Consider the following 54365-nt stretch of genomic DNA (forward strand, 5'->3'; position numbering starts at 1 on the left):
GTGCCGGCGCGCGGCGTGCTGCTCTCGGCCTATGTGCTCTCGGCCATGGTGGGCGGGCTGGGCGGGGCGCTGATCGCGCTGACCTCGCGCCACGTCACGCCGCTGCTCGCCTACTGGACCTCCTCCGGCGAGCTGGTGTTCATCGCCATCCTGGGGGGCGCGGGCGGCGTGCTCGGGCCCTTCATGGGCGCCATCGCCTATGAGCTGATCCGCGTCTACGCCGCGGCGTCCTTCGCCGATGCCTGGCAGATGATCCTGGGCGCGGCGCTGCTGCTGGTCATCCTGTTCGCCCCGGGCGGGCTCTGGGGGATGGCCGCGCGGGCGGTCGGGGGGCGCGGGCGATGAGCGAGGTGCTGCTCCGCGCCACCGGCCTGCGGCTCGCCTTCGGCGGCGTGCGCGCGGCCGACGGCATCGACCTCGATGTGATGAAGGGCGAATTCCTCGCCATCATCGGCCCGAACGGCGCCGGCAAGACCACCTTCATCAACATGACGACCGGCTACCTCAAGCCCAATGCCGGGGAGATCGCCTACGAGGGCCGCCGCATCACCGGCATGTCGCCCCGCGCCATCGTCAAGCTCGGCATCGCGCGGTCCTTCCAGCTGCCGCAGCTGTTCCTCGAACACACGGTCGAGCAGAACGTGGCACTCGCCGTCGCGGCGCGGATGGGCATCTGGTCGCCGCTCGCCCCCCTGCTGCGCCCCGGCCACCGGGACGAGGCGCGCGACATCCTCGAACGCTTCGGCCTGTCCGCCATCGCCGACAGCCGGGCGGACGCACTGAACGAGGGCGCGCGCAAGCTCGCCGACATCGCCATGGCCGTGGCACTCAAGCCCCGCCTGCTGCTGATGGACGAACCCACCTCCGGCGTCGCGGCGTCGGAGAAGATGACGATCGTCGAGACGCTGGTGAACGTGCTGCGCGACGCGAAGGTGACGGCGGTCTTCGTCGAGCACGACATGGACGTGGTCGAACGCTTCGCCGACCGCGTCGCGGTCTGGTCCCAGGGGCGCATCGCCGCGCTGGGCCCGCCGGCGGAGGTGCTGGCCGACCCCGCCGTGCAGCGGGAGGTGATCGGCATCGAGCGCCACCCGGCCAAGGAGGCGCCCCATGCTTGAACTCGCGGGCGTGTCCGTCGCCATTGCCGGCGTGCCGGTGCTGCGCGGCGTCTCGCTGAAGGTGCCGGCCGGGGGCCGCGTCGCGCTGATCGGGCGCAACGGCGCGGGCAAGACCACCACGCTGCGCGCGCTGATGGGCCTGGTGCCCGCCAGCACGGGCAAGGTCGTGATCGACGGGGAGGACGAGACGCGCCTGCCCCCGCACCATCGCCCCCGCCACGGCATCGGCTACGCGCCGGAGGACCGCCGCCTGTTCGGCTCCTTCACGGTGGAGGACAACATGCTCCTCCCCGCCCAGGTGCTGCGCCTGTCGGAACGGGAGATCGCCGAGCGGCTGTCGCGCGTCTACGGCCTGCTGCCGGAACTGAAGGACCTCGCGCCGCGCAAGGCGGCGGGGCTGTCGGGCGGCCAGGGCAAGATGGTGGCGCTCGGCCGCGCGCTGATGGTCGGCACCAAGGCGGTGCTGCTGGACGAACCCTTCCAGGGCCTCGCCCCGGCGCTGGCGCTGCGCTACGCGGAAGCCCTGAAGCGCCTGCGCGCCGCCCTGCCCGACGTCGCCATCCTGATCACCGAGAGCAACCCGGAACTGCTCCGCCCGCTGGTCGAGCAGACCTATGTGATCGAGCGTGGCGAGATCGCGCCGGATTGATGCCGGCGGGCTTGCCCGATCCGCGGCGCCGGGGCTTCTGGCGCCGGATGCGCCGCGGGCGGCGGGATGCCGGGCGAGGATGAGGAAGTGCTGCGCGCCGTGACCTACCAGGAATACTTCGCGCGCGGCCTCGCCGCCGTGCAGGGCTTCATCACCCCGGGCGCGGCCGCGGCCGTCACCGCGATCCTCGACCTGCAGGCGCGGGCGGGCATCGGCGGGACGCTCGCGGAAATCGGCACCTTCCACGGCAAGACCTTCGTCGGCCTCGCCCTGGCCGCGCGGCGGGACGAAGCGGTGGTCGGCGTCGACCTGTTTGTCCACCAGGGCCAGGATTTCGAGGCGACGCTGCGCGGCCATTGCAGCGCCTTCGGCATCGACGAGACGCGCTACCGCCTGCACCGGGGGCCCTCCACCGGGCTCGCCGTCTCGGCCTGGCGGCGCCTGCTCGGCACCCCGGCGCGCTTCGTCCATGTGGATGGGGAACACGGCCGCGGCGCCGTGCGCCACGACCTCGCCCTGGCGGCGGCGCATCTGGCGCCCGGCGGCGTGATCCTGGTCGACGACGTCTTCCACCCCTGGTTCCCGAACGTCACCGCGGGGGTGATGGACGTGCTGGAAGGCCGGGTGGACCTGCGCGCGGTCGCCCTGCTCGACCGCCAGGGGCCGCTGATCGCGGGCGGGCCGAAGCTGCTGGTGACGAGCGCGGAGGACGAGGCGCTCTACAAGGAGGCGCTGGTCGCGGCCCTGCGCGGCAACCTGGTGGGGGAAGCGGGCTTCCTGACGAGCCGGCCCGCCGTCTTCAACTTCGACGAGGGCGTGCGCCCGGCCCCGCCGGCCGCCCCGGCGCCCGGCGCCTGACCCGCGCCCGGGGGGCGGCCGGCCGGCATTGCGCTCGCCGGTCCGCTCCCCTATACGCCCCGCTTCCCTGCCCGCCGGTCGGTATCGGCGGGCGCCTGAGCATGAGCACCGCCCGATGAAGCCCGACACGCATCCGGACTATCACGTGATCAATGTCATCATGACCGACGGGACCGAGTTCAAGACGCGGTCCTGCTACGGCAAGCCGGGCGACACGCTGCGCTTGGACATCGACACGAAGTCGCACCCGGCCTGGACCGGCCAGCAGCGCGTGCTCGACACCGGCGGCCAGATCGCGAAGTTCAACAAGAAGTTCGCCGGCATCGGCGCCCGCAAGAAGGGCTGACGCCCGGCCCGCGACGGGACGGGGGCGTCGCGCCCCCTCCCCTTCCTCGCCAGGACCGCCGGAGCCCGGCCGCGCGCGGGCCCGAAGCCCGTCGGCCGCTTCGAATTCGCGCGACCTGACTATTCGTAGACCGGCTGGGTGAAGCCGCGCGCGCCGGTCGTCGTCATGGCCGCGCCCTCGCACAGGCGGATGTGGCGCTCGAAGCCCGGCACGATCCGCAGCCGCCCCGCGGCCGGATCCGGCCCCCCATGCAGCGTCCAGACCTCCGAGGCATAGCGCGCCCGGTCCGGCCCCTGGCGCTCGATGCCGGACTCCACCACCCGCACTTCCCTCACCTGCCCCGCCGCGTCGGTCGTGCGCGGCACGGCCAGCACCTGCTCGCGCGCCCGATGCGCCTCGAGGGCCGCGAGGCAGGCCGCGTGGTCGGCAAACGCCTCGGCCTGCGGCATGAGGGGGATGAAGCCGCTCCCGCCCGCCGGCCCCGCGAGGCCGGCAAACAGGACCCCCGCCAGCCCGAATCCTGTCATCCGCGGCATTCCGCGCCTCCGTCCCGCCATCCGTCCCGGGCTTCTAGCGGGGCCTGCCCGCGCCGCCGCTGAACCGGTTCAGCGCCGGGCGCGCGGGCCCGAAGCGGAGGGTCTTGAACCGGCCCGGCGCGGCCGCCATCTCCCCGACTGCCAGGAGGCGCCCCGACGGGGCCTCCGGCGCGGGTCGGCCAGGGATCGCCCATGCGGGGTCCCAGCGTGCAGCCCCGGCCCGCCGTGCAACGAGCCTTGCTGATGCAGGAGGTTCAACTGATGAACGCGATCGATTTCTCCCCGCTTTTCCGCACCGCGATCGGCTTCGACCGGCTCGCGCGCCTGATGGACACCGCGCGCAACGCGCCGGAGGGCAACGGCTACCCGCCCTACAACATCGAGCGGACGGGCGAGGACAGCTACGTCCTGACCATGGCGGTCGCCGGCTTCGCCGAATCCGACCTCGAGATCACCGCGCAGGAGAACACGCTGACCATCGCCGGGCGGCCGCAGCCGCAGCCGGAGGATGGGCGCCGCTTCCTCCATCGCGGCATCGCCGGCCGCGCCTTCGAACGCCGCTTCGTCCTGGCCGACCACATCGTCGTGCAGGGGGCGGATTTGGCCAACGGCCTGCTGCATGTCGCGCTGAAGCGCGTCGTGCCGGAAGCGCTGAAGCCGCGCCGCATCCCGGTCCAGGCCGGCCGGCCGGTCATCCAGGCCGAGGCGAATCCCGCCCAGGCGGCCTGACGCGCCTCACCCGCGCCGAGACACCCCGGGGGCCCGCATGCCGCGCATGCGGGCCCTTCGCGTTGCTGGCCCCGGCCGCCGGTCGCCCGCTGCGGCACGACAAGACCGGCTGATCAGATACGGCGCGAAGGCCGTCGCGGATCAGGTGCCGCAGAAGGTCCGCGTCACGCGTTCCTCGGGCCGCGCCGGGGCCGCGAAGCGCTCGCGCCCGGGCTGCTCCTCGAAGGGGCGCGCCAGGACATCGACCAGCGTCTCGAAGGGCGCGAAATCGTCACGCTCGACCGCCGCCGCGATGGCTTCCTCCACCAGGTGGTTGCGCGGGATATACAGCGGGTTCTCCGCGCGCATCGCCGCCGCGCGGGCCGCCGGCGCCATGCCGTCCTGCGCGAGCCGCGCGCGCCAGCCCTCCGCCCAGCCGTCGAAGGCCGCGGGGTCTGCGAAGAGCGCGCGCACCGGCGCCGCGTCGCCGTCGATCGCATCGGCCAGGCGACGAAAGGTCAGGGTGAAGTCGGCCTCCGCCTCCATCATCCGGCGCAGCAGGTCCTCGATCAGCGCCTCGTCCTCGGGCCGTGCCTGGGGCAGGCCGATCTTGCGCGCCATCGCCGCGCGATAGGCGACGCCGAAGCGCGGCGCGAAGCCGGCGAGCGCGGCCTTCGCGGCCTCCATCGCCGCCTCTTCCTCGGCATCGATCAGCGGCAGCAGGCATTCGGCCAGCCGGGCGAGGTTCCAATGCGCGATGCCCGGCTGGTTGCCATAGGCGTAGCGCCCCTGGTGGTCGATCGAGGAGAAGACCGTCTCGGGGTGATAGGCCTCCATGAAGGCGCAGGGGCCGTAGTCGATCGTCTCTCCGCTGATGGCGCAGTTGTCGGTGTTCATCACCCCGTGCACGAAGCCGAGCGCGAGCCAGCGCGCGACCAGCGCCGCCTGCCGCGCCACCACGCCTTCCAGCAGCGCGAGCGCGGGGTTGGGCGCCTCGCCCGCCGCCGGGTCGTGGCGGGCGATGGCGTGGTCCACCAGCGCGCGCACCGCGTCCATGTCCCGCCGCGCGGCGAAATACTGGAAGGTGCCGACGCGCAGATGGCTCGACGCGACGCGCGTCAGCACGCCGCCGGGCACCGCATCCTCCCGGAACACCCATTCGCCGGTCGCCACGGCGGCGAGGCTGCGCGTCGTCGGCACGCCGAAGGCCGCCATGGCCTCGCTCACAACGTATTCGCGCAGCACCGGCCCGATCGCCGCCCGCCCGTCCCCGCGGCGCGACCATGGCGTGGGCCCGGACCCCTTCAGCTGGATGTCGCGCCGCAGGCCGGCGGGCGTGACCACCTCCCCCAGCAGGATCGCGCGGCCGTCGCCGAGGCTGGGGGAGAAATGGCCGAACTGATGCCCGGCATAGGCCTGGGCGATCGGCTCGGCGCCTTCGGGCATGCGGTTGCCCGCGAGCATCGCCACCCCGTCCTCCGAGGCGAGCCAGCCCGCATCGAGGCCGAGGTCGCGCGCGAGGCCGAGATTCAGCCGCACCAGCCGCGGCGCCTTGACCGGGGTCGGCGGCAGGCGCGCGAACAGCCTTTCCGGCAGGCGGGCGTAGGAATTGTCGAAGGCGGGGCCCAGGCCGGCCGCGCGGGGGGAGAGATCGTCCGGCATCCAGCGGAGATCGCGCGCGGCGGGGCGCGGCGCAAGGGGCGGGCGCGGCGCGGCGGGGGGCGGATGGCGATCATCGCCCGGCCGGCGGGTCATGGGCGGCGCGCCCGGCGGATGCCGGCGACCCGGCCCGCCCGCCCCGCGGTATCGATCGGCCGGTGCGCCGGCCAGCGGGCCAGCCCCGCCCGCCGGGGCCGATGCGCCCCTACCCCTTGCGGAAGAAGGCCTCCGCCGCCGCGCGGTGGCTCTGCCCGGCGGCGATCGCCGCCTCGGCGCGGGCGATCTCGGCCTTCAGGTCGGCGATGTAGTCCTGCAGCTGCGCGACGTCCCACCCGTCGAAGCGCGGCTTCTCCAGGACCTGGCGCTTGCGCGGCAGGTCCCCTTCCTCAAGCAACGTCATGGCTCTCCTGCTCCATCCGGGCTTTGACCCTGCCCGGCCGTCTCATTATAGGGGGCCCATCATATTGCGGGGGTTCGCTTCCGCCCCTCCCGCCTCCCGAGGTTCGCCCATGCCCCAGCCTCTCATGCCGAAGGCCACCGCCGTGTGGCTGATCGACAAGACGTCGCTTTCCTTCGAGCAGATCGCCGACTTCGTCGGCATGCATCCGCTCGAGATCCAGGCCATCGCCGATGGGGAAGTCGCGCAGGGGATCGTCGGCTTCGACCCGGTCGCCTCCGGCCAGCTGACGCGGGAGGAGATCGCGCGCTGCGAAGCGGATTCCGGTGCGCGCCTGACGCTGCAGGAAAGCACCATCGTGCTCCCCAAGGCGCGGGCCAAGGGTGGGCGCTACACGCCCGTGTCCAAGCGCAACGACCGGCCGGACGGCATCGCCTGGCTGCTGCGCAACTACCCGATGCTGAGCGACGCGACCGTCGCCAAGCTGCTGGGTACGACCAAGGACACCATCGCCAAGGTGCGCGACAAGACCCACTGGAACAGCGCGAACATCAAGCCGCGCGACCCCGTGATCCTCGGCCTGTGCACCCAGTCCGACCTGAACGCGGCGGTCTCCGCGGCCGGCGGCAGCATGGCCATCCCCCCGCCCTCCGAGGACGCGGCCTGACCCTGGCCGCGCCCATCCGGGGCCGTGATGCGGGGCGATGCGCGCTGCCGTGGCCGGGCGGGCCGGCCAGGCCCTTCGCTAATGCGGCCGCGACGTCCGCAGCCGCTCCAACTCCTCCTTGAGGCGCAGCTTCTCGCGCTTCATCCGGGCCAGCTCCGCCTCATCGGGCTTCGGCCGGCGATCCTCGTCCAGGATACGACGCTCGAGGGCCGCGTGGCGTTCCTCGAGGGAGGCGATCCGGGGGTTCAAGGGCATGCGTGACGCATCCTCATCCGTGCTGTGCCCCGCGGCGGGCAGCCGCGGCGGCGTTCTTCCGGCCAGTCGGCCGGTCGGGCACCAGGGGGCGCGCATCGTCCGGGATTGGCCTGTCGCGCCCCGGCCCTTGCATGATAAGTGCGTTTTGCGCGCGAATGCATCCACAACTTCGCCCCGGGGCCGCCGGCCATGATCGCCGACCGTGACGCCATGCTTCGCCGCCTGCACGAATTGCGCAGCGAACACCGCGACCTCGACACCGTCATCGCGCGGCTCGACGGATCGCCGGTGGACCAGCTGCAGCTGCAGCGGCTGAAGAAGCGCAAGCTGAAGCTGAAGGACGAGATCGCCTGGCTCGAGGGCCGGCTCGTCCCCGATATCATTGCGTGATGTGATGCCCTCAAACGCCGGGCGGGCCGCGTCCGCGGCCCTTGGCTTCGCGCCCTGTGCTGGTGTGCCGCCGGCGGCGGGCAGGCTGGGCGCGGTCGGGCTTCGCCCTCGCGGATCGAGGCAGGGCCTCGATCCGAAGATGTTGGGTGGCCCCGATCGCCGGCGCGGCCTCCGGCCGCCTGGCTTCGCGCCGTGTACTCGATCGCCGGCGGCGGCGGGCAGGCTTCGCCCTCGCGGATCGAGGCAGGGCCTCGATCCGAAGATGTTGGGTGGCCCCGATCGCCGGCGCGGCCTCCGGCCGCCTGGCTTCGCGCCGTGTACTCGATCGCCGGCGGCGGCGGGCAGGCTTCGCCCTCCCGGATCGAGGCAGGGCCTCGATCCGCATGTCTTCCGGGCCGCGTGGCGGTCCTCCCCCGTATCTCCGTGCATCGTAGGGTCTGAATGAGCGACGTCGCTTCCGCCGCCCCCCTGGTCGGCATCATCATGGGCAGCCGGTCGGACTGGGAGACCATGCGCCACGCCGCCGAGACGCTGGCCAACCTCGGCGTGCCGCACGAAACGCGCGTCATCTCGGCCCATCGCACGCCGGAACGGCTCTTCGACTACGCCAAGGGCGCAGCCGGGCGCGGGCTCAAGGTCATCATCGCCGGCGCCGGCGGCGCCGCCCACCTGCCGGGCATGGCGGCGTCGATGACGGCGCTGCCCGTGCTCGGCGTGCCGGTCGAATCCCACGCGCTCAAGGGCATGGACAGCCTGCTGTCCATCGTCCAGATGCCGGCCGGCATCCCGGTCGGCACGCTGGCCATCGGCCGCGCCGGGGCGGTCAATGCGGGGCTGCTCGCCGCCGCCATCCTCGCCACGGGGGACGAGGCGCTGGCCCGGCGCCTGGCCGCCTGGCGCGCGGCGCAGACCGAAAGCGTGCCGGACAGCCCGGCATGACCGGATTCCCCCTGCCGCCCGGCAGCATCATCGGCATCCTCGGCGGCGGACAGCTCGGCCGCATGTCGGCGCTGGCCGCCGCGCGGCTCGGCTATGCCTGCCACGTCTACGCGCCGGAACCCGACAGCCCGGGGATGCAGGTCGCCGCCCACCGCACCGTCGCGGCCTATGAGGACCGCGACGCGCTGGCCCGCTTCGCCGGGTCGGTCGCCGTCGTCACCTTCGAGTTCGAGAACGTCCCCGCCGCGGCGCTCGAGGCGCTGGCCGGCCTGGTGCCCTGCCGGCCCGGCCTCGCCGCGCTCGCCACCTGCCAGGACCGGGTGGCGGAAAAGGCCTTCCTCGGCCGCATCGGCGTGCCCGTGGCGCCCTGGCGGCCGGTCGAGACGGAAGCCGACCTCGCCGCCGCCGTGGCCGAGCTCGGCCTGCCCGCCGTGCTGAAGACGACGCGACTCGGCTATGACGGGCGCGGCCAGGCGGTGCTGCGCAGGCCGGAGGACCTCGCCCCCGCCTTCGCGCGGCTGGCCCCCCGGCCGCTGGTGCTGGAAGCCTTCGTGCCCTTCGCGGCGGAGATCTCGGCCATCGCCGCGCGCGGGGCGGATGGCGCGGTCGCCACCTTCGACCCGGCGGAGAACCGCCACGCGCACCACATCCTCGACCTCTCCTTCGCCCCCGCCCGGCTGCCGGAGGCCGTCGCGGCCGCCGCCCGCGCCCATGTGGCGGCGGTGGCCGAGGGACTCGACCTGATCGGCCTCGTGGCGCTGGAGATGTTCCTGCTGCCGGACGGGCGGCTGCTGGGCAACGAGATCGCGCCCAGGCCGCACAATTCCGGGCATTGGACGATGGATGCCTGCGCCGCATCCCAGTTCGAGCAGCATGTGCGCGCGGTGGCGGGGCTGCCGCTCGCGGTGCCGGAACGCCACCACGATGCCGTGATGAAGAATCTGATCGGCCCCGAAGGCATGGCCGCCTGGCCGCGGCTGGTCGCCACGCCGGGCGTGGTCGGGCATCTGTACGGCAAGGAATCCGCCCGTCCCGGCCGGAAGATGGGCCATGCGACCCGGCTCTTGCCGCGCGGGGCGCTGGCGGGCATGACGGATGAGGCGGCGCTCGGACCCCTGTGACCGATTTGCCACCGTATCATGTGACCCGAATACAACAGTCAGGGCGATACGGTAGCGCGGGTCTGGCGCTGGGCACCGTAAATGTTGGAGAATGCAGTTACTGAAGCGAGTGACCGGCGTACGGGAACCGCTTCGGGCAGTTTTTAGGCCCCACGGGCCATCGATCGGCCCCCAGGGCCACGAACAGGAGAAGTCACATGAGCCTGAGGAAGGCGCTTCTTGCCGCGACGCTGCTGACGCTGCCGGTGGCCGCGAATGCGCAGAGCTGGGACCCGCGGGTGCAGGGCGTGTATGTCGGCGCCGGCCTTGGCGGCAACTACCTGATGGGGACGTCCGACGGCGTCGCCAACCGCAGCGTCGAAACCGGCTTCGAGTGGGGCTGGGCCGGCGTGCTCAGCGTCGGCTACGGCTTCGGCAACGGCCTGCGCGTCGAGCTCGAGGGCAGCTACCGCACCAACGACATCGACAACCTGAAGGGCGCCCCCGGCCGCTACAACCGCGCCGGTGGTTCCGCCCAGTCCTACGGCGCGATGGTCAACGCGCTGTATGACTTCAACCTCGGTGGCATCGCCCCGTATGTCGGCGTCGGCATCGGCTACCAGGTCCACAACTATGACGGCGTCCGCGGCACGGTGCCGTCGGGCGACGGCGCGGGCACGAACCTGCTGCTCGACGGCGACGAGGGCAACTTCGCCTACCAGGCGATCGTCGGCGTCGCGCTGCCGATCGACCCGGTGCCAGGCCTCGCGCTGACCGCCGAGTACCGCTTCATGGGCACGCTCGGCCACGACATCGACGCCCGGGCGACGACCCCGGCCGGCCTCGTGACGCGCAACACCTTCGAGGCGGAAAACTTCAACCACTCGATCATGTTCGGCGTGCGCTACAACTTCGGCCGCTCGGCCGCCCCGGTGGCCGCGGCCGCCGCGGCCCCGGCGCCGGCGCGCACCTTCCTCGTGTTCTTCGACTGGAACCGCGCCGACCTGACCGCCCGCGCGCGTCAGATCATCGGTGAGGCCGCCCAGGCGCGTCGCACGCAGCAGGTGACCCGCATCGAGGTGAACGGCCACACCGACACCTCGGGCTCCGCCCGCTACAACCAGGGCCTGTCCGAGCGTCGCGCCGCCGCGGTTGCCGGCGAGTTGGTCCGCCTCGGCGTGCCGCGGAACGAGATCGTGACGCGCGGCTTCGGCCAGAGCCAGCTGCTCGTCCCGACCCCGGACAACGTCCGCGAGCCGCAGAACCGCCGCGTGGAGATCGTCCTCCGCTAAGCGGGGGCGCTCGACGCGACACCTACGGGAAGGGCCGCCGAAAGGCGGCCCTTTCTGCGTTCGGGGGGCACCCACGACACACCCGGCGCCGGGTCGCCGCGCGCCGGTCCTTTCTGCATTGCGGCAAAGCCGTGGCGTGCTGCAAACTTCGCTAACTCGAACGTGCGATTCTCAACCTGATGACTGCCCCGCGCCCCCCCCGCCACGCCGCCCTCCTGCCAGGCCTTGCCCTTGCCTGCATGGCGTCGCTCCCTGCCCTGCCCGCCGCCGCGCAATACATCGACGGGCCCTATGTCGCGGGCGGCGTCGGGCTGAACCTTGTCCCCGACACCGACCTCAACCTCGACCAGGCGGCCGTGCGCGGGCTCGGCGCGGCCGGCTTCGGCGCGGGCGGGTCGGTCGGCCTGTCGCCCGGCTTCGCGGGCGTGCTCAGCCTCGGCTGGGGCTTCGGCAACGGCCTGCGGGCCGAGATAGAGGGATCCTTCCGCAGCAACGACGTCGACAGCGTCTCCGGCGCCGCCGGCTGGGCGAGCCTGGGCGGCGGCACGGGCCGGCAGGAAAGCTGGGGCGTGATGGGCAATGTCCTGCTCGACCTCGGCGTCATCGGCCCGGTCATGCCCTATGTCGGCATCGGCGCCGGCTATGTCGCGACGGAATGGAACGGCGTGCGCGGCATCAGCCAGAACGGCGCGCTGCGCATGACGATCGACGACCGCGACGGGCGCTTCGCCTACCAGGGCATCGCGGGCCTCGCCTTCCCGCTCTCCTTCGCGCCGGGCCTCGCGGTCACGGCGGAATACCGCTTCCTCGGCACGCTGCAGCCGCGCTTCGACGCGCGCTGGGACAACCCGGCCACGGGCGCGACCGTGGCGCGCGGCACGGCGGAACCCGACAACTACAACCACTCGCTGCTGCTCGGCCTGCGCTACGCCATCACCGCCGCGCCCTCGGCCCCCGCGCCGTCTCCGGCCGCGGCGCCGCAGGCCTCCCGCACCTTCCTCGTCTTCTTCGACTGGAACCGCGCCGACCTGACCGAGCGCGCCCGCCAGATCATCGGGGAAGCGGCGCAGCAGGCCCGCACCCAGCGCAGCACGCGCATCGAGGTGGCCGGCCATGCCGACCGCTCCGGCACCGTGCCCTTCAACCAGGCGCTGTCGCGCCGGCGGGCGGACACGGTGGCGGCGGAACTCGTCCGACTCGGCATCGCGCGGGAGGAGATCGCCGTGACCGCCTTCGGCGAGACGCAGCCCCTGGTCGCGACGGCGGACAATGTCCGCGAGCCGCAGAACCGGCGCGTGGAGATCATCGTCCGCTAGAGCAATATCCGATCGGCCGGAAACGACCGGTCGGATTTCTTGCTCTGGAAACCATTGCTTCTACAGCACGAAATCCGATCACGCTGATTCAGGGTGATCGGATGGTGCTGTAGGGCGATATCCGACCCGCCGGTCGGATGTCCTGATCGGGAAGCCGTCGGTTCCACGGCACGAAATCCGACCGCGCCGACCCGGTGCGATCGGGTCGTGCCGCACGGCGCCATCCGATCGCACCCGATCGGTTTCCGTGGCCTGGAACCGCCAAGGTCCGGGAGAGGACATCCAACCAGCCATGTCCGGCCAATCGGATGTCGCCCCGGACGCATCCCGGCCGGACCGCATCGGCCAGCCGGATGCATGGCCCCGCTTCACGCCGCGGCCGCCGCCATCGCCGCCATGAAAAAAGGCCGGACCCTGGGGGCCCGGCCTTTGTCCTTTCGCGCGCCGCGCGATGGCGCGGCGGCGTGTCGTCAGCGGCGGCGCGCGGCGGCCTGGCGGGCGGCCGGGGCGCCGGCGGCCGGGCATTCCGGCGCGGTCACCGACTGCGGGATGTTCCGCTGCGCGGCGAACTGGGCGAGCTGCGGGCCGGGCGTGGCCAGCGCGCCCTGGAACAGCGGCTCGGCGTCGCGGCAGAAGAAGGACCCCGCGCGGATCGCGTCCTCGGAATGCTCGTTCGCCATGTTCGTGTTGTTCGAGTCGAAGCGCGTGCGCGCCTGCCCGCCATAGGCGCGGGTGAAATAGGCGTTGGTCACGCGGTTCGCGCTGCTGAGCTCATTGCCGAAGCGGCGGATGAACTGGTTGTAGCTCTCGCCCTTCTGGCAGTTCAGCGCGCTGACCATCAGGTAGGTCTGCAGGGCGCGGACGTCGAGCGCGCCGCGTTCCTCCGGCCGCAGGCAGGCATTGGCCAGCGCGGGGCCGGCGATGGCGACGCCGGCGATCGCGGCGACCACGGTGCGGAACTTGCTGATCTTGCTCATGGGCGCCGGGCGCTCCCTTCTGGATCGTTTCGGGCCAAGGGCCACGCCGCCGGACTCGGGCGCGCGCGGGCTTGGCTCGGGAACCTGCCTCATGGCGCAACCTGCGCCAGCACGCAAATGTATTTTCTGCATTATTCCCGCGCAACGGCAATGGTTTGCAGGACGGAGCGAAGATCGCGCCGCAGGCCGGGGCCGCCCGTAACGAAACCCGCGCGCGTGGCGAAACCTTCCCGCCCGGCCCGCCAAGGGGCCGCCGGATCAGGCCGCCCTGGCCGCGCCGACCCGCTTGCGCAAGCGCCCGAGCCGCGCGAGCCCCGCGAGTCGCCGGTCGAGGAAATCCAGCGTCGGGCCGATATCCTCCTGGTCGTCGCGCAGCCAGAAGGCGAGCGTGGCGCCATAGACCGCCGCGAGGCTGGCGCGGCGCGTGTACCAGGAGAAATCGGCCGACCTGTCCCCCGCCGCGTACCACATGGCGCTCGCCGTGCGCGCGGCGGTGCGCAGGCCTGACGCCGCGTTCCAGGGCAGGCTTTGCAGGGCCAGCGCCTGGCGCACCGCGTCCTTGTGCGGGGTCGCCTGGCGCAGTCGCGTGGCGACCAGCGTGCGGATGCGGTCGGGGGTGCGCAGGCCGGACAGGTCGCCGGCCTCCTCGGCCATCTCCCGGTCGGCGAGGTCGAGCCACGCCTCGATGGCCGAGAGCGGGCCGCGGGGGAACAGGAAGGCGGCCTCGTCCTCCGGCATCCCGGCCGCGGCGAGGCCCGCGGCGATGGCGCGGCGCGTCCAGCCGTACTCGGGCACCAGCGGCAGGATGGCGCGGATGGCGGCGTCCCGCGCCGGGCGGTCGATGTCGTCGGAATCGGTCATGCCTGCTCCTTCGCCGCGGCGCGGGCGAGTTCCTCGTTGAATCCGAAGCGCGAGAGATCCTCCATCCGCATCGGATAGAGGATGCCGTCCAGGTGGTCGGTCTCGTGCTGCATGATGCGCGCGGCGAGGCCCGCCGCCTCGCCCTCGATCGTGTTGCCGGCGATGTCGAGGCCGCGGAAGCGCAGCCGCGCGGCGCGGCGCACCGCCCCGCGCAGGCCGGGGATGGACAGGCAGCCTTCCCAGGCTTCCTCCGTCTCCTCCCCCACCGGTTCCAGCACGGGGTTGATCAGGGCGGACACGCCGCCCGCCCCGGTGCGCCAGACGAAGATGCGCAGCGGCACATGGACCTGCGGCGCGGCCAGGCCGACGCCGCCGGCATCCTCCATGGTCTCGGCCATGTCCTCGACCAGGCGGAGGATCTCGGGCGCGGTGGGGTCCGGGACCTCATCGGCCCGCATGAGGAGGACGGGGTGGCCCATGCGGGCGATCTTCAGGATGGCCATGGGGCTCCGGCGCGGGATGCGGGTGGCGCGACCATGCATATAGTGCGGCGCCGGCGTGCGGGAGGGCTTCCGGCGCGGCGCGCATCCGTGGTAAGGCTTCGCTTCCGACGCGGCGGGGCTTGCCCCGCTGCGCCGCATGCCGTCCATTGTTCCACATCCAACGCGCAGGAGGTTGCGCCGCGTGCAAGTCGTCGTTCGTGACAACAATATCGACCAGGCCCTCAAGGCGCTGAAGAAGAAGCTGCAGCGAGAAGGCGTTTTCCGCGAGATGAAGCTTCGCCGGCACTACGAAAAGCCGTCCGAGCGCCGTGCGCGCGAGGCCGCCGAGGCCGTCCGCCGCGCCCGCAAGGTCGAGCGCAAGCGCCTCGAGCGCGAGGGCTTCTGAGCCCTCCCCGCCGCCCTGCGCGCAGGGCGGCACCGCAGGCACAAAGCCGCGACGCAGGGGATGCCCTGCGGATCGCGGTTTTTTGTGTTTCGTGCCAAGGCGGGCCGGCGATTTGCCTCCGCTTAACCGGCCTCTCCGTAGAAGACCGGCGGAGGCCATCGCATGACCTACGCCGCGAAGCTGTCGCCCGCCGCGACGGATGCCGGGGAGCCCCTCGGCCCCATCGACGAGACCACCGGCCTGCTGCGCCGGGAAGCCTTCCTCGGCGCGCTCGACCGGCGCGCGCGGCAGGAGGAAAAGCGCCCCTTCGCGCTGCTCGCCATCGACCTCGACCGCTTCAAGGCGGTGAACGACTCGCTCGGCCATCCGATCGGCGACGCGCTGCTGCGCGCGGTCGGGCGACGGCTGCGCAGCTGCATCCGCGCGGGCGACCTGGCCGGCCGCCTCGGCGGCGATGAATTCGCCATCCTGCTGCCCGACCAGGGGCGGGAGGAGGATGCCGAGGCCCTCGCGGCCCGGCTGGTCGACCTGCTCAGCCGGCCCTTCCTGCTGGAAGGCCACAGCGCCGTCATCGGCGCGAGCGTCGGCATCGCCATTTTCCCCGAGGATGCGGACGACGCCGACCGCCTGATGCGCGCGGCCGACCTCGCGCTCTATGCGGCCAAGGAGCAGGGGCGCGGCCTCGTCCGGCGCTACGCGCCCGAGATGCGCGCGCGGATGGAGGAACGGCGCAGGCTCGAGGCCGACCTGCGGGCGGCGATCGGCCTCGGCCAGTTCGAACTCCATTTCCAGCCGCAGGTCTCGATCGCCGGCGGGGCGCTCACCGGGTTCGAGGCGCTGCTGCGCTGGCGCCACCCCGAACGCGGCCTCGTCCCGCCGGCCGCCTTCGTGCCGCTGGCCGAGGAGATCGGCCTGATCGTCCCGATCGGCGAATGGGTGCTGCGCACCGCCTGCCGGGAGGCGACGACCTGGCCCGAGGCGCTGCATGTCGCGGTCAACGTCGCCGCGCCGCAATTCGCCCAGCGCGACCTGTTCGACGTGGTCGCCGCGGCGCTCGCCGACAGCGGCCTGCCCGCGCACCGGCTCGAACTCGAGGTGACGGAGACGTCGCTGCTGCACGACACGACCCGCGCGATCGAGACCTGCCAGCGGCTGCGCACGCTCGGCGTGCGGATATCGCTCGACGATTTCGGCACAGGCTATTCGTCGCTGACCCAGCTGCGCGACTTCCCGCTCGACCGCGTGAAGATCGACCGCAGCTTCATCGCCGAGATCGGCACGCGTGGCGACAGCGCGGCGATCGTGCGCGCGGTGACCGCCCTCGGCGCCGCGCTCGGCCTGCGGACCACGGCCGAAGGTGTGGAGACGCCCGAGCAGCTGGCGGAACTGCTCGCCTATGGCTGCTCCGAGGCGCAGGGCTACCTCGTCAGCCGGCCCGTCCCGCGCGACCAGGTGCAGGAGATGATCGCAAGGCTGGCGCAGGGCCAGGAGACAGCGGCATGAGCGGACCGTCCGAAAGCCTCCAGCGCGTGATCTACGCCAGCCGCGCGACGGCGGGCGGCGAGCTCAAGGTCTCCGAGATCCTCGAGACCGCGCGGCGCAACAACGCGGCACTGGGCGTGACCGGCGCGCTGCTGGTCAGCGGCCCCTATTTCGCCCAGGTGCTGGAAGGCCCGCCGGCGGCCGTCGAGGAAATCTTCGAGCGCATCCAGTGCGACCCGCGGCATGAACGGATCACCGTGCTGGAAGTGGCGCACCCGCCCGCGCGCGCCTTCGGCGCCTGGACCATGGCCTTCGCCGAGGAGCGGGAAGACGTGAGCGGGCCCACGCTGCTCGACCCCGCGGCGGCGTGGGGGCTGCTCGACAGGCTGCAGGCGGCGCTGACCAACACCGCGGCGTCGCAGCGCCTTCCGGGCTGACGCCCGCGGCCTGCCGGCCCGCAAGCCGCGCGGCGAAAAGACGAAGGGCGGTCCCTTGCGGAACCGCCCCCCATCCCGGCCGAGGATGCCCGGCAGGCGCTACCGCTGCAGCGCCTGCACGATCTCCTGCGTCACCTTCTTCGCGTCGCCGAACAGCATCATCGTGTTCGGGCGGAAGAACAGCTCGTTCTCCACGCCGGCATAGCCCGACGCCATGCCGCGCTTGATGAAGAACACGGTCTTGGCGCGTTCCACATCCAGGATCGGCATGCCGTAGATGGCCGACGACTTGTCGGTCTTGGCCGCCGGGTTGGTCACGTCGTTCGCGCCGATCACGAAGGCCACGTCCGCGTCGGCGAATTCGGGGTTGATTTCCTCGAGCTCGAAGACCTCGTCGTAGGGCACGTTGGCTTCCGCCAGCAGCACGTTCATGTGGCCGGGCATGCGGCCCGCCACGGGGTGGATCGCGTACTTGATCTCCGCCCCTTCCTTCTTCAGCAGGTCCGCCATCTCGCGGAGCACCTGCTGGGCCTGCGCCACCGCCATGCCGTAGCCCGGCACGACGATGATCTTCTGCGCGTTCTTCATCATGTAGGCCGCGTCTTCCGGGCTGCCGGCCTTGACCGGCGGGCGGTCCACGTCGCCGCCGCCGGCGACCACGCCGCCCTCGGACCCGAAGCCGCCCAGCAGCACGTTGATGATGCTGCGGTTCATGCCCTTGCACATGATGTAGGACAGGATGGCGCCGGATGCGCCGACCAACGCGCCGGTCACGATCAGCAGCAGGTTGCCGATGGTGAAGCCGATGCCCGCCGCCGCCCAGCCCGAGTAGCTGTTCAGCATCGAGACGACGACCGGCATGTCAGCCCCGCCGATCGGGATGATCAGCAGGAAGCCGAGCGCGAAGGACAGCAGCGCGATCATCCAGAACAGGAAGCCCGACCCCGTCGCGACGAACAGGATCACCAGCACCACCAGCAGGATGCCCAGGCCCAGGTTCAGCCAATGCTGCCCGTTGAAGGTGATGGGCGCGCCCGACATCTTCCCCGCCAGCTTGGCGAAGGCGATGACCGAGCCCGAGAAGGTGATCGCGCCGATCGCCAGGCCCAGCGACATCTCGATCAGCGAGGCGGCCTTGATGTTGCCGCGCGTGCCGATGCCGAAGGATTCGGGGGCGTAGAAGGCCGCCGCCGCGACGAACACCGCCGCCATGCCGACCAGCGAGTGGAAGGCCGCGACCAGCTGCGGCAGCGCCGTCATCTGGATGCGCTGGGCGAGGATGGTGCCGATCGTGCCGCCGACCGCGAGCCCGACCACCACCAGCGTGATGCCGCCGAAGCCGATGCCGGGCTTGAACAGCGTGGCCAGGATGGCGATCGCCATCCCGATCATGCCGTACATGTTGCCCTGGCGGCTGGTCTCGGGGTGCGAGAGCCCGCGCAGCGCCAGGATGAAGAGAACCGAGGCGACGAGGTAGGCCAGGGTCGAGAGAGTCGTGCCCATCGGCTCAGCTCCCCTTCTTCTTGAACATGGCGAGCATGCGCCTGGTCACCATGAAGCCGCCGAAGATGTTCACCGCGGCGAGCGTCACGGCCAGGAAGCCGAAGATGCGCGCCAGCGTGCTGTCCGCCATGCCGGCGGCCAGGATCGCGCCCACCACGATCACCGAGGAGATGGCGTTGGTGACGCCCATCAGCGGCGAATGCAGCGCCGGCGTGACGTTCCACACCACGTGGTAGCCGACGAAGCAGGCCAGCAGGAAGATCGTCAGCAGGTACAGGAAGGGTTCGGCCGCCGCGGCGACCGGGGCCGCCGCTTCCGCCGCGCGCCGCGCGGCCTCGGCGAGTTCGAGCGCACGCTGCGCCGCCGCCGTGGCCTGGTTGGCGAGTTCCGTCGCGTTCATCGCAAATCCCCCCCTTACGCCGCCGGCTTCATCAGCGGGTGGACCACGGCGCCGCCGCGCGTCAGCGTCACACCCTTCACGATATCGTCCTCCTCCGGCAGCTTCGGCGCCTTGGCTTCCTTGTCCCAGAAGGTGGTCAGGAAGGTGAGGAGGTTCCGCGCATAGAGCGCGGAGGAGGCCGCCGGCAGGCGCCCCGGCCAGTTGGTGAAGCCGAGGATCTTCACCCCGTTGGCCGTCACCACCAGCTCGCCCGGCTTGGTCGCGGCGCAGTTGCCGCCGGCATCCGCCGCGATGTCCACGATGACCGAGCCCGGCTTCATCGAGGCGACCATCGCCTCGGTCACCAGCGTCGGTGCCTTGCGGCCCTGCACCAGCGCCGTGCAGACCACGACGTCCTGCTTGGCGATGTGCGCGGCCACGACTTCCGCCTGCTTGGCGTAGAACTCGGCGCTCAGCTGCTTGGCGTAGCCGCCCGCCGTCTGCGCCGCCTTGCTCTCCTCGTCCTCGTAGCCGACGAAGGTCGCGCCCAGCGACTTGATCTCCTCCTTCGCCGCGGGCCGGACGTCGGTGGCCGACACGCGCCCGCCGAGGCGGCGCGCCGTCGCGATGGCCTGCAGGCCGGCGACACCCGCGCCCATGATGAAGACATTGGCGGCGGGCACGGTGCCGGCCGCCGTCATCATCATCGGGAAGCCCTTGTCGTAGGCGGTCGCACCCTCGATCACCGCGCGGTAGCCCGCGAGGTTGGCCTGGGAGGACAGCACGTCCATGGACTGCGCGCGGGTGATGCGCGGCAGGAGTTCCATCGAACACGCATCCACGCCGGCCTCGGCATAGGCCGCCGCGGCCGCCGCATCGGCGCCGAGCGTGCCGATCAGCAGCGCGCCGCGCGGCAGCGGCGCCTCGGGCGCGCGCACCACCAGCACGATGCCCGCGCCGGCGAGGGCGCCGGCCGCATCGTCCGCCAGCTTCGCGCCGGCCTCGGCGAAGGCGGCGTCGGTGATGCCGGAGGGCAGACCCGCCCCCGATTCCACCGCGACCTCCAGGCCCAGTCCGACGTATTTCTTGACCGTCTCGGGCGTCGCCGCGACGCGGGTTTCCCCGCTCCGCCGCTCCTTCAACACCGCCACACGCATCCGGGATACTCCCCCACGCGCCACAGGAACGGGCGCACCTAGCCCCTGGGCGCCAGGGTGTCCAGCGCCCGCAGGATGACATGCCGGTACCCTTCCCGGCCGCGTGCAACAGGGGGACGCCCCGGCGGTTTTCAACCCCGGCAGGGCGGATCGGCGGCCCGGCGTGACAATCCTGCACCGGCGCCGAGCCCTCGGCCGGAAACAGGCATGCCCGGCCTCAGCCCGTCGCCTGGTCCAGCAGGCCGAGTTCCAGCCGCACCGCCTCGGCCGCAACGGCGCTGGCTGGGTCGCGCGCCAGCAGCACAGGCAGGATGGCGCGGACAAGGCCAGCCGCGAGGCGCGCGGCATCGACCGCCGCCGAGCCGTCGATCTCCCCCGCCACGGCGTAGTCGGCCAGAAGCCGGTCGCTCAGCAGGCGCGAGAGGTCGCGCGCGGTGTGCGGCGGCAAGGGCCCGTCCTTTACGAAATGCAGCGCGAGCAGGCGGCGCGGGCCCTCATGCGTGCTCGCCTCGAGGCCCGCGCTCGCCAGCAGTGCGGTCGCGGCATGGAAGGCGGCGTACTACGCGTCCGACGTCGCCTGCTCGGCGAGGCCGGCGGCGAGCAGCGTGCGCGCCGCCCGCAGGAAGCGTTCCGCCTTTGCGAGGTGATGGCCCGGCGGCTCCGGGCTCATGCCGCGCGCTGCCAGAGCCGCTCCCCGTCCCGCGCCAGCGCCGCATCCAGCGCGCCGCCCTGGCCCGCCGGCACCACGACCGGGGAGAGGCCGAGCGCGAAGCCGTCGCTGTCCGCCATCGCGTCATGCGCGGCGTCGCTTACGATGCGCCGCGCCGCAAGGGTCGCGGCGCCCGGCGCCAGTTCGACCGCGACATCGACGTCCGAATCCTCATCGGACTCGCCGCGCGACCGGCTGCCGAACAGCGTCACGCCGCGCAGCGCGCCGTCCGGCAGGCGCTGCACCAGCAGGTCCAGGAAGCGGGCGATCAGCCGATCCTCGGCCGGGGTCAGGAAGCGGGCCATGCCGGAACGTAAAGCATGGCCGACCCGCCGCCTCAGCCCGGCGGATGCGGATCGGGCAGCCCGGCTTCCGCCAACGCCGCCCGCTGCCGCTGCGCGAGCACGTCCGTATCGAAGCCCTGGATCAGTTCCTGGAACAGATCGTGCCAGTTCAGCTTCGCCCCCAGCCGCAGGAACACCGAGCCCAGCCCGATCGCCGCGCGGTCCATCAGCGGGAATTCCCGCGGCACCCGCACACCGCCGGTGCGCTTCAGCCCCGCATGCACTTCCTCGGCGATCTTGCGGCCGTATTGCGGGTCGTCGTTCACCTGGATCGGGCGGACCCTCGCATCGAGCAGCGGCTCGTAGAGGAACTTCGCCCAGATGTTCAGGACCTCCATCGTCTCCCGCTTGAGGTTGCGGAAGCCCCAGATGTCGTAGGCCGCGGCGGCCTTGTCGAAATCGTCGTCGCGGATCGCCTCGTACAACATGATCACGCCGCCGATGAAGGTGGGCGGGAAGATCCGCACCACCCCGAAATCGAGCAGGTTGATCCCCCAGCCGCCATTCTCCGGCGCGTCCGACCGCACCTGGTAGTTGCCCAGATGCGGGTCGCCATGGATCACGCCATAGCCGTACAGCGGCACGTACCAGGCGCGGAACAGGGCGCGGGCATAGGCGGCGCGTTCCTCCTCCGGCGGGTCCTCGTCGATGCGCGCCTGGATGGCGCGGCCATCGAGCCAGGTCATGGTCAGCAGCCGCTTCGTGCAGAGGCTCTCGATAGGCGTGGGCACGCGCACGCCGGGCACGCCCTGGAGCATCTTGGCGTACAGCTTCTGCTGCGCGGCCTCGCGCAGGTAGTCCAGTTCCTCGCGCAGCCGCTCGGAGAGTTCGAGATAGGCTTCCTCGTTCTCCAGCGTGCTGTCCATGCGGCGGTAGATCGCCATGGCCATCTTCAGCTGGCGCAAATCCGCTTCCACCACCGACGCCATGTCGGGGTATTGCAGCTTGCAGGCCACCCGCGTGCCGTCATGCAGCGTGGCGCGATGCACCTGGCCGAGCGATGCGGCGGCGGCGGCCTCGCGCTCGAAATCCGCGAAGCGGGATTCCCAGGCCGGGCCCAGTTCGCTCGCCATGCGCCGGCGCACGAAGGGCCAGCCCATGGGGGGCGCGTTGGCCTGCAGCGTGGCGAGTTCCTTCGCGTATTCCGGCGGCAGCGCGTCCGGCACGGTCGAGAGGAACTGCGCCACCTTCATCATCGGGCCCTTGAGCCCGCCGAGGACGGCCTTGAGGTCCTCCGCATGCGCGGCCTCGTTGCCCTTCACGCCGAACAGGCGCTTGCCGGCGTAGCGCGCGGCGATGCCGGTGACGGCGCCGGAGGTGCGCAGCATGCGCCGCGCCTCCCCGAAGATCGTGCTGCCTTCCCGGTCAGCCATCGGCGCGCTCCAACTCATCGATGAAGCCCGAGATGACATCGAGCCCCTTCATCCAGAAGGCCGGGTCTGCGGCGTTCAGGCCGAAGGGGGCGAGCAGTTCCTTGTGCCGCTTCGTGCCGCCCGCGCGGAGCATGTCGAGGTACTTGCCCTCGAAGCCCGGCACCGAGCCGTCGCGGTAGACGCCGTACAGCGCGTTCACCAGGCAATCCCCGAAGGCGTAGGCGTAGACGTAGAAGGGCGAGTGCACGAAGTGCGGGATATAGGCCCAGTAGACGCCGTAGTCGGGCGTGAACTCGAAGGCCGGGCCGAGGCTTTCCGTCTGCACCTGCATCCACAGCTCGGCGAGGCGCTCGGTGGAGATCTCGCCCTTGCGGCGCTCGTCGTGCAGCAGCGTCTCGAAGCGGTAGAAGGCGACCTGGCGGACCACCGTGTTCAGCATGTCCTCGACCTTGCCGGCCAGCATGCCGCGGCGGCGGCGCGGATCGGTCTCGGCGTCGAGCACGGCGCGGAAGGTCAGCATCTCCCCGAACACGCTCGCCGTCTCGGCCAGCGTCAGCGGCGTGGAGGACAGCAGGTAGCCCTGCCCGCCGGCCAGGATCTGGTGCACGCCGTGGCCCAGTTCATGCGCCAGCGTCATCACGTCCCGCGCCTTGCCGTGGTAGTTCAGCAGCAGATACGGGTGCGCCGACGGCACGGTCGGGTGCGCGAAGGCCCCGGATGCCTTGCCCGGCCGCAGCGCGGCGTCGATCCAGGGCTTGTCGAAGAAGCGCCTGCCCACGGATGCGAGTTCCGGGCTGAAGGCGGCATAGGAAGACAGCACGCGCTCCACCGCCTCGGGCCAGGGGACCAGCCGGTCGTCTTCTTCCGGCAGCGGCGCGTTGCGGTCCCAATGCTGCAACTTGGGCAGCCCCAGCCACTTCGCCTTCATCCCGTAGTAGCGATGCGACAGCCGGGCGTAGGAGGCGCGGACGGCGGAGACGAGCGCGTCCACCACCTCGTCCTCGACCATGTTCGAGCGGTTCCGGTAGGACCCGGGGCGCGGATAGTGGCGCCACTTGTCCTCGATCTCCTTGTCCTTCGCGAGCGTGTTCGTGATCAGCGCGAACAGCCGCGCGCGGTCCCCGAAGGCCGCCGAGACGCCCGCCGCCGCCGCCTGGCGCTTGGCCCGGTCGCGGTCCGACAGGCGGTTCAGCGCGGCGGAGACGGTCAGCTCCTCCTCCCCCACCTTCACGCGCATCGTGGCGATCGTCTCGTCGAACAGCCGCGTCCAGGCGGAGCGGCCGGCGACCTCCTTCTCGTGCAGCAGCTTCTCCGCCTCGTCCGACAGCTGGTGCGGGCGGAACACGCGCAGGTCGCGCAGCCAGGGCCGCCAGCGGGCGAGCGCGGGCGACGCGCCGGCCTTGGCCTCCAGCGCCGCATCCTCGAGCCGGTTGATCTCCAGCGTGAAGAACAGCAGGTGGGAGGAGATCAGCGTCACCCTCTCCTGCGTCGTCTGGTAGAAGCGGCCATTCGCCGCATCCTCGGCGTCGCCGGCGAACAGCAGCCCGGCGAATGAGGTGACGCGGCCGAGCGCCTCCCACATCCGCTCGTAATCCGCGATCGCCTGGGCGAGCGCGTCGCCCGGCAGGGCGGCGAGCCGCCCGGCGAGGCGCTGCTCGAAGGCGCGGGCCTCGGCCTCGACCCGGTCGAGATCGGCGGCCAGGCGCGGATCCTCCGGCCCGGAATACAGGTCCGAGAGGTCCCAGGTGGGCAGCGCGGCCTCGGCGGCGGCGGCGTCGAGGGGGGCGCGGGCGGGGGCGGGGAGCGGCGGATTGATCACGCTGCCCATATAGACCGATCGGGGACTTGGCCAAGCATGGGCGCCCCCCCTACATGCCTGCCGGGGATGTTCACGGGGGACCCATGGCCTATTCGGCGGGAGGCTGGCCCACGCTGCCGGCGATGATGCTGGCGCGCGCGGCGGAATGGGCGGACCGCCCCTTGTTCCGCCACTGGCAGGGCGGCGCCTGGCGCAGCCTGCGCTGGGGCGAATTCGCCATCCAGGTCGCCTCGGTCGCCGCCTTCCTGCGCGCCCGCGGCGTCGGGCCGGGGGACCGGGTCATGCTGGTCAGCGAAAACCGGCCCGAATTCCCCATCGCCGACACGGCCATCATGGCCATCGGCGCCATCACCGTGCCGACCTACACGACGAACCTCGCCGCCGACCACGCGCATATCCTGCGCGATTCCGGCGCGCGGGCGGCCATCGTCTCGACGCGCAAGCTGGCCGAGAAGGTGCTGGAAGGCGCGGCCCTGGCCGGCGGGCTCGACCTGCTGGTCTGCGTGGATGAACCGCCGGACGCCGCCGGCATGGCCAGCCACCGGTGGGACGAAGCGCTCGCCACCGCCGGCGACGTCGCCGCCCTGCACGCGGAAGCCGCCGCGGCCGCGCCCGACAGCCTCGCCTGCCTGATCTACACATCCGGCACCGGCGGCCTGCCCAAGGGGGTGATGCTGCCGCACCGGGCGCTGCTCGCGAACCGCGCGGGCGTGGTGCCGCTGGCGCAGCGGCTGGATCTCGACGGCAAGCCCTATTTGTCCTTCCTGCCGCTGTCGCACTCCTACGAGCACACGGTGGGCGGCTTCCTGCTGCCGTCCATCGGCATGGAGGTGGTCTATTCGCGCGGCGCCGACCGGCTGTCGCACGAATTCGCCGAGATCCGCCCCGCCGTCATCACCGCCGTGCCCCGTCTGTTCGAGGTGCTGCGCGGGCGCATCCTCGCGGGGCTCGAGAAGGAAAGCGCGCTGAAGCGCGGCCTGTTCGACCGCGCCCATGCGCTCGGCCTGCGGCGGATGGACGGGCCGCCGCTCGGCCTGCTCGACCGCATCCAGGACGCGGTGCTGGAAAGACTGGTGCGGGAGAAGGTGCGCGCGCGCTTCGGCGGGCGCGTGCAGGCGCTGGTCTCGGGCGGCGCGCGGCTCGACCCCGACCTGTCGGGCTTCTTCATGGCCCTCGGGCTGCCCGTGCTGCAGGGCTACGGCCAGACCGAGGCCGGGCCCGTGGTCAGCGTCAACCTGCCCTGGGCGAACCGCCGGCACACGGTCGGCCCGCCGCTGACCGGCGTGGAATGCCGCATCGCCGAGGATGGGGAGGTGCTGGTCCGCGGCGAGCTCGTCATGACCGGCTACTGGAACAACCCCGAGGCCACCGAGGCCGCGCTGAAGCCCCCGCCGGGCGAGACCGAGCACTGGCTGCACACCGGCGATGTCGGCGTGATCGAGGACGGCTACCTGCGCATCACCGACCGCAAGCGGGACTTCATCAAGACGCTGGGCGGCGACATGGTCAGCCCCGCCAAGGTGGAAAGCCTGCTGATGGCCGAGCCCGAGGTGCACCAGGCGCTGATCGCCGGCGAGGGCAAGCCCGCCCTCGTCGCCCTGATCGTCCCCGCCGAGGGGATGGAAGCCAAGATCGGCGAGGCGGTGCGCCGCGTGAACGCCAAGCTGCCGACCATCGAGCGCATCCGCCACTTCGCCGCGACCGAGCCCTTCACCATCGACAACGGCCTGCTGACGCCGACGATGAAGGTGAAGCGCCGCATGGCGATCGAGGCGCGGGCCGGCGAGATCGAGAAGATGTGGGGGTAGCGCGCCGTCCATCCGCGCCACGCCCACCGCCAGCCCGCGCGCGCGGGGCTGGACCGCGGCGCGGCGCGGCGCGACGCTCCGCGCATGAGCATCTCCCCCGACACCGCCCTCCGCGCCCTCTGGCGGGAGGCGGGCCTCGCCGACGCGCGCCTGCCTTCGGTCACGCTGACCGGCGCCGACCCGCTGATGCCCTCGAGCTTCGCCGTCGGCGCCTCGGCGCTCGCGAGCATCGGCGCGACCGGCGCGGCGGCGGCCGCGATCCACGAAGCGCGCGGCGGCGGCGCGCAGCGCGTGACGGTGGACATCGCCCACGCCCTCGCCGAGTTCCGCTCCGAGCACCAGCTGCGCATCGACGGCGCCGAGGTGCATGAGGGCTGGGACCGCATCGCCGGCCTGCACCGCGCGGGAGATGGCCGCTTCATCCGCCTGCACACCAACCTGCCGCATCATCGCGAGGCCGTGCTGCGCACGCTGTCCTGCGACTACGACCGCGCCGCGGTGACCGCCGCGCTTCAAGGCTGGACGGCGCAGGACGCCGAGACCGCGATCTACGCGGCCGGCGGCGTCGCGACCATGACGCGCAGCCTGGCGGAATGGGCCGCGCACCCGGCCGGCGCCGCCGCCGCATCCCTGCCCGCGCTGGTCCTGGAACGCATCGGCGACGCGCCGCCCACGCCCCTGCCGCCGCTTGCCGCGCGGCCGCTCGACGGCATCCGCGTGCTGGACCTCACGCGTGTCATCGCCGGCCCCGTCGCAGGCCGCACGCTGGCCGCCCATGGTGCCGAGGTGCTGCACGTGACCGGGCCGCACCTGCCCTCCATCCCCGCGCTGGTGATGGACACCGGGCGCGGCAAGCGCTGCGCGGCGCTCGACCTGCGCGCCGATTCCGGCCGCGCGACGCTGCGCGCGCTGGCGTCAGGGGCGGACATCTTCCTGCAAGGCTACCGCCCCGGCGCCATCGCCGGGCACGGCTTCGCGCCGGAAGCCCTCGCCGCGCTGAAGCCCGGCATCGTCTGCGTCTCGCTCTCGGCCTGGGGGCATATCGGCCCGTGGGCCGGGCGGCGCGGCTTCGATTCCCTGGTGCAGAACGCGAACGGCATCAACGACGCGGAACGCGCGGCGGCGGGCGAGGACAAGCCGAGGCCCCTGCCCTGCCAGGCCCTGGACCACGCCTCCGGCTACCTGCTCGCTTTGGGCGCCATGGCGGCGCTGCTGAAGCGCGCGGAGGAAGGCGGGTCGTGGCTGGTGCGCGTCTCGCTCGCCGGCACGGGGGAATGGATCAAGCGGCTGGGGCGCGTCGAGGGCGGGCTCGCCGCGCCGGGGCTCGCCGACGCTTCGCGCTTCCTGGAGGACAGCGCCAGCGGCTTCGGGCGGATGACGGCGGTGCGGCACAGCGCGGCGCTGTCGGGGACGCCGGCGCATTGGGCGCTGCCGGCGGTGGCGTTGGGGACGCATCCGGCGGCTTGGGGGTGAAGGTCGGGGGAGGAGAACCTCCCCCGAAGCCCCCTCCCTTCTTTTTCACTCCGCCCTCGATGAAGGGCGGAAAACCAAAAAAGGTTGAGGGGGGTTACGGGGGGAGAAGTTCCCTTCTCCCCCCGCCCTTATGCGGCAATGGCACTCCGCCCCAGGATCGCCCCACCCCTCAGCGCCCCCTTCTCCACCGCCCCCCACTGCACCCGGTGCCCCTCCGGCAGCGCCCGGCTGAAGGGTGTGGCCAGCCATATCCGCAGCAGCACGCGATGCGCGCCCGATGCCGCGTCGTCGGCGTACGCCGTGCGCCCGTGATAGGTCGTGTGCTGGTTCAGCAGCTGGATGTCGCCCGGGGTGAAGGGCGCCTCGGCGCAGAGTTCGTCGGCAAGGGCGGCGAGCATGTCCATCGCCTCCACCTGCTCCGCGCGCAGGGGAGGAACCTCCGGCTGGTCATGCGCCATCTCCACATAGGTGCGCGAATACTGGCTGGTGAAGGCGCCGTCCGGCCCGCGGGAGAAGACCGGCATGCGGAAGACGCGGTCGGCGTGCTGGTCCCCTTCCTCATCCGCCGGGCGCATGCGGAAAAAATCCTCGTAGAGCACGGCGAGCAGGTCGGGCCGGCGGCGCGCCATCTCGTCATGGATGGCGATGGTGGACACGACGCGGGAGACGCCGCCCGCGATGCCGTTGGACGCGCACAGCAAGGCCAGCAGGTCGCATTTGTCGGTGTGGAAGCGCAGCGGCCCGGTGGAACGGGACCGCGCGCGGGCGGAGGGCACCGGCCCCGGCCCGCCGCCGGTCACGGCGATGCCCTGGCCGGTCTCGTCCTTCACCTCGGCCAGCACCTCGCCGGTCGTGTTCTGGAACAGCGGCGTGCCGATATTGGCGCACAGGCCCCAGAACAGCGTGCGCAGGTCCTCGCGCGACAGGCGTTCCACCGGCAGGCCGGACAGGCGCACCACGCCCGCGCCGTCCTCCAGTTCGCGCGTCACCTCGGCCAGCAGCGGCGCCAAGGCGGGGATGGAAAAATGCTCGCGCGCGATGGCGGGCGGGGCGCGGCCGGCCTGCTTCACCGCGGCCAGCGCGGCGTCCAGCGCGGCGATCTCGGCGCCCGTCAGCCGCCGCGGCCAGAAGCCGCGCGTGGCGAGTTCCGCGCCGCGCCAGGCGGCCGCGCCTCCGATCGGGGCGATGGCGTGGTCCATGGTGGCCTCCCTCAGTTCACGCTGATGCCGCGCTCGCGGATCAGCGCCGCCCAGCGCGCGGTCTCGGCGGCGATCCGCTCGGCGAAGCCGGCGCGGGTGTTGGGCAGGTAGACAAGCCCCTGCTCGGCCAGGAAGCGCTGCATCTCCGGCGCCTGCGCGACCTGCGTGTAGACGGCGAACAGGCGGTCGAGCACGGCATCCGGCGTGCGCGCGGGCGCGATCACGGCATACCAGGTCGACACCTCGATGCCCGGCTGCCCGGCCTCGGCCAGCGTCGGCACCTCCGGCAATTGCGGCACGCGCGTCGGCGTGGTGACGGCCAGCGCGCGCACGCGCCCGTCGCGGATGGCCGGCAGGATGGTGGGCAGCGTCTCGAACATCGCCTGGATGTCGCCGCCCAGCAGCGCGACCAGGCTGTCCGTGTTGCCGCGATAGGGCACGTGGACCATGTCGATGCCGTCGCGCTGGCGGAACATCTCGAAGATCAGGTGCTGCGCCGTGCCGATGCCGACCGACCCGTAGTTGAGCCGCCCCGGCTGCGCCTTGGCCCGCGCGATGAGGTCGGCGACGGAGGTCGCGGGAAAGTCGCCCTTGGTCACGAGCACGAGCGGCGATGCCGCGAACATCGTGACGGGCGCGAGGTCCCGCGCCACGTCGAAGGGCATGTCGCGATAGAGGTTCGGGAAGATCGTCAGCGGGCCGAGGTTGCCCATGCCGATGACGTAGCCATCGGGCGTGGCGCGCGCCACTTCCGCCACGCCGATCCGCCCGCCCGCGCCGGGCTTGAAGTCGTTGACGATGGTCTGGCCGAGGGCCGCGCCGACGCGGTCGTTGAAGGCGCGGGCGATCAGGTCGTTCAGCCCGCCCGGCGGCCAGGGCACGACGAAGCGGATGGGCCGGTTCGGCCAGGGCGCCTGCGCGGCGGCGGGCAGGGCTGGCAGCGCGAGAAGGCCCGCGAGCGCGCGGCGGGTCGGGCGGAAGGCTGGCACGCGTCTCTCCTCGCGGGGCGGCGCAAAAGCCTCCGCCCGCCCCCGCGGGCCGTCAAGGCGGAAGCGGGCGCAGCAGCAGCCGCGCGGCGCGGGTCGAGGCGCTGTCCTCCATCGCCCGCGTCACGGCGAAGGCGCGCCCTTCCGGCAGGCGGAGGACGCCCAGCCGCGCGCCGCGCCGGCCCGCATCGGGTTCGAAGGCCGCGCCGCCGAGCGCGACCGGGCGCCGCGCCGCCGCGTCGCGCAGCAGGATCGTGACGGCATGCTGGTGGCGATACAGCGCGGCGATCGCGGCATCGTCCGCATCCTCGATGCCGACGGACACGCCGAGCAGCGCGCCGGCGGCGACCAGCGCCGGGTCGGGCGCGCCGATGGCGGCGTAGTGGCGCGGCGGGTCGCGCGGCGCCGCCTGCGCCGAGGCCGCGACGACAAGCGCCGCGGCGCAGCCGAAGATCCCCCTCACCCGCGCCTCCTGCGCTGCCGGTGCTTGAATCTCCGGCGCCGCGCCGCGTCGGGTCAAGCGCGCCGACTGGCGCGGGGGCGCGATCCTTGTTGTATAGGGGCCGAAACAGACGCCCGTTCGGGGCGCTGCCGGGGATTGCTCCATGGGTGTGACGATCGAGGTCCTGCTTCCGCTTGCCCTCTCCATCATCATGTTCTCGCTCGGGCTGGGGCTGGGGCTGGATGATTTCCGCCGCGTCGCGACGCAGCCGCGCGCCTTCGTGGCGGGCCTCGTCTCCCAGGTGCTGCTGCTGCCGGCCGTCGCCTTCCTGGTCGCCGTGATCTGGGCGCCGCCGCCCGCGCTGGCGATCGGGCTGATGATCATCGCGGCGGCGCCCGGCGGCGTGACGTCGAACCTGCTGACGCGCTACGCGGGCGGGGATGTCGCGCTGTCGGTGACGCTGACCGCGGTGACGAGCCTCGCCGCCATGGTCACCGTGCCGATCGTCGTGCTGCTGGCATTCGCGCATTTCGGCGGCGAGGGCGCGGCGGCGGGGCTGTCGATGACCGGCATCGCGATCAGGATGTTCGCGATCGTCGTCGTGCCGGCTGCGCTCGGCATGGCGCTGCGCGGCGCGCGGCCGGCGCTTGCCGCGCGGATCGAACCTGCGGTGGCGCGGCTGTCGGGCGTGCTGTTCGTGGTGGTGGTCGGCGCGGCGATCTGGGCGGAACGGGGGAACATCGCGACCTATTTCGCCGCCGCAGGCCTCGCGACGCTGGCGCTGAACCTGGTCATGATGGCGATCGCCTTCTGGGGGCCGGCGCTGGTGGGCTGCGCGCGGCACCAGCGCATCGCGCTGTCGCTCGAATGCGGGCTGCAGAACGGCACGCTCGCGATCGCGGTCGTGGCCGCGCTCGGGCTGGATGCCGCCCATGCCGTGCCGGCGGCGATCTACAGCCTGCTGATGTTCGCGACCGCCTTCGGCTTCGTGGCGCTGGTCAGGGGCGGGCGGGACGCGCGCGCGGCGGGCTGATCGCGCGCTTCACTCCGGCAGGCGCGCGGTATCGAGCGGCAGCACCGCCCCCATCCACATCGCGTGATGCGCGTGGTCGGCGCGCTGGCGCCCCGTGTCCGGATGCACCAGCACCGCGAGCCCTTCCCGGTTCAGCGCGAGGAAGGGCACCAGCGCGGGGAACAGCCCCGGCGGGAAGGCGATCTGGTACATGGCCTGCGGATGCGGTCCGACCGGCACGTCGTGCCAGCGGCCGAGCACCGCGTCGGGGAAGGCCTGCGCGATGCCCTCGCGCAGCCGTGCCGCGGCCTCCCGGCTGTCCTCGTCGAAATAGACATGCGCATGCCAGCCGCGGATCGCATCGGGGGCGGCGAACATGCGCTGCGCCTCACATGCCGAGCGCGCGGCGATACAGGTCGAGCAGCGTCTCCTGCTCCTCGACATCCGCGGGTTCCTGCTTGCGGATGCGCAGGATCTGGCGGATCACCTTCACGTCGAAGCCGGCGGACTTGGCTTCCGCCATGATGTCCTTGATGTCGGAGGAGAGCGCCTTCTTCTCCTCCTCCAACCGTTCCACGCGCTCGATGATGGAGCGCAGCCGGTCGGCGGCGATGCCGCCCACCTCGGTGCCTTCGTTCTTCGCCGCCGCCTGCGCCATCGTCCTGCCCGCCGTCTGAAGGGAGGCGGGTTTAGCCCTCGGCTTCGCTTGCTTCAATGGTGCCTTCGGCGATCCGCTCCGCGGAGGGGCCATCAATCCACGCTCCCAGGATTTCAGTGGCCGGGATTGGCGGCGGCGAAGGCGGCCTTCTGTTCCGCGCTCGCCTCCTTCTGGAACTTCGCCTGCCAGTCCTTGTAGGGCATGCCGTACAGGATCTCCCGCGCCGCCGGCGTCTCCAGCGCCAGGCCCGCATCGGCCGCGGCTTCCTGGTACCAGCGGGACATGCAGTTCCGGCAGAAGCCGGCCAGGTTCATCATGTCGATGTTCTGCACGTCCGTGCGCGTGCGCAGGTGCTCGACCAGCTTGCGGAAGGCGGCGGCCTCGATCCGGTCGCGCGCGGCCTCGTCCAGGCCGGCGGCGGCGCCAAGCGCGAGGTCGGCTTCGGGCTGGGGTGCGGGCATGGCGGATCTCCTCGACTGGACCTGCCCTAGATGGCCCATCGCCGGCCGCTTCGCCATACTGGCGGCCAGGAGGAAGTTATCCACATGGCCTTCACCGACGAGGCGGCACGCACCGCCCTCCGCCGCCTGTTCGACGCCGCGATCGCCTCGGCCGACCCGCGCACGGTGCTGGCGCGCCACCTGCCGGAAAAGCCCGCCGGGCGCGTGCTCGTCCTCGGCGCCGGCAAGTCGGCGGCGGTCATGGCCGCGGCGGTCGAGGCCGCCTGGCCGGATGTGGACCTCTCCGGCCTGGTCGTGACGCGCTACGGCCATGGCCACCCGACCGCGCGCATCGAGGTCGCGGAAGCCGCCCACCCCGTCCCCGACGAAGCGGGCGCGCGGGCGGCGCGGCGGATGCTCGACCTCGCCGCCGCGGCGGGCGCGGGGGACCTGGTGCTGTTCCTCGTCTCCGGCGGCGGATCCTCGCTGACGACGCTGCCGGCGCCGGGGCTGACGCTGACGGACCTCATCGCGGTCAACAAGGCGCTGCTCGCCTCGGGCGCCACCATCCACGAGATGAACTGCATCCGGCGGCACCTGTCCGCCTTCTCGGGCGGCAGGCTCGCCGCCGCCGCGCATCCCGCGCGCGTCGTGACGCTCGCCATCTCCGACGTGCCGGGGGACGACCCGACCGTCATCGCCTCCGGCCCCACCGTGCCGGACCCGTCCACCTTCGGGCAGGCGCAGGCGCTTATCGCCCATTACCGCATGGCGCTGCCCGAGGCCGTCGTCGCGCACCTGAAGGCCGCGCGCGACGAAAGCCCCAAGCCCGGCGACGCGCGCCTCGGCCCGCCCGACTACCGCTTCATCGCCACCCCGCGCATGGCGCTCGACGCCGCCGCCGCCGAGGCCCGCGCGCTCGGCCTCACCCCCCTCATCCTCGGCGACGCGCTGGAAGGGGAGGCGCGGGAGGTCGGCACCGTCCTCGCCGGCATCGCGCTTTCGGCCCGCGCGCATGGCCAGCCCGTGCCCGCCCCCTGCGTGCTGCTCTCGGGCGGGGAGACGACCGTCACCATCCGCGCCACCACCCCGGGGCGCGGCGGCCGCAACGCCGAATGCCTGCTCGGCTGCGCCCAGGCGCTGGGCGGGACGCGCGGCATCTGGGCGCTGATGGGCGACACGGACGGCATCGACGGATCCGAATCCAATGCCGGCGCCATCGCGACCCCCGACACCCTCTCCCGCGCCCGCGCCGCGGGGCTCGACCCGCGCGCCTGCCTTGCCGGCCATGACAGCCACGCCGTCTTCGCCGTGCTGGGCGATTTGGTCGAGACCGGCCCGACGCTGACCAACGTCAACGACTTCCGCGCCATCCTGATTGGTTAAACCTTACGGAACTTAAGCAGAAAATTCTTCATCGGCAGGAAAACCTTATCCGTGATAAGGTTCCGCCATGCGCGACCCCATCCTCGAAGACATCTTCGCCCGCCGCGGCGCCATCACGAAGATCGCGACCGAACTCGGCATCTCCACCGCCGCCGTCTCCCAATGGAAGCGCGTGCCGGATGACCGCGTGCTCGACGTCGCCCGCATCGTCGGCGTCCCGGCCGCCCAGCTGCGCCCGGACATCACCGAGCCCCCCGCCCCGCGCCCCGACCCGCGCCCATCCACCCGCCAGGCCTTCCGCCGCCGCCGCCGCACCAAGGTGATCGCCACCCTCGGCCCGGCGTCCTCCACCCCGGAGGTGATCGAAAAACTCTACCGCGCCGGCGCCGACGTGTTCCGGCTCAACTTCTCCCACGGCAGCCACGAGGACCACGCCGCGCGCATCACCATGATCCGCGACATCGAGCGCAAGGTCGGCCGCCCCATCGGCATCCTGGTGGACGTGCAGGGGCCCAAGCTGCGCGTCGGCAAGTTCCAGGCCGGGCGCGTGCAACTGCAGGCGGGCCAGCCCTTCCGGCTCGACCTCAACCCCACCCCCGGCGACGTCCGCCGCGTGAACCTGCCGCACAAGGAAATCATCGCCGCCGCCCAGATCGGCACCACCCTGCTGCTGGACGACGGCAAGCTGCGCCTGCGCGTCACCCGCACCCGCCCCGACCATCTGGAAACCGAGGTCGTGGTCGGCGGCCCGCTGTCCGACCGCAAGGGCGTCAACGTCCCCGACGTGGTGCTGCCCATCCCCGCGCTGACCGAGAAGGACCGCGCCGACCTCGACTTCGTCCTGCCGCTGGGCATCGAATACATCGGCCTGTCCTTCGTCCAGCGCCCCGAGGACGTGGCCGAGACCAAGGCCATCGCCGCCGGCCGCGCCTGGGTGATGGTGAAGCTGGAAAAGCCCCAGGCGCTCGAGAACCTGGACGGCATCCTGGAACTGACCGACTGCGTCATGGTCGCGCGCGGGGACCTGGGCGTGGAACTGCCGCCGGAGGAAGTCCCGCTTGCGCAGAAGCGCATCGTCCGCGCCGCCCGCGCCCTGGGCAAGCCGGTCGTCGTCGCCACCCAGATGCTGGAATCCATGATCACCGCCCCCAGCCCGACCCGGGCCGAGGTGAGCGACGTGGGCACCGCGGTGTTCGACGGGGCGGATGCGGTGATGCTCTCGGCCGAGACCGCCGCCGGGCAGTACCCCTATGAAGCGGTCAACATGATGGACCGCATCGTGGCCCGCGTGGAACAGGACCCCGACTGGCGCCGCCTGACCGACGCTTCCCGCCCGCCGCCCGAACGCAGCAGCGCGGGGGCGATTTCCACCGCCGCGCGCCAGGTGGCCGAGACGATCGACGCCGAGGTGATCGCGACCTTCTCCTCCACCGGTTCCACCACGCTGCGCGTCGCGCGCGAACGCCCGGCCTGCCCGATCCTGGGCCTGACGTCATCCGGCGCGACCGCGCGGCGGATGGCGGTGGTGTGGGGCGTGCACCCGCTGGAGGTGAACGAGATCCACTCCATGACCGAGATGGTCGCCCGCGCCGTGCGCGCGGCACAGCACGAGGGCTTCGCCACGCACGGGGACGAGGTGGTGGTGACGGCGGGGGTGCCGTTCGGGACGCCGGGGACGACGAATGCGTTGCGGGTGGCGGTGGTGAAGTGAGGGTGTTTCGTTCGCGGCGGTAGATTGCAGGGGCGCTGCCCCTGCACCCCGGCAGGAAACTTAGTTTCCTGCACCTTCGGGAAGTCGAAATGTGGCGGAGATGCCGCGTCGAGATGCGCCCCGCACGTCATGATGGGCGTACTCTGCGCCAAGCGCGCAAAGAGTTCTGTTCCGATTGCACGCACGTCGTGTAGGGTTCCCCGGAAATCTGAGGCGCTTAGGATTTGATGTAACATGCTAAAGTCCATCAGGCTCGAAAATTTCAAAGCTTTTGGCGACCCGCAAGAAGTTCCAATATCGCCTATTACACTTATATATGGGCCAAATTCCGCCGGAAAAAGCTCTATTATTCAATCTTTACTTCTTATGCGCCAATCGATGCAAAGTGCCTCCGTTCGGACCCCTCTATTCAATGGGGACGACACAAATCTAGGAACGTACCTTTCAGCACTATTCGAGCACAATACAGAAAACAAAATGAAGATTGGATTTAGCTTTCAGACCCGCTCAAGCTACTCGCCCCTCCGCCTTCTTGCACGAAGCACGACCAGAAGCATTGATATTGAATTTGATCTATTGAAATCTGGATACAAATCGGATCAAGGAATTCCGGCTGTTTTCGGCATAAAGTATGGTTTCCACGATACGTCTTCAATCGAATTTGAACTCTCTAGAATTGTACAGAAAAAAACTAGCCCCGCCGATCTAGACGACAGCGCCTCCACGGCAGAGTTTCAAGTCAAAGACCTTTTGTCTGCTAGAAATCTCGCAAAATTTTTTATACTTCATAATATGAGATCCTTAAAACCAGAACCGATTTCCAAAGTTTCTCAGATACATGACATAGAAATTGATGAGGCGTTTGCAAAAATGATCAAAAAGCTACGATTTTATACATGGGGAATTTTGCCATTTCGCGCCGAATCGACAGTCTTATCACAAATTAAGATGAGCGATGAAATAAAATTTTCACTCAGTTCTCCGTATAGCCCGCTAGAACTGGCCCGCCGAGATTTCGCCGATGAGCTTCTTGGTATATCTTACCTAGGACCGCTAAGGAGTCCGCCAGCACGACACTATATTATTTCCGGAACAGACAAACAATCAGTCGGAAGTCGCGGTGAAAGAATGCCTCAAATTATGTATAGAAGAAAGCGAGATGTAATTCCTCGCATAAACGAGAAGCTAAAAGAATTTGGTATCCCGTATTCCATTGATATTCAAATGGCCGGGAATTCCTTGACGGGCGAAATTGTCGCGATTGCACTGTCAGATAGCCGGGGTGTAGTTGTAAGCCCGTCTGATGTTGGCTTCGGAATTGGTCAATTACTTCCGATATTAGTCGAAGGCGTTGTAGCTACAGGGCAAACCATATGCGTTGAGCAGCCTGAGATCCACCTTCACCCGCGTCTACAGGGACACCTTGCTGACTTTCTATACGAAACCGCGAAGACGCACACGGCCGCGCCCAAACCCGGGCTGGCGGCAGCAAATCGGAGGTATGGAGGGAACCAGTGGATTGTTGAAACGCATAGCGAAGCCCTAATGCTTCGGTTTCAGACACTGATCAAGAACAAGGAGATCCCCTCGTCCTTTGTAAGCGTTCTGTATGTAGAACCAACCGACGGGCGCGGTTCACGTGTTCTTAAGCTTCGCCTAGACGATGATGGCGACTTCATCGACGAGTGGCCGCACGGTTTCTTCGAAGAGAGTTTTCAAGAGATTTTTTCGAGGCGAGCATAAAATGCCAGTTCGATTTTTGGTTGAAGAGGACGCCATCTCCGCCTCAAGGCCAGACCAAATCGCATCTAAGCTTGCCCATGAACGCCTAGTTAGATCATGGCTGAACTATGGGGCCCTCATCTACAATCAAGAGAATCAACGTTTGATTGCCGCAGTTGAAAACCTGCCGCCAGATCTACGGAAAATGTGGCAAGAAGCTCTAAAATCTTCAAAATTTCGGAAGATTTCGCGCAGATTAGGTGCAGCGGAAAGCGCATTTGATGATATAGAGAAGGTAATTGCCGAAAATAAAGATATAAAATTGATATGCCTAGAAGAAACCCGAGCGCATCTCTATCATCTTAATGAAAATGAATATTGTCGATTTTCCGAAAATCAAAATGTTGAGTTCTGTCGATTTGACGCGGTGGATAGATCTTCGTCATTTATGAATTTCTCTTCCATTTGGGGTCAAATGATTTTAGCGCGCACGCCGCGCGCGCACATCTGGACTCGTTGGCTAGAAGGCTTCAGCGATCTTTCTAAGCATATATCGATAGTTGATCGATACGCCGGCGTAAATGCGCTCGAGCGTCATGGATCAGGCAAGGTATCCGGCATTGAAATGTACCTTCGATCTCTTGATTCTATATCGGAATCGAGCGTAAAGAAGAAGATCTTGACTATATTTACTTCCGATAAAGCAAATGCGGAAGATTTATATGGATTACTTAAAAAAATATCCTCTCAATTTAGAAAAAATTTGTGCTCCATAACTCTTTTCGTCGCCCCAGACAGGGAGTTTTCCCATGTTGCTCATGATAGATACATTAGATTTGATGCAACAGTAGTTCTTATCGGAAATGGCCTATCTATTCTTGAAGAGCCGATTTGCCACGCGAATAGCACTTGCAGTTTAAGTCTCGACACCAATGGACAATATGAAAATTGCGTAGAGAAGTATCTTCGCCCAAAGAGCGTACTCAAACAAATTCTTTAGTCCGCCTTATCTAGTATTATACTTTATGAAATTTCTTTCATATTTTCTATTTTCTGCTTTGATTTAGATTTCAGATGGATCTTCTCGTTCGGTTATGTGCCGTATTCCAGAGTCTGCTCGGGGGGCTCTGGACGATGCGCCATATTAGGAATAAATTGCTTTTTTGATTCATCTCGCGCATACTCTCGGAATGACCCTCACCCCCCTCCAATTCCACGCCCTCCTCCCCTTCATCCTCCCCCGCTCCCCCGCCGGCCGCCAGATCGGCGACCTGCGCGCGAGGATGGAGGCCATATTCCACCTCGCCTGCACCACCGATCCCTGGCGCTGCCTGCCGCCCGAACATGGCAGGCCGGACACCGTCTCCCGCTACTTCCGCCGCCTCACCCATGCCGGGCTGTGGGAAAGGCTGCTCGTCGCGATCAAGGACAATGATCCCAAGCACCCGCTGAACCAGATCGCGCCCCTCATCTTCCGCGCCTGCCGCCGCGCGGTGCGGCTGCGGGGGCTGAAGTTTGTCGCGCTGATCCGCCGCCTGGGCTTCCTCCAGGCGCTGAACGGCCCGCCATCCAAGGTGCCGGACCCCGATTTGTCCGAAAGGATGCGCCGCACGGTCTGGATGCCCCCGGCGCCCGAGACGCCGCGCCAGCACGACCTCTACCTCGACCTGGTGCACACCCTGCGGCGCATGCACCGGCAGGCGAGCGGGGTCATCCACATCCCCCGCGCGCTCCGCCTGGGCTGGTCGTGACCCGCCGCGCTATTCCGGCCGCACCCCGGCCGCCCGCAGCACCGCGACCGACTGGTCCACCTGGCCACGGAGGAAGGCGCGCACCGCCTCGGGCGTGTCGAAGCCGGGGCGCAGTTCCTCCCCCAGCTGGGCCAGCCTGTCGCGGTTCTGCTGCAGGCCGGACTGGAAGGCGGCGGACAGCGCGGCCAGGATCGGCGCGGGCGTGGCCGCCGGGGCCGCCGCCACGCGCCAGTTCTCGAAGACGAAGCCGGGCAGCCCCGCTTCCTCGGGGGTCGGCACCTGCGGCAGCAGGGCGTTGCGCCGGTTCACCGTCAGCGCGATCGCCTTCATGGTCCCGGCGCGGATGTGCTCCAGGCTGGCGGACGCGGACAGGATCGTCATCTGCGCCTCCCCGCTCACCACCGCCAACGCGGCCGGCGCGCCGCCGCGGTAATGCACCATCTCCATCTGCACCCCGGCCGTGGTGCGCAGGATCTCGGCGGCGATGTGCACCGGCCCGCCCACCCCGGTGGTCGCCATGTTCAGCCGCCCCGGCTGGGCGCGCATCAGCGCCAGCAGCTCCTGCAGGTTGTTCGCCGGCACGCGGGCATTCACGGAAAGGATCAGCGGCGCGAAGACCAGCACGCCGATGCCGGCGAAGTCCGTCACCGGGTCATAGGGCATGCGGGCGATCAGCGCGGGGCCCACGCCATGCGCGCTGTCGTTGACCAGGATGGTGTGCCCGTCCGGCACGGCCTTGGCGACCATGTCGGCGCCGATCGTCCCGCCCGCGCCGGTGCGGTTCTCGACCACCAGCGGCTGGCCCAGCATGGCCTGCACCGGGTCGGACATCATGCGCGTGAGCACATCGGTCGGCCCGCCCGCGGTGAAGGGCACGATGGCGCGGATGGGCCGGCTGGGCCGCCAGCCCGGCGCCGCCCCCTGGGCGCGGGCAAGGTATGGTGCGAACAGGCTGGCGGTCGCGGCGGCAAGCGCGCGGCGGCGGTCGATCATGGTTCATCCTCCCTGGCGAGAGGCTCATGCCGGCCCCGTCGCGACAGGGGGGAGTGTGGGGACGAACCCCGCGCCGCGCCAAGCCCCCCGGTCAGCCGCGGCGGGCCTTCGCCTCGCCTTCCAGCAGCGCGCGCTTGCGCGGCACGCCCCAGCGATAGCCGGTCAGGTCGCCATCCTTGGCCACGACGCGGTGGCAGGGCACGGCGAGCGACACCTTGTTCTGCGCGCAGGCCCGCGCGACCGCCCGCGTCGCCGCCGGCATGCCCATCTGCGCCGCGAGGCCGGAGTAGGTGCGCGTCTCCCCCAGCGGGATCTCGCGCAGCGCTTCCCACACCCGCCGCTGGAAGGCGGTACCCCGCAGGTCGAGCGGCAGGTCGAGCGCCGCCCTGGGTTCGGCGACATAGGCGACGACCTGGCGCAGCGCCTCGGCCAGTGCGTCGGGCGCCTGCTCGATGCGGGCCTGGGGGAAGCGCGCCATCACGTCGCCGGTCAGCGCCGCCTCGTCCTCCCCGAAGCCCAGGAAGCAGACGCCCTTCTCGGTGGCGCCGATCATCAGCGGGCCCAGCGCGGTGGCGGCGGTGGCGACGCGGATCACCTCCCCCGCCCCGCCGCGGCGCGCCGCACCCGGCGTCATGCCGAGCACCCGGCCTGGCGCCTCGTAGACACGGCTCTCGCTGCCGAAGCCCGCTTCGGCCACCGCATCGGCCACGCGCGCGCCGGATGCGAGTGCCGCCGACAGCCGCCGCGCCCGCACGCTCTCGGCAAAGGAGCGCGGCGTGACCCCGGTGACGTCGCGGAACAGGCGGAGGAAGTGGTGCCGCGCATAGCCCGCGCGTTCCGCCAGCGCGGCGAGCGAGGGGATCGTCTCCGACGCCTCGATCATCGCGCAGGCGGCCTGGATGGCGGCGGCGTGGATGGCCGCGCGCTCCCCCTTCGGGTCGCAGCGCTTGCAGGCCCGGAAGCCAGCGGCCTCGGCCGCCGCGGCGTCGATGAAGAAGCGCGTGTTCCGCCGCAGCGGCGGACGCGACGGGCAGCCCGGCTTGCAGAACACCCCCTGGGTCGTGACGGCATAGAGGAACGGCCCGCAGGCCGGCGCGGCATCGCGCGCGAGCACGGCGGCGTAGCGGGCGTCATCGGCGTCGGTCATGGGCAGCGCGTCGGGCATGGGGGGGTTGTCGCACCGCCGCGGCCGCGCGCGCCATCCGCGCGTTGCGCCGGCGCGTCAGGGCTGCGGCAGCGCCGCCGCCGTGCCGGCCACGTCCATCACCCCATGCCCGGTGCGCGACGCCCAGCCAGCCGACCCGTCCGGCTGCTTCGCCGCGTCGCGCAGCGCCTTGCGCAGCGCCTGCGGGGTCAGGTCCGTCGCGGTCCAGCGGGTGCGCAGCAGCGCCACCGCCCCGGCCGCGAGGCCCGTGGATGCCGAGGTGCCGGTGCTGCCGCCCCAGCCATCCCCGTCGTCGAACTGGCTCGGCGTGCACAGGTCCGGCTTCTCCTGCGCCATGCCCTGGATGCCAGGCCCCTGCCCGGCATAGCCGAGCCAGGTCCCGTCGCTGCGCACCGCGCCCACCGTCAGCACGAAGGGGAGCGCGTTGGCGCCGTTGATGCCGCGCCCCGGACCGGTGAACTCCGGATGGCAGCGCGGCGCGGGGCAGAAGGGCCCGCAATTGCCGGCGGCGAAGACGATGTCGGCATCCAGTGCGGCGATGCGCGCCAGCACCCGGGACACGGGATGCGTAGGGTCACTGGAGTACGGCTTGCCGGAGAATTCCTTCGTCGGATCGAACACGCCCCAGGCATTGCACAGCACGAAGCCGGCGCGCGGGCGCTGCGCCTGTTCCTCCCGCCGGCGCTGCCGCCGCAGCGTCACGCGGATCCCCCGCAGCGCCTCAAGCACGGAATGGAGGAACACCGGCAGGTCCACGATGCCATCGGGGATGACCGGGCAGTCGAGCAGCCGCACGCGGTTCGCCGGCGCCAGTGCCCGCGCGTTGCGCGCGACCATCGCGCCATGCGGCGTCAACGGCTCCCCGGGATGGCGGCTGATGCTGGCCGGGTCGTTCGGATCGACCAGCACCTTCCAGCCGCGCATCTGGCCCTTGGGCGGCAGCATCTCCTCCGGCAGGCCGGTGTCGACCATGGCGATCGTCACCGCCTCCCCGCCCGGCAGCGGCAGGCCGGCGAGGTCGCCAGGGGACGCCTTCATGGCGTGCAGCGCGGCAGCGCGGTCGCCGAACAGCGGATCGGCGGCCTCGCTCGGGCACCAATGGGTCCAGAGGCCATCGGCCGCGTAGGCCGCGACGGGCAGGTCCGCGCCGATCGTCGCCTCGGCGCCGAAGGCGAGCGGCACGCTGGCGACGAGTTCCTCCGCCGAGCGTTCCCCGCCCGTCATGCGCAGGCCGATCACGACATCCTGCGTCCATTCCTCGACATCGACATCGTCATCCTCGGGCGGCGTCACGTTGGATGGCAGGGCGACGACCTCGAACTCGCTCGCCAGCCGCCGCTGGCCCTGGAGGCCGGCGCGCTCGAGCCCGTCGGCGAGCATCGACTTGAGCACATTGGCCACCGACTCCAGGCTCCAGGCCGCATAGGCCCGGCGCAGGTCCGGCGTGTTCTCCATCAGCAGCACGAGGCGCGGGCCGTCCTGGTCGCTCATGTGCCATCCTCCTTCGCCGCCGTGACTCTAGCCGGCGGGGCGGTCGCACGGCCATCATGACGTGCGGCCGGCCATGCCCCGGCCGGCACGCGAGGAACCCGAGCGCAGATGAGCGTCGTCGCGGACCAGCCCAGCAGCCCCGCCACCGCCGGCCGGCGGCGCGCCGCGATCGTCTTCGCCGACGTGGTCGGCTACTCGACGCTGATGGCCGCCGACGAGGCCGCGACCTACACCCGCTGGATGGCCCTGCTGCGCGGCCTGATCGAACCCGAGACGGCGCGCCAGGGCGGGCGGATCGTCGACCTCGCCGGCGACGGCGTGCTGGTGGAATTCCCCGCCGTCGCCCCCGCCCTCGCCTGGGCGCGCGCCGTCCAGCGCGGCGCCCGCGCCGCACTCGACGATCCGGCGGGGCGGGACGCGGTGCCGATCGCGCTGCGCATCGGCCTGCATGAGGGGGAGGTCTTCGACACCGGCGCGCGCATATTCGGCGACGCCGTCAACTTCGCCGCGCGGCTGCAATCCCACGCCGCACCCGGGGGCATCGTCGTCTCCGACCGCGCGCGCGCGGCGCTTGGCGACGCGACGGGGGAGGAATGGCGCGACCTCGGCCTCGTGGAACTCAAGGGGTTCGAGCGGCGCGCGCGGCTCTTCGCCATCGAGACCGACGCGGTCGCCTTCAGCGCGCCGCTCCAGCCGCAGGGCGGGCTGCCCTCGATCGCGGTGCTGCCCTTCCTCGACCAGGGCAGCGATCCCGACCAGGCCTATTTCGGGGAGGGCATGGCCGAGGACATCGCGCTGTCGCTCGCCGGGCTGCACGAATTGTTCGTCGTCTCCACCGCCTCCTCCGCCCTGTTCCGCGGAAGGCTGCCGGACCCGCGAGAGGCCGGGCGCGCCTTCGGCGTCGGCTATGCGCTGCTCGGGCGGATCGGCCGGGCGGGCGATGCGATCTCGGTCTCCCTGCAGCTGTGCGACGCGCGCAGCGGCGCGACGCTCTGGGCGGAACGGATGCGCGTGCCCGCGGGCGGCCTGTTCGAGATGCAGGAGCAGGTGGTGCGGCAAGTGGTCGCCGGCCTCGCCCCGCAGGTGCGCACGGCGGAACTGCAGCGCGCCATGCGCAAGCGGCCGGACAGCCAGACCGCCTATGACCGCATGCTGCGCGCGCTGCACGTGATGTCGAGCGCCGACCGCGACACCTTCGAGACGGCGCGCGCGCACCTCGCCGCCGCGATGGCGGAGGAACCCGGCTTCGCCCTGCCCTTCGCCTGGGCCGGGCGCTGGCACAGCGTGCGCATCGGCCGCGGCTGGTCCCCCGATGCGGAGGAGGATGCGGCGCGCGCGCTCGACCTCGCGCGCCAGGCCCATGCGCTCGACCCGGCGAACGCGCTGGCGCTGGCGACGCTCGGCCACCTCACCTCGATCCTGCAGCGCGACAGCGAGACCGCCTGGGGGTATTTCGAGGAAGCGCTCGCGGCCTGCCCGAACCATGCGCTGGCCTGGACGCTGTCCTCCGCCACGCTGAGCTACCTCGGCCGCGGCGCGGCGGCGGTGCGGCACGCGGAACAGGGGCTGCGGCTGTCGCCGCGCGACCCGATGCGCTACGCGCAGTACATGTTCCTCGCCATCGCCCATTACGCGCGCGGCAGCCATGAGGAAGCGGTGCGCTGGATCCGGCGCTCGGCGGCGGAGAACCCGCTGCACGGGGCGACGCTGCAGGTGCTGGCCGCCGCGCTGGCCGCCTGCGGCCGGGCGGAGGAAGCACGCGAGGTCGGTGCGCGATTCATGGCGCTGCGCCCCTCCTTCTCGCTCGACGCCTATGCGCGCAAACGGATACCGTTCCAGACGCCGGCGCTGCGCGAAGGCTTCCTCGCCCATCTGCGCCTGGCCGGCATCCCCGACTGACAGCGCCGCGCGGTGCGCGGCACGGCAAGGAGGAGGCACAGCCCATGGCCCAGGGTCCGGCGATCGGTCCGATGGATGGCGTCGACGGCGTGGACGGCGTCGACGGGGTGGAAGGTCTCGACCTGCTCGGCGGGCGGGGCGGCGGCGGCGTGTTCCGCCCGGTCGGCCTCGCCCCCGAATTCGTGCGGCGGACCAAGGGCAACAACCAGCAGGAACAGGAATACCGCAGCCATCGCTGGCCGCCGAGCTTCAAGAACGCGGCCTGGCCGCCGGCGCAGCCTCAGAACCCGGACGACTGGCCGATCGCGCCGGAGGCGGTGGCGCCGCGGCTGGCGGATTTCTCGCCCTCCAACGCCTCGCTGCTGATCCTCGGCGAATTCGTCCAGGTGCAGCTGAAGAGCGGCCCGGCGGTCGTCGCCTGGAACGGCCTGATGCGCAAGGCGGCCAAGAACGTGCCGGCCACCGCGCAGAACGACGACATGGCGAAGGACATCGCCGACCAGGGCGGGCTCAAGGCGGAACTCGCCGAGCTGCGGCAACTCGCGCAGTTCCGCGCCGGCGTGATGGGCGAGGCGCTGGCCCAGCGCAACGGCATCATCGGCTACTACCGCGGCCTGCTGCACTTCTCCGTCGCGACGCACCCGCACACCTACTACCTGTGTGCGGCGGCGCTGCGCGTCGGCCAGTTCCTCTGCATGCACTACAAGGGCGTGTTCAACCGGCCGCGCCCGATGCGGCTCGACCCCAGCATCATGTCGCCGATCGACCCGCCCGCGCATTCCGCCTATCCGAGCGGCCATTCCATCCAGTCCTTCCTGATCGCGCGCTGCCTGGAACAGGTGGTGCCGCCGACGGTCGGCAGCGGGCTGACGGACAAGCAGAGCCCCTATTGGCGGCTCGCCGAGCGCATCGCGAAGCTGCGGGAGGTGCTCGGCGTGCATTACCCGAGCGACACGGTCGCCGGCCGCCGCGTGGCCGAGGCCGCCTTCCCGCTGCTGATGGCCTGCCCGCGCATCGCCGGCGGCGCGCTGCCGGCGGACACCGCGACGGACGAGGTGCTGCAGAAGGTGCCGCAGCTTGCCGACCATGCGACGGGCTGGCTCTCCCGTGCGCGCGCGGAATGGCGCGGCTGACGCGCCGCGCTTCGAACCGCGCACCGTGGCGTGACGATTGAACCGCGCGGCGCCGCGGCGCAGGATCGGCCGACGGCGCCGGAGGCACCGGAGATGACCGCGGAAAAAGGCAGCGTCGGCGACACGGCGGCGCCCGAGCGGGAGATGTCCCGCCTCGACCGGTTGCGTCGCCTGCCCATCCTGCGCGAGGCGGGCGAGGCCGCGCTCACCCGCGCCGCCGAGGCCGCGTCCTGGCGCAGCTATGGCCCCGGCGGGCTCATCCTCGACCTCGACGACGCGACGGGCGATGTCTGGTTCGTGCTGGAAGGGACGGTTCGCATCCAGGTGCGCACGCCTTCGGGGCGCGAGCTGATCCTGACCGACATCCAGGCGGGCGGCTTCTTCGGGGAGATCGCGGCGGTCGACGGCGCGCCGCGCACGGCGGGGGCGACGGCGCTGACGCGCGCGCGGCTCTGCGCCGTGCCCGCCGCCGCCTTCATGGACGCCGCCTGCAGCACGCCCGCGGCCTGCCGCGCGCTGCTGCGCCACGTGACGGAGATCCTGCGCCGCCAGGCCAAGCGGCTGCTGGAGCGTGAGGCGCTGCCGGTGCGCCTGCGCGTGCATGCGGAACTGCTGCGCCTGTCGCGCCCGCGGATCGGCCGCGACGGCGCGCAGGATGGCGAGCAGCGCATCGTGACGCCGCCGCCGCGCCAGCACATCCTCGCCGCGCGCATCGGCACGCGGCGGGAGGCTGTGTCGCGCGAATTCGCGGAATTGATGCGGCAGGGGATCATCGCGCGGGAACGCGGCGGGATCGTCATCCTCCAGCCCGAGGCGCTGCGCCGGTCGCTGGAGGCGGAGCTCGAGGCCGAGACGGATCTCTGACGGCCGCCGTGATCCTTCGCGTGGGCGGCGTATGGCGAAGCGCCCGGCCGCTCGCGCGGCCGGGCGCCCCTTCAGGCTAGTCGCCGTTCACCCACGGCCCGGTCGGGACGCGCGGGGGGAGCCAGGCGGCGCCGGTCCCCATGCTCAGCGGCACCATGGCGAAGGTGCCGGGCGGGTAGGCGGCGTCGGCCGCGACATAGGTCACCTCGAGGCCGTCGCCGGTCGCCGTCACGATCGCGACCAGTGGTCCCTTCGCTTCCGGCGCCGCGGCGAAGGCGCTGCGGGCGCGCGGGTCGCGGGGGGCGACGTAGACGATCTCGGCGCCCTCCCCGCCGCCGGTGAAGATGGCGACGCGGTCCTGCGCGAGGGCCGGCGTGCCGAGGATCGCGCTCGCGAGAAGGGCGGAGCGCACCGCCGTGTACCGCATGGTCATTGGGGTTCTCCCTTGCCTCGCTCGACGTCCATTCGCCGATGCGATGAAGGGACCTTGCGCCGATGCGCGCGGCACTTCGGTGTGAACGCGCACGTTTTCGGGCGCATCGCGTCGCGCGGCGCGATGCCGCGTGCGGAAACCCACGAAACGCCCGTGATTCAGGTCGCGTCGCCCTCGACCTTGCGGCGCAGTTCGCGCAGCCTCTGCTGGCCGCCGCGCAGGCGCGGATGCAGCGCGAGCGCCGCTTCCATGCTGCGCAGCGCGGCGCGCGGATCGCCGCGTTCCTCCTGCAGCATCGACAGCGTCAGCAGGGCGCCGAAGTGGCGCGGCTCGATGCGCAGCGCTTCCTGCAGGTCGCGCGCCGCGGCGGCCGGGTCGCCGAGCGCCGCATAGGCCTGGGCGCGCTGGTGCCAGGGTTCCGCCGCCTGCGGGGAGAGCACGATGGCGGCGTCGAAATCCTCGAGCGCCTCGTCATGCGTGCGCGCGGCGAGGTTGCGCGCGCCGCGGCGCAGCAGCAGCAGCGCGGCCGGCGATGCCTGCTCCGCCCAGAGCGTGCGGATGCGCCCTTCCATCATGGTCGCGACGGCGTCGTCGGGGGCGGCCTTCAGTCCCTCGAACAGGCTGTCGAGTTCGGCGCGGCGCGAATCCTCGGCGCGGTTCGGCGCGCGTTGCTGTGCGACTGCGGGCACCGCGGCGAGAAGCGTCAGGAGCAGGAGGGCGAGGCGCATGGGCGGATGGTCATCCCGGGCGGGAGGTCGGGGCAAGCCTCATGTAAGGCTCATCACCGCCATGCCCAGGACCGCGGCGGCCCGCGCCGGCCCGGCCCAGCGCGGATCGGCGTCCGGCCGCCCGGCCGCGCGCCAGATCCCGACCGTGGCGAGCAGGTTGTAGGGCAGCGGCACCGCATGGCCGAGGATGAAGCCGGCGAGGCTGCGCTCGGCCATGTGCAGCCAGAGCGCGCCCATGCCGCACCAGAGGTTCAGCGCGATGCCGCCCAGCACGCCCCAGCGCCAGAAGGATTCCCCGAGCGGGACCTCGCCGCGCCAGAACCGGGCGACCGCCCGCACTCAGCCCGCCGCGCGGGCGCGCGCGACCGCGTCCGGTTCCGGCCCGCCCGCCATCCAGTCGAGCAGTTCGACCGTGTGCACCGCAGGGATCGCGCCGTCGCCGAGTTGCGTCAGGCAGCCGATATTGCCCGAGGCGATCAGCGCCGCACCGGTGCGCGCGATGTTGCCCTGCTTGCGCGCCTTGAGCTGGCCCGCGATTTCCGGCTGCAGCAGGTTGTAGGTGCCGGCGGACCCGCAGCAGATGTGGCCTTCCGCCGGTTCCTTCACCGCGAAGCCGGCGGCCTTGAGCAGCGCCTTGGGCTCGTTCGTGATCTTCTGCCCGTGCTGGAGCGAGCAGGCCGCGTGGTAGGCGACCGTCAGGCCGGGTGCGGCGCGCGTGGGCGCGTAGCCGAAGCGGGCCAGCACCTCGCTGATGTCGGCGGCGAGCGAGGCGACCTTGGCGGCGCGCGCCGCGTCCGGCTCCAGCCGGAACGTATGGCCGTAATCCTTGAGCGTGGTGCCGCAGCCGGAGGCGTTGACGACGATCGCGTCCAGCCCCTCGCCCTCGATCTCCGCGCTCCAGGCCTCGATATTGGCGCGCGCGAGGCGCATCGCCGGGTCGTGGTGGCCCATGTGGTGGTCGAGCGCGCCGCAGCAGCCCTGGCCCTTCGTGACCACCACCTCGATGCCCATGCGCGTCAGCAGGCGGATCGTCGCCTCGTTGATCGACGGCGCGAGCACCTGCTGCGCGCAGCCCGTCAGCAGCCCGACGCGCGCGCGGCGCGGGCCCTCGGCGCGATGGACCTGCGGGCGCTCGACCGGCGACGGGGATGGCACGGTCGCTGGCGCCATCCGCAGCATCGCGCGCAGCCGCTGCGCGGTCATCGAACCGCCCGGCACCAGCCCCGCGAAGGGCCGCGCGAACCAGGCGCCGACCAGCGCGAGGCGGAAGCGGAAGGGATGCGGCAGCACGAAGGACAGCACCCGCCGCAGCGCCCGTTCCGGCCAGGGGCGGCGATAGGTCTCCTCGATATAGGCGCGCGCATGGTCGACCAGGTGCATGTAGTGCACGCCCGAGGGGCAGGTCGTCATGCAGGACAGGCAGGACAGGCAGCGGTCAACGTGGCGGACCACTTCCTCGGTCGCCGGGCGGCCGGATTCCAGCATGTCCTTGATCAGGTAGATCCGCCCGCGCGGGGAATCGAGCTCGTCGCCCAGCAGCAGGAAGGTCGGGCAGGTCGCCGTGCACATGCCGCAATGGACGCAGGTGCGCAGGATGCGGTTGCTCTCCGCGGTGTCCGGGTCGGCGAGCTGGGCGTCGGTGAAGGCGGTCTGCATGGCCGCCTTTTCTAGGCGAGGCCGGCGCGCCCCGCCAGCGCCGCCGCGTGGACGCGCCGGCGGCGCCCCGCCTATGCTTCCCTTGGGGGAGAGGGGAAAGCCGAGATGGAGAACCTGGTCCAGGAGATCGCGGCCGCCGGTGCCCTCGCCTTCGCCGCCGCGCTGTTCCTGGTGCAGGCCACGGCGCGGGAGGTCGGCTACATCTTCGGCCATCGCGCCGCGGACCAGGAGGCCACGCCCGAAGGCGTCGGCGTGGTGGTGGGCGGCATGCTCGGGCTGCTCGCCTTCGTCCTTGCCCTGACCCTGTCCTTCGCCAGCGCGCGCCACCAGGAACGGCGGGACGGCACGCTGGCCGAGGCGAATGCGATCGGCACCGCCTGGCTGCGCGCGCAGGCGATCGGCCATCCGCGCGGAACCGAGATCGCCCGCCTGCTGGAAGACTACACGCGCGTGCGCATCGACTTCGTCCGCGCGGACCTGCACAGCCCGGGGCTCGACGGGCTGACGGCGCGGACCAACGCCATGCAGTCGGAGATGTGGGGCCACGTGACGGCGATCGTGCGGGAGAGGCCGGACCCGGTCGCCACGGCGCTGATGGCCGCGCTGAACGAGGCCTTCGACCTCGCCATGGCGGAACGCTTCGCCTTTTCCTTCACCATGCCGCCGCAGCTGTTCTGGCTGCTGATCGGCATGACGACCCTGACCATGGCGGCGCTCGGCTACCAGCTCGGCCTCAGGCGGCGGCCGCTTCGCATCCTGTCCTTCCTGCTGCTGGCCATGTGGACGGCGACAATGACGGTGATCCTCGACCTCGGCGCGGCGCGGGTCGGCGACATCCGGGTCGGCGCGGGCGTCTATGAATGGACCTTGCAGGGCTTCGAGGGCGGGGTGGCGGTGCCGCCGCTGCCCGGGCGCTAGGCGCCCTCCCCCTCCGCGCCCGCCCATGCTATCGGGCGCCTGAGAATGGCTCGCAACACGATCATGGCCGAGATGCCCGCCCCGCCCGCCGCGCGCCGTCGGCGCGTGCCCGCCTGGGCCTGGGCCTCGCTGGTCGTCGCGGCGGCCATCGCCGCGCCGCTGCTGGCCGTGGTGGTGACGGCCACGACGCGCCCGGGGGCGAGCTTCCTGCACATCGCCACCACGACGCTGCCGGAGATGCTGCGCAACTCGGCGCTGATGGCGCTGCTGGTGGCGCTGATGGCCGGGTCGGCCGGCGCCATCTCCGCCTGGCTGGTCGCCACCTGCGCCTTCCGCGGGCGGCGCGTGCTGGAAGTCGCGCTGCTGCTGCCGCTCGCCATGCCGGCCTACCTCAACGGCTATGTCTACACCTGGCTGCTCGACGTGGCGGGGCCGGCGCAGCAGGCCTTCAGGGACCTGACGGGGCTGCGCTACGGGGAATACTGGGCGCCCGAGATCCGCAGCCTGCCCGGGGCGGCGCTGATGCTCGCCATGGTGCTGTACCCTTACGTCTACCTGCTGTGCCGCGCGGCCTTCCTGCAGCAGAGCGTCTGCCTGCTCGAGGCGTCGCGCACGCTCGGGCATGGGCTGCCGCGCACCTTCCTCCATGTGGCGCTGCCGCTTGCGAGGCCGGCGCTCGCCGCCGGCATCGCGCTCGCGCTGATGGAGACGCTGGCCGATTTCGGCACCGTCCACCATTTCGGCGTGCGCACCTTCACGACCGGCATCTACGAGGCCTGGTTCGGCATGGATGACCGCGGCGCGGCGGCGCAGCTCTCGGTCGCGCTGCTCGGCTGCGTCGGGCTGCTGCTGGCGCTCGAGCACGTCACGCGCGGCGGGCGGCGCTTCCACGCGACCACCACGCGCCATCCGCCGCTCCGCCCCGTCGAGTTGCGCGGCTGGAAGGAAGCGGCCGCGATCCTCGCCTGCGCCATGCCGGTGGTGCTCGGCTTCGCGCTGCCGGCGGGCGCGCTCGCCTGGCTGGCGGCGACCAGCGGCGATGCGCTGGACCGGTCGCGCTTCCTGCCCTTCGCGGTCAATTCGCTGATGCTGTCGGGCATCACGGCGCTGCTCGCCGTGCTGATCGCGGGGATGATGGCCTGGGCGGCGCGGATGCATCCCTCCCCGCTGCGCGCCGCCGCGAACCGCATCGCGGGGCTGGGCTACGCGCTGCCGGGGTCGGTCATCGCGGTCGGCACGCTGGTGCCCTTCGGCCTGTTCGACAACGCCTTCGACGCCTGGATGCGGGAGAGGTTCGGCGTCTCGACAGGCCTTCTGCTGAGCGGGACGATGGTGGCGCTGGTCTTCGCCTACCTTGTCCGCTTCCTGGCCGTCGCGCTGTCGGCGGTGGAATCGGGCCTCGCGCGCCTGAAGCCATCCTATGTCGCGGCGGCACGGGTGCTGGGCCGCACGCCGGGGCAGGCGGTGCGGGAGGTGGAGCTGCCGCTCGCCCGCGGGGCGCTGCTGACGGCCGCGGTGCTGGTCTTCGTCGACACGATGAAGGAACTGCCCGCGACGCTGATCGTGCGGCCCTTCGACCTCGATACGCTGGCGGTGCGCATCTACAACCTCGCCTCGGACGAACGGTTGGCGGAAGCCTCGACCGCCGCGCTGCTGATCGTCATCGTCGGGCTGCTGCCGGTCGCGGCCCTGACGCGCGCGATGCGCAGCGCGGACTGAACTTCCGCCCGGCCGGCGCGACACCATCTGCCGCCCATGCCGCGCCTGATCCTCCTCCTCCTCGCCATGCTCCTTCCCGGCTGCGAGGCGCTGTCGCCGCGCCCGGCGAGCATCGATCAGCGCCTCGCCGCCTTGCCGACCGCGGGCGCGGCGGTCGAACGGCCGGTCACCATCCGCTGGAACGACCATTTGGTACCCTGGGTGGAGGCCGAGACTGATCGCGACCTGTTCTTCGCCCTCGGCCTGGTGCACGGGCATCTGCGCGGCGCGCAGGTCGCGCTGATGCGCCTCGCCGCGCGCGGGCGGCTGTCGGAAGTGGCCGGGCCCTTCGCGACGGAGATCGACCACGCGCTGCGCATCCTCGATTTCGGCCGCGCCGCGCCGGCCATCCGCGCCGCCTGGCCGGAGGAGACGCGCGCGCTGATGGCCGCCTTCGTCGCGGGGCTGAACCACGCGACGATGAACGCCCGCCGCCCGCCGCCGGAATTCGCGTTGCTGGGATTGTCGCCCGAGCCCTTCACCGAGGACGACCTGCTGGCGATCGGGCGGCTCGCGGGCACGGACGTGAACTGGCTCGGCTATTTCGCGCTGCTGCCGGCGCGCGGCACGCCGGGCTTCGCGCGACTGTGGGAACGCACGGTGCAGGCGGGGTCCTCGGCGACCGAGGCCGCGCTCGACCGGCGCCTTGCCTTGGTGCGGGAGATCCTGGCCGGCACCTCCCGCGCCGGGTCGAACACCATGGCGGTGGCCGGGCGCCGGTCCGCGAGCGGCGGGGCGCTGATCGCATCCGACCCGCATCTGGGGCTGAACCTGCCGAACCTGTGGCTCGCGGCGGGGATGCGATCCCCCTCCTTCCACGCGGCGGGGCTGATGGTGCCGGGGCTGCCCATCCTCGGCGTCGGGCGGAACCCGGAGATCGGCTGGGGCGGGACGAACATGCGCGCGGCCTCGTCGGACCTGTTCGACGTCTCGGCCCTGCCGCCCGAGGCCTTTCGAAGCGAGACCGTGCGCATCCGCCAGCGGCTCTGGTTCACCGCGACGCGGGATGTGCGCACCACGCCGCACGGGCCGGTGCTGACGGATGCGTCGGTCATCCCGCGCCGCCCCGGCGACGTGCTGGCGCTGCGCTGGGTGGGGCATGAGCCGACGGACGAGATCACCGCGCTGCTCGCCGCGGCGCGGGCGCGGGACGGCGCGCAGTTCCGCGCGGCCTTCGGCACCTTCGGCGTCTCCGCGCAGAACATGCTCTGGGCGCATCGCGACGGCAGCATCGGGCAGTTCCACGCGACAACCATCCCCGACCGCCGCGCCATCCCGCGCGAGGACCCGGTGCTGGACGCGCGCGACCCGGCGGCGACCGCGCCCTGGCAGCGCCTGCTGCGCACGCCGGACCTGCCCTTCGTGGTCAACCCGCGCGAGGGCTACCTCGCCAGCGCCAACAACCGGCCTGAGGCGCTGGGCGGCCGCGCGCCCCCGGTGCTCGGCTTCTTCTTCTCCGACAGCGACCGCGTGGAACGGCTGCGGGAGATGCTGGCCGCGACGCCGCGCGCGACGCCGGCGGACCTTGCCGCGATGCAGGCGGATACGCGGTCGCCGCGCGCCGCGCGCCTCGCCGCGGCGCTCGCGCAGCGGATGGACGGCATCGCGGAGGCCTCGCCGCTGCTGGCCGCGCTGCGCGGCTGGGATGGCGACTACACCGAGGACAGCCGCGCCGCAGTGGCCTTCGAGGTGCTGCTCGCGCGCCTCGTCCCGCTGCTCCAGCCCGAGGAACGGCAGGGCGAGACCGGCAACCGCCGCGCGCCGGAAAGCCAGTGGAATTTCCTGACGTCCTTCCTGCTGCGCGACCTCGACGCCCTGCCGCCGGAACGCCGCGCCGCCGTGCTGCGGCAGGCCGCGGGCGTCGCCGCGACGGACTTCGCGGCGCTCGGCACATGGGGGGAGATGCACCGGCTGCGCGTCTCCCATTGGCTGGTGAACCTGCCCGTGGTCGGCGGCGCCTTCGCCTATGGCGACTTCCCCGTCGGCGGATCGCGGGAGACGCCGATGAAGACCAGCCACGGCCTCGTCACCGGGCGCCATGTCGCGGCCTTCGGATCCATGGCGCGGCATGTCAGCGACATGGCGGACCCGGACGCGAACTGGTTCGTGCTGTGGGGCGGGCAGGATGGCTGGCTCGGCTCGGCGGCCTTCGCGGACCAGGTGCCGATGTGGCGGGAACGGCGATCCATCCGCATTCCCCTGCGGCCGGAGACGGTCGCGCGCGACTTCCCGCGTGCAACACGGCTGGAACCGCGGCGATGAGCATCCCCTTCGATTCCACGCCCTACCTCAAGGCCTATGTCGCGGCCCGGCTGCGCCGGCTGCGCGCCATGGACCCGGCGGCGGAGCAGGAAAGGCTGCTGCTGTCCCTGGTGCGTCACGCCGCGGGCACGCGCTTCGGCCGCGACCACGGCTTCGCCGGCATCCGCTCGGTCGCCGACTTCCAGCACGCCGTGCCGCTGCGGCGGTACGAAGCGCTGCACGCGGACTACCTAGCCGCCGCGCTGCCGGTGCTGGAAGGCGTGCTCTGGCCGGGGCGCACACCCTATCTCGCGCTCTCCTCCGGCACCACCTCGGGCA

At 71.4% G+C, this 54365-nt stretch carries 56 protein-coding genes and 1 pseudogene (2 of these 57 running past the window's edge); 30 read left to right on the forward strand and 27 right to left on the reverse strand.

The annotated features are described in order from the left end of the window. From J5Y09_RS11610 to rpmE, 5 genes are all read left to right on the forward strand, one after another. On the forward strand, nucleotides 1-345 hold the end of the coding sequence (locus tag J5Y09_RS11610) for a branched-chain amino acid ABC transporter permease (protein WP_209351956.1). 591 nt of this gene lie to the left of the window's left edge; the window shows 345 of its 936 coding nt (coding positions 592-936); its start codon lies beyond the left edge, outside the window; the stop codon is at nucleotides 343-345. Further along, complete coding sequence (locus J5Y09_RS11615) at nucleotides 342-1118, forward strand: ABC transporter ATP-binding protein (RefSeq protein WP_209351958.1); 777 nt, start codon at nucleotides 342-344, stop codon at nucleotides 1116-1118. Before J5Y09_RS11610 ends, J5Y09_RS11615 begins: the two co-directional genes overlap by 4 nt. After that, nucleotides 1111-1767 (forward strand): ABC transporter ATP-binding protein, encoded by a 657-nt coding sequence (locus J5Y09_RS11620; protein WP_209351959.1) that lies wholly within the window; start codon nucleotides 1111-1113, stop codon nucleotides 1765-1767. The genes J5Y09_RS11615 and J5Y09_RS11620 overlap by 8 nt, the downstream gene beginning before the upstream one ends. 66 nt (nucleotides 1768-1833) lie before the next feature. Further along, nucleotides 1834-2625: a class I SAM-dependent methyltransferase gene (locus J5Y09_RS11625; RefSeq protein WP_209351961.1), complete on the forward strand. Its 792-nt coding sequence runs from the start codon at nucleotides 1834-1836 to the stop codon at nucleotides 2623-2625. 115 nt (nucleotides 2626-2740) lie between these two features. Next, nucleotides 2741-2971 carry a 50S ribosomal protein L31 gene (rpmE, locus tag J5Y09_RS11630; RefSeq protein ID WP_209351962.1) on the forward strand — a complete coding sequence of 77 codons (231 nt, stop codon included), beginning with the start codon at nucleotides 2741-2743 and terminating at the stop codon, nucleotides 2969-2971. A 119-nt stretch (nucleotides 2972-3090) separates the two neighbouring features. Here the strand turns inward: rpmE and J5Y09_RS11635 are convergent, their stop codons facing one another. After that, complete coding sequence (locus tag J5Y09_RS11635; protein ID WP_209351963.1) at nucleotides 3091-3498, reverse strand: hypothetical protein; 408 nt, start codon at nucleotides 3496-3498, stop codon at nucleotides 3091-3093. Nucleotides 3499-3768: 270 nt separating this feature from the next. Between J5Y09_RS11635 and J5Y09_RS11640 the strand changes: the two genes are divergently transcribed. Next, nucleotides 3769-4236: an Hsp20 family protein gene (locus J5Y09_RS11640; RefSeq protein ID WP_209351964.1), complete on the forward strand. Its 468-nt coding sequence runs from the start codon at nucleotides 3769-3771 to the stop codon at nucleotides 4234-4236. Between the two features lie 141 nt (nucleotides 4237-4377). Here J5Y09_RS11640 and J5Y09_RS11645 read toward each other — a convergent pair whose 3' ends face one another. Together J5Y09_RS11645 and J5Y09_RS11650 are read right to left on the reverse strand one after the other, a co-directional pair. Beyond that, on the reverse strand, nucleotides 4378-5877 hold the full coding sequence (locus J5Y09_RS11645; RefSeq protein ID WP_209351965.1) for a protein adenylyltransferase SelO: 1500 nt from the start codon (nucleotides 5875-5877) through the stop codon (nucleotides 4378-4380). Nucleotides 5878-6079: 202 nt separating this feature from the next. Next, a complete protein-coding gene (locus J5Y09_RS11650; protein ID WP_209351966.1) occupies nucleotides 6080-6274 on the reverse strand; it encodes a DUF1192 family protein in 195 nt (64 codons plus the stop codon). A 109-nt stretch (nucleotides 6275-6383) separates the two neighbouring features. Between J5Y09_RS11650 and J5Y09_RS11655 the strand changes: the two genes are divergently transcribed. Then, nucleotides 6384-6938, forward strand: coding sequence for a DUF1013 domain-containing protein (locus J5Y09_RS11655; RefSeq protein ID WP_209351967.1), 555 nt, complete (start codon nucleotides 6384-6386; stop codon nucleotides 6936-6938). Between the two features lie 78 nt (nucleotides 6939-7016). On the opposite strand, the gene J5Y09_RS11660 is transcribed toward J5Y09_RS11655, so the two are convergent. After that, the gene (locus tag J5Y09_RS11660; protein WP_198376662.1) at nucleotides 7017-7193 is read right to left on the reverse strand and encodes a YdcH family protein; all 177 of its coding nucleotides are present in this window, start codon (nucleotides 7191-7193) and stop codon (nucleotides 7017-7019) included. A gap of 189 nt (nucleotides 7194-7382) precedes the next feature. On the opposite strand from J5Y09_RS11660, the gene J5Y09_RS11665 reads away from it, so the two are divergent. From J5Y09_RS11665 to J5Y09_RS11685, 5 genes are all read left to right on the forward strand, one after another. After that, nucleotides 7383-7583 (forward strand): YdcH family protein, encoded by a 201-nt coding sequence (locus J5Y09_RS11665; RefSeq protein WP_198376663.1) that lies wholly within the window; start codon nucleotides 7383-7385, stop codon nucleotides 7581-7583. Nucleotides 7584-8024: 441 nt separating this feature from the next. Then, nucleotides 8025-8522: a 5-(carboxyamino)imidazole ribonucleotide mutase gene (gene purE / locus J5Y09_RS11670; RefSeq protein WP_209351968.1), complete on the forward strand. Its 498-nt coding sequence runs from the start codon at nucleotides 8025-8027 to the stop codon at nucleotides 8520-8522. Next, a complete protein-coding gene (locus tag J5Y09_RS11675; protein ID WP_209351969.1) occupies nucleotides 8519-9643 on the forward strand; it encodes a 5-(carboxyamino)imidazole ribonucleotide synthase in 1125 nt (374 codons plus the stop codon). The genes purE and J5Y09_RS11675 overlap by 4 nt, the downstream gene beginning before the upstream one ends. Nucleotides 9644-9840: 197 nt before the next feature. Next, nucleotides 9841-10914, forward strand: coding sequence for an OmpA family protein (locus J5Y09_RS11680; RefSeq protein WP_209351970.1), 1074 nt, complete (start codon nucleotides 9841-9843; stop codon nucleotides 10912-10914). Between the two features lie 239 nt (nucleotides 10915-11153). Continuing rightward, nucleotides 11154-12230, forward strand: a complete 1077-nt coding sequence (locus J5Y09_RS11685; protein WP_245217063.1) for an OmpA family protein — start codon at nucleotides 11154-11156, stop codon at nucleotides 12228-12230. Nucleotides 12231-12700: 470 nt separating this feature from the next. On the opposite strand, the gene J5Y09_RS11690 is transcribed toward J5Y09_RS11685, so the two are convergent. The 3 genes from J5Y09_RS11690 to def all read right to left on the reverse strand — a co-directional run bounded on the left by J5Y09_RS11690 (nucleotide 12701) and on the right by def (nucleotide 14571). Beyond that, nucleotides 12701-13207, reverse strand: a complete 507-nt coding sequence (locus J5Y09_RS11690) for a hypothetical protein (protein ID WP_209351972.1) — start codon at nucleotides 13205-13207, stop codon at nucleotides 12701-12703. A gap of 258 nt (nucleotides 13208-13465) precedes the next feature. Next, entirely contained in the window at nucleotides 13466-14068 is a 603-nt protein-coding gene (locus J5Y09_RS11695) for a COQ9 family protein (protein WP_209351973.1), read from the reverse strand. Further along, the gene (gene def, locus J5Y09_RS11700; protein WP_209351974.1) at nucleotides 14065-14571 is read right to left on the reverse strand and encodes a peptide deformylase; all 507 of its coding nucleotides are present in this window, start codon (nucleotides 14569-14571) and stop codon (nucleotides 14065-14067) included. The genes J5Y09_RS11695 and def overlap by 4 nt, the downstream gene beginning before the upstream one ends. 181 nt (nucleotides 14572-14752) lie before the next feature. On the opposite strand from def, the gene rpsU reads away from it, so the two are divergent. The 3 genes from rpsU (at nucleotide 14753) to J5Y09_RS11715 (ending at nucleotide 16875) form a co-directional block, all read left to right on the forward strand. Beyond that, nucleotides 14753-14956 carry a 30S ribosomal protein S21 gene (gene rpsU, locus J5Y09_RS11705; protein WP_007006360.1) on the forward strand — a complete coding sequence of 68 codons (204 nt, stop codon included), beginning with the start codon at nucleotides 14753-14755 and terminating at the stop codon, nucleotides 14954-14956. Between the two features lie 162 nt (nucleotides 14957-15118). Then, entirely contained in the window at nucleotides 15119-16459 is a 1341-nt protein-coding gene (locus J5Y09_RS11710) for a putative bifunctional diguanylate cyclase/phosphodiesterase (RefSeq protein WP_209351975.1), read from the forward strand. After that, nucleotides 16456-16875, forward strand: coding sequence for a BLUF domain-containing protein (locus J5Y09_RS11715; RefSeq protein WP_209351976.1), 420 nt, complete (start codon nucleotides 16456-16458; stop codon nucleotides 16873-16875). The genes J5Y09_RS11710 and J5Y09_RS11715 overlap by 4 nt, the downstream gene beginning before the upstream one ends. A gap of 99 nt (nucleotides 16876-16974) precedes the next feature. On the opposite strand, the gene J5Y09_RS11720 is transcribed toward J5Y09_RS11715, so the two are convergent. The 7 genes and pseudogenes from J5Y09_RS11720 to J5Y09_RS11750 form a co-directional block, all read right to left on the reverse strand. Continuing rightward, nucleotides 16975-18378, reverse strand: coding sequence for an NAD(P)(+) transhydrogenase (Re/Si-specific) subunit beta (locus J5Y09_RS11720; protein WP_209351977.1), 1404 nt, complete (start codon nucleotides 18376-18378; stop codon nucleotides 16975-16977). A 4-nt stretch (nucleotides 18379-18382) separates the two neighbouring features. Next, a complete protein-coding gene (locus J5Y09_RS11725) occupies nucleotides 18383-18778 on the reverse strand; it encodes an NAD(P) transhydrogenase subunit alpha part 2 (RefSeq protein WP_198376421.1) in 396 nt (131 codons plus the stop codon). 14 nt (nucleotides 18779-18792) lie between these two features. After that, the gene (locus J5Y09_RS11730) at nucleotides 18793-19914 is read right to left on the reverse strand and encodes a Re/Si-specific NAD(P)(+) transhydrogenase subunit alpha (protein ID WP_209351978.1); all 1122 of its coding nucleotides are present in this window, start codon (nucleotides 19912-19914) and stop codon (nucleotides 18793-18795) included. Between the two features lie 217 nt (nucleotides 19915-20131). Further along, nucleotides 20132-20461 (reverse strand): annotated as a pseudogene (locus J5Y09_RS11735) (hypothetical protein); the annotation flags it as partial. A gap of 119 nt (nucleotides 20462-20580) precedes the next feature. Continuing rightward, nucleotides 20581-20928, reverse strand: a complete 348-nt coding sequence (locus J5Y09_RS11740) for a nucleotidyltransferase family protein (protein WP_209351980.1) — start codon at nucleotides 20926-20928, stop codon at nucleotides 20581-20583. Between the two features lie 32 nt (nucleotides 20929-20960). Continuing rightward, the gene (locus J5Y09_RS11745) at nucleotides 20961-22340 is read right to left on the reverse strand and encodes an ABC1 kinase family protein (protein ID WP_209351981.1); all 1380 of its coding nucleotides are present in this window, start codon (nucleotides 22338-22340) and stop codon (nucleotides 20961-20963) included. Further along, a complete protein-coding gene (locus J5Y09_RS11750) occupies nucleotides 22333-24168 on the reverse strand; it encodes a M3 family oligoendopeptidase (RefSeq protein WP_209351982.1) in 1836 nt (611 codons plus the stop codon). The genes J5Y09_RS11745 and J5Y09_RS11750 overlap by 8 nt, the downstream gene beginning before the upstream one ends. A gap of 74 nt (nucleotides 24169-24242) precedes the next feature. On the opposite strand from J5Y09_RS11750, the gene J5Y09_RS11755 reads away from it, so the two are divergent. Next, a complete protein-coding gene (locus J5Y09_RS11755) occupies nucleotides 24243-25967 on the forward strand; it encodes an AMP-dependent synthetase/ligase (protein ID WP_209351983.1) in 1725 nt (574 codons plus the stop codon). An 84-nt stretch (nucleotides 25968-26051) separates the two neighbouring features. After that, on the forward strand, nucleotides 26052-27440 hold the full coding sequence (locus tag J5Y09_RS11760) for a CoA transferase (protein ID WP_209351984.1): 1389 nt from the start codon (nucleotides 26052-26054) through the stop codon (nucleotides 27438-27440). A gap of 128 nt (nucleotides 27441-27568) precedes the next feature. Here the strand turns inward: J5Y09_RS11760 and J5Y09_RS11765 are convergent, their stop codons facing one another. The 3 genes from J5Y09_RS11765 to J5Y09_RS11775 are packed head-to-tail and all read right to left on the reverse strand — an operon-like array spanning nucleotide 27569 to nucleotide 30088. Continuing rightward, nucleotides 27569-28639: a TauD/TfdA family dioxygenase gene (locus tag J5Y09_RS11765; RefSeq protein WP_209351985.1), complete on the reverse strand. Its 1071-nt coding sequence runs from the start codon at nucleotides 28637-28639 to the stop codon at nucleotides 27569-27571. Between the two features lie 11 nt (nucleotides 28640-28650). Then, nucleotides 28651-29628 carry a Bug family tripartite tricarboxylate transporter substrate binding protein gene (locus J5Y09_RS11770; RefSeq protein ID WP_209351986.1) on the reverse strand — a complete coding sequence of 326 codons (978 nt, stop codon included), beginning with the start codon at nucleotides 29626-29628 and terminating at the stop codon, nucleotides 28651-28653. Nucleotides 29629-29680: 52 nt separating this feature from the next. Beyond that, a complete protein-coding gene (locus J5Y09_RS11775; protein WP_209351987.1) occupies nucleotides 29681-30088 on the reverse strand; it encodes a hypothetical protein in 408 nt (135 codons plus the stop codon). A 142-nt stretch (nucleotides 30089-30230) separates the two neighbouring features. On the opposite strand from J5Y09_RS11775, the gene J5Y09_RS11780 reads away from it, so the two are divergent. Continuing rightward, nucleotides 30231-31100, forward strand: coding sequence for a bile acid:sodium symporter family protein (locus tag J5Y09_RS11780; protein ID WP_209351988.1), 870 nt, complete (start codon nucleotides 30231-30233; stop codon nucleotides 31098-31100). A 9-nt stretch (nucleotides 31101-31109) separates the two neighbouring features. On the opposite strand, the gene J5Y09_RS11785 is transcribed toward J5Y09_RS11780, so the two are convergent. The 3 genes from J5Y09_RS11785 to J5Y09_RS11795 all read right to left on the reverse strand — a co-directional run bounded on the left by J5Y09_RS11785 (nucleotide 31110) and on the right by J5Y09_RS11795 (nucleotide 32198). Continuing rightward, a complete protein-coding gene (locus tag J5Y09_RS11785; protein WP_209351989.1) occupies nucleotides 31110-31457 on the reverse strand; it encodes a DOPA 4,5-dioxygenase family protein in 348 nt (115 codons plus the stop codon). A gap of 10 nt (nucleotides 31458-31467) precedes the next feature. Continuing rightward, on the reverse strand, nucleotides 31468-31737 hold the full coding sequence (locus J5Y09_RS11790; protein WP_198375930.1) for a DUF2312 domain-containing protein: 270 nt from the start codon (nucleotides 31735-31737) through the stop codon (nucleotides 31468-31470). Nucleotides 31738-31850: 113 nt separating this feature from the next. Then, nucleotides 31851-32198: a DUF1244 domain-containing protein gene (locus J5Y09_RS11795; protein WP_209351990.1), complete on the reverse strand. Its 348-nt coding sequence runs from the start codon at nucleotides 32196-32198 to the stop codon at nucleotides 31851-31853. Between the two features lie 84 nt (nucleotides 32199-32282). Here J5Y09_RS11795 and J5Y09_RS11800 point away from each other — a divergent pair, with 84 nt between their 5' ends. From J5Y09_RS11800 to J5Y09_RS11820, 5 genes are all read left to right on the forward strand, one after another. Continuing rightward, nucleotides 32283-33563: a glycerate kinase type-2 family protein gene (locus J5Y09_RS11800; protein ID WP_209351991.1), complete on the forward strand. Its 1281-nt coding sequence runs from the start codon at nucleotides 32283-32285 to the stop codon at nucleotides 33561-33563. A gap of 67 nt (nucleotides 33564-33630) precedes the next feature. Next, on the forward strand, nucleotides 33631-35274 hold the full coding sequence (pyk, locus tag J5Y09_RS11805) for a pyruvate kinase (protein WP_245217065.1): 1644 nt from the start codon (nucleotides 33631-33633) through the stop codon (nucleotides 35272-35274). A gap of 234 nt (nucleotides 35275-35508) precedes the next feature. Then, on the forward strand, nucleotides 35509-37017 hold the full coding sequence (locus tag J5Y09_RS11810) for an AAA family ATPase (RefSeq protein WP_209351992.1): 1509 nt from the start codon (nucleotides 35509-35511) through the stop codon (nucleotides 37015-37017). A gap of 1 nt (nucleotide 37018) precedes the next feature. Continuing rightward, entirely contained in the window at nucleotides 37019-37996 is a 978-nt protein-coding gene (locus tag J5Y09_RS11815) for a hypothetical protein (protein ID WP_209351993.1), read from the forward strand. Nucleotides 37997-38186: 190 nt separating this feature from the next. Continuing rightward, nucleotides 38187-38747, forward strand: a complete 561-nt coding sequence (locus J5Y09_RS11820; protein WP_209351994.1) for a transposase — start codon at nucleotides 38187-38189, stop codon at nucleotides 38745-38747. Between the two features lie 9 nt (nucleotides 38748-38756). Here the strand turns inward: J5Y09_RS11820 and J5Y09_RS11825 are convergent, their stop codons facing one another. The 3 genes from J5Y09_RS11825 to J5Y09_RS11835 form a co-directional block, all read right to left on the reverse strand. After that, the gene (locus tag J5Y09_RS11825) at nucleotides 38757-39740 is read right to left on the reverse strand and encodes a Bug family tripartite tricarboxylate transporter substrate binding protein (RefSeq protein WP_209351995.1); all 984 of its coding nucleotides are present in this window, start codon (nucleotides 39738-39740) and stop codon (nucleotides 38757-38759) included. Nucleotides 39741-39831: 91 nt separating this feature from the next. Beyond that, complete coding sequence (ada, locus tag J5Y09_RS11830) at nucleotides 39832-40905, reverse strand: bifunctional DNA-binding transcriptional regulator/O6-methylguanine-DNA methyltransferase Ada (RefSeq protein WP_209351996.1); 1074 nt, start codon at nucleotides 40903-40905, stop codon at nucleotides 39832-39834. Between the two features lie 57 nt (nucleotides 40906-40962). After that, complete coding sequence (locus J5Y09_RS11835; RefSeq protein ID WP_209351997.1) at nucleotides 40963-42396, reverse strand: S8/S53 family peptidase; 1434 nt, start codon at nucleotides 42394-42396, stop codon at nucleotides 40963-40965. Nucleotides 42397-42504: 108 nt separating this feature from the next. Here J5Y09_RS11835 and J5Y09_RS11840 point away from each other — a divergent pair, with 108 nt between their 5' ends. The 3 genes from J5Y09_RS11840 (at nucleotide 42505) to J5Y09_RS11850 (ending at nucleotide 46292) form a co-directional block, all read left to right on the forward strand. Next, nucleotides 42505-44295, forward strand: coding sequence for an adenylate/guanylate cyclase domain-containing protein (locus J5Y09_RS11840; protein ID WP_209351998.1), 1791 nt, complete (start codon nucleotides 42505-42507; stop codon nucleotides 44293-44295). Between the two features lie 44 nt (nucleotides 44296-44339). Next, nucleotides 44340-45428 (forward strand): phosphatase PAP2 family protein, encoded by a 1089-nt coding sequence (locus J5Y09_RS11845; RefSeq protein ID WP_209351999.1) that lies wholly within the window; start codon nucleotides 44340-44342, stop codon nucleotides 45426-45428. A gap of 93 nt (nucleotides 45429-45521) precedes the next feature. Next, nucleotides 45522-46292, forward strand: coding sequence for a Crp/Fnr family transcriptional regulator (locus tag J5Y09_RS11850; RefSeq protein ID WP_245217066.1), 771 nt, complete (start codon nucleotides 45522-45524; stop codon nucleotides 46290-46292). A 76-nt stretch (nucleotides 46293-46368) separates the two neighbouring features. On the opposite strand, the gene J5Y09_RS11855 is transcribed toward J5Y09_RS11850, so the two are convergent. The 4 genes from J5Y09_RS11855 to glcF form a co-directional block, all read right to left on the reverse strand. After that, nucleotides 46369-46725 carry a hypothetical protein gene (locus J5Y09_RS11855; RefSeq protein ID WP_209352000.1) on the reverse strand — a complete coding sequence of 119 codons (357 nt, stop codon included), beginning with the start codon at nucleotides 46723-46725 and terminating at the stop codon, nucleotides 46369-46371. Between the two features lie 158 nt (nucleotides 46726-46883). Further along, the gene (locus J5Y09_RS11860; RefSeq protein WP_209352001.1) at nucleotides 46884-47453 is read right to left on the reverse strand and encodes a tetratricopeptide repeat protein; all 570 of its coding nucleotides are present in this window, start codon (nucleotides 47451-47453) and stop codon (nucleotides 46884-46886) included. 39 nt (nucleotides 47454-47492) lie between these two features. Beyond that, on the reverse strand, nucleotides 47493-47792 hold the full coding sequence (locus J5Y09_RS11865; protein WP_209352002.1) for a hypothetical protein: 300 nt from the start codon (nucleotides 47790-47792) through the stop codon (nucleotides 47493-47495). Next, nucleotides 47793-49109: a glycolate oxidase subunit GlcF gene (gene glcF / locus J5Y09_RS11870; RefSeq protein ID WP_209352003.1), complete on the reverse strand. Its 1317-nt coding sequence runs from the start codon at nucleotides 49107-49109 to the stop codon at nucleotides 47793-47795. It abuts the gene before it with no gap. Nucleotides 49110-49214: 105 nt separating this feature from the next. Here glcF and J5Y09_RS11875 point away from each other — a divergent pair, with 105 nt between their 5' ends. The 4 genes in view from J5Y09_RS11875 to J5Y09_RS11890 are tightly spaced (at most 45 nt apart) and all read left to right on the forward strand, a layout consistent with a single transcriptional unit that may run on beyond the window. Continuing rightward, a complete protein-coding gene (locus J5Y09_RS11875; RefSeq protein WP_209352004.1) occupies nucleotides 49215-50027 on the forward strand; it encodes a bestrophin-like domain in 813 nt (270 codons plus the stop codon). 45 nt (nucleotides 50028-50072) lie between these two features. Continuing rightward, the gene (locus J5Y09_RS11880) at nucleotides 50073-51746 is read left to right on the forward strand and encodes an ABC transporter permease (protein WP_245217067.1); all 1674 of its coding nucleotides are present in this window, start codon (nucleotides 50073-50075) and stop codon (nucleotides 51744-51746) included. Between the two features lie 36 nt (nucleotides 51747-51782). Beyond that, a complete protein-coding gene (locus J5Y09_RS11885) occupies nucleotides 51783-54047 on the forward strand; it encodes a penicillin acylase family protein (protein WP_209352005.1) in 2265 nt (754 codons plus the stop codon). After that, nucleotides 54044-54365, forward strand: partial view of a GH3 family acyl-acid amido synthetase gene (locus tag J5Y09_RS11890; protein WP_209352006.1) — the start only. The gene runs 1256 nt beyond the window's last position; the window shows 322 of its 1578 coding nt (coding positions 1-322); the start codon lies at nucleotides 54044-54046; its stop codon lies beyond the right edge, outside the window. Before J5Y09_RS11885 ends, J5Y09_RS11890 begins: the two co-directional genes overlap by 4 nt.

It is taken from the genome of Roseomonas nitratireducens (genome assembly GCF_017813355.1).
GTDB classification, from domain to species: Bacteria; Pseudomonadota; Alphaproteobacteria; order Acetobacterales; family Acetobacteraceae; genus Neoroseomonas; species Neoroseomonas nitratireducens.

Coding starts and splice junctions, on each gene's coding strand:
- J5Y09_RS11710 (WP_209351975.1), top strand. CDS start 15,119: ATGACCTACGCCGCGAAGCTGTCGCCCGCCGCGACGGATGCCGGGGAG.
- J5Y09_RS11680 (WP_209351970.1), top strand. CDS start 9,841: ATGAGCCTGAGGAAGGCGCTTCTTGCCGCGACGCTGCTGACGCTGCCG.
- J5Y09_RS11815 (WP_209351993.1), top strand. CDS start 37,019: ATGCCAGTTCGATTTTTGGTTGAAGAGGACGCCATCTCCGCCTCAAGG.
- ada (WP_209351996.1), bottom strand. CDS start 40,905: ATGCCCGACGCGCTGCCCATGACCGACGCCGATGACGCCCGCTACGCC.
- J5Y09_RS11740 (WP_209351980.1), bottom strand. CDS start 20,928: ATGGCCCGCTTCCTGACCCCGGCCGAGGATCGGCTGATCGCCCGCTTC.
- J5Y09_RS11795 (WP_209351990.1), bottom strand. CDS start 32,198: ATGCCCGCACCCCAGCCCGAAGCCGACCTCGCGCTTGGCGCCGCCGCC.
- J5Y09_RS11880 (WP_245217067.1), top strand. CDS start 50,073: ATGGCTCGCAACACGATCATGGCCGAGATGCCCGCCCCGCCCGCCGCG.
- J5Y09_RS11650 (WP_209351966.1), bottom strand. CDS start 6,274: ATGACGTTGCTTGAGGAAGGGGACCTGCCGCGCAAGCGCCAGGTCCTG.
- J5Y09_RS11635 (WP_209351963.1), bottom strand. CDS start 3,498: ATGACAGGATTCGGGCTGGCGGGGGTCCTGTTTGCCGGCCTCGCGGGG.
- J5Y09_RS11640 (WP_209351964.1), top strand. CDS start 3,769: ATGAACGCGATCGATTTCTCCCCGCTTTTCCGCACCGCGATCGGCTTC.
- J5Y09_RS11660 (WP_198376662.1), bottom strand. CDS start 7,193: ATGCCCTTGAACCCCCGGATCGCCTCCCTCGAGGAACGCCACGCGGCC.
- J5Y09_RS11725 (WP_198376421.1), bottom strand. CDS start 18,778: ATGAACGCGACGGAACTCGCCAACCAGGCCACGGCGGCGGCGCAGCGT.
- J5Y09_RS11800 (WP_209351991.1), top strand. CDS start 32,283: ATGGCCTTCACCGACGAGGCGGCACGCACCGCCCTCCGCCGCCTGTTC.
- J5Y09_RS11750 (WP_209351982.1), bottom strand. CDS start 24,168: ATGGGCAGCGTGATCAATCCGCCGCTCCCCGCCCCCGCCCGCGCCCCC.
- J5Y09_RS11850 (WP_245217066.1), top strand. CDS start 45,522: ATGACCGCGGAAAAAGGCAGCGTCGGCGACACGGCGGCGCCCGAGCGG.
- J5Y09_RS11760 (WP_209351984.1), top strand. CDS start 26,052: ATGAGCATCTCCCCCGACACCGCCCTCCGCGCCCTCTGGCGGGAGGCG.
- J5Y09_RS11620 (WP_209351959.1), top strand. CDS start 1,111: ATGCTTGAACTCGCGGGCGTGTCCGTCGCCATTGCCGGCGTGCCGGTG.
- J5Y09_RS11790 (WP_198375930.1), bottom strand. CDS start 31,737: ATGGCGCAGGCGGCGGCGAAGAACGAAGGCACCGAGGTGGGCGGCATC.
- J5Y09_RS11765 (WP_209351985.1), bottom strand. CDS start 28,639: ATGGACCACGCCATCGCCCCGATCGGAGGCGCGGCCGCCTGGCGCGGC.
- J5Y09_RS11825 (WP_209351995.1), bottom strand. CDS start 39,740: ATGATCGACCGCCGCCGCGCGCTTGCCGCCGCGACCGCCAGCCTGTTC.
- J5Y09_RS11645 (WP_209351965.1), bottom strand. CDS start 5,877: ATGCCGGACGATCTCTCCCCCCGCGCGGCCGGCCTGGGCCCCGCCTTC.
- J5Y09_RS11695 (WP_209351973.1), bottom strand. CDS start 14,068: ATGACCGATTCCGACGACATCGACCGCCCGGCGCGGGACGCCGCCATC.
- J5Y09_RS11885 (WP_209352005.1), top strand. CDS start 51,783: ATGCCGCGCCTGATCCTCCTCCTCCTCGCCATGCTCCTTCCCGGCTGC.
- J5Y09_RS11675 (WP_209351969.1), top strand. CDS start 8,519: ATGACCGGATTCCCCCTGCCGCCCGGCAGCATCATCGGCATCCTCGGC.
- glcF (WP_209352003.1), bottom strand. CDS start 49,109: ATGCAGACCGCCTTCACCGACGCCCAGCTCGCCGACCCGGACACCGCG.
- J5Y09_RS11745 (WP_209351981.1), bottom strand. CDS start 22,340: ATGGCTGACCGGGAAGGCAGCACGATCTTCGGGGAGGCGCGGCGCATG.
- J5Y09_RS11875 (WP_209352004.1), top strand. CDS start 49,215: ATGGAGAACCTGGTCCAGGAGATCGCGGCCGCCGGTGCCCTCGCCTTC.
- J5Y09_RS11625 (WP_209351961.1), top strand. CDS start 1,834: ATGCCGGGCGAGGATGAGGAAGTGCTGCGCGCCGTGACCTACCAGGAA.
- J5Y09_RS11860 (WP_209352001.1), bottom strand. CDS start 47,453: ATGCGCCTCGCCCTCCTGCTCCTGACGCTTCTCGCCGCGGTGCCCGCA.
- J5Y09_RS11780 (WP_209351988.1), top strand. CDS start 30,231: ATGGGTGTGACGATCGAGGTCCTGCTTCCGCTTGCCCTCTCCATCATC.
- J5Y09_RS11845 (WP_209351999.1), top strand. CDS start 44,340: ATGGCCCAGGGTCCGGCGATCGGTCCGATGGATGGCGTCGACGGCGTG.
- purE (WP_209351968.1), top strand. CDS start 8,025: ATGAGCGACGTCGCTTCCGCCGCCCCCCTGGTCGGCATCATCATGGGC.
- J5Y09_RS11855 (WP_209352000.1), bottom strand. CDS start 46,725: ATGACCATGCGGTACACGGCGGTGCGCTCCGCCCTTCTCGCGAGCGCG.
- pyk (WP_245217065.1), top strand. CDS start 33,631: ATGCGCGACCCCATCCTCGAAGACATCTTCGCCCGCCGCGGCGCCATC.
- J5Y09_RS11730 (WP_209351978.1), bottom strand. CDS start 19,914: ATGCGTGTGGCGGTGTTGAAGGAGCGGCGGAGCGGGGAAACCCGCGTC.
- J5Y09_RS11690 (WP_209351972.1), bottom strand. CDS start 13,207: ATGAGCAAGATCAGCAAGTTCCGCACCGTGGTCGCCGCGATCGCCGGC.
- J5Y09_RS11810 (WP_209351992.1), top strand. CDS start 35,509: ATGCTAAAGTCCATCAGGCTCGAAAATTTCAAAGCTTTTGGCGACCCG.
- rpmE (WP_209351962.1), top strand. CDS start 2,741: ATGAAGCCCGACACGCATCCGGACTATCACGTGATCAATGTCATCATG.
- J5Y09_RS11840 (WP_209351998.1), top strand. CDS start 42,505: ATGAGCGTCGTCGCGGACCAGCCCAGCAGCCCCGCCACCGCCGGCCGG.
- J5Y09_RS11715 (WP_209351976.1), top strand. CDS start 16,456: ATGAGCGGACCGTCCGAAAGCCTCCAGCGCGTGATCTACGCCAGCCGC.
- J5Y09_RS11820 (WP_209351994.1), top strand. CDS start 38,187: ATGACCCTCACCCCCCTCCAATTCCACGCCCTCCTCCCCTTCATCCTC.
- J5Y09_RS11720 (WP_209351977.1), bottom strand. CDS start 18,378: ATGGGCACGACTCTCTCGACCCTGGCCTACCTCGTCGCCTCGGTTCTC.
- J5Y09_RS11785 (WP_209351989.1), bottom strand. CDS start 31,457: ATGTTCGCCGCCCCCGATGCGATCCGCGGCTGGCATGCGCATGTCTAT.
- J5Y09_RS11755 (WP_209351983.1), top strand. CDS start 24,243: ATGGCCTATTCGGCGGGAGGCTGGCCCACGCTGCCGGCGATGATGCTG.
- def (WP_209351974.1), bottom strand. CDS start 14,571: ATGGCCATCCTGAAGATCGCCCGCATGGGCCACCCCGTCCTCCTCATG.
- J5Y09_RS11835 (WP_209351997.1), bottom strand. CDS start 42,396: ATGAGCGACCAGGACGGCCCGCGCCTCGTGCTGCTGATGGAGAACACG.
- J5Y09_RS11615 (WP_209351958.1), top strand. CDS start 342: ATGAGCGAGGTGCTGCTCCGCGCCACCGGCCTGCGGCTCGCCTTCGGC.
- J5Y09_RS11685 (WP_245217063.1), top strand. CDS start 11,154: ATGGCGTCGCTCCCTGCCCTGCCCGCCGCCGCGCAATACATCGACGGG.
- J5Y09_RS11655 (WP_209351967.1), top strand. CDS start 6,384: ATGCCCCAGCCTCTCATGCCGAAGGCCACCGCCGTGTGGCTGATCGAC.
- J5Y09_RS11665 (WP_198376663.1), top strand. CDS start 7,383: ATGATCGCCGACCGTGACGCCATGCTTCGCCGCCTGCACGAATTGCGC.